Source organism: Achromobacter colocynthidis, from assembly GCF_057334535.1.
Window position 1 is genome coordinate 441,883 of sequence record NZ_JBHFIZ010000037.1, and the last position, 53,540, is coordinate 495,422.

Annotated in this window: 47 protein-coding genes; 22 read left to right on the forward strand and 25 right to left on the reverse strand. The window is 62.9% G+C overall.

The features are described 5' to 3' along the window. Window positions 1-28: 28 nt before the first annotated feature. The 4 genes from ACE04A_RS21745 to cnbCb are packed head-to-tail and all read right to left on the reverse strand — an operon-like array spanning window position 29 to window position 3,703. Window positions 29-460, reverse strand: coding sequence for a RidA family protein (locus ACE04A_RS21745; RefSeq protein ID WP_485820514.1), 432 nt, complete (start codon window positions 458-460; stop codon window positions 29-31). Between the two features lie 7 nt (window positions 461-467). Then, window positions 468-1,943 (reverse strand): 2-hydroxymuconic semialdehyde dehydrogenase, encoded by a 1,476-nt coding sequence (locus tag ACE04A_RS21750; protein ID WP_485820595.1) that lies wholly within the window; start codon window positions 1,941-1,943, stop codon window positions 468-470. A 54-nt stretch (window positions 1,944-1,997) separates the two neighbouring features. Continuing rightward, on the reverse strand, window positions 1,998-2,810 hold the full coding sequence (locus ACE04A_RS21755) for a DODA-type extradiol aromatic ring-opening family dioxygenase (RefSeq protein WP_448716389.1): 813 nt from the start codon (window positions 2,808-2,810) through the stop codon (window positions 1,998-2,000). Further along, window positions 2,807-3,703 carry a 2-aminophenol 1,6-dioxygenase subunit beta gene (gene cnbCb, locus ACE04A_RS21760; protein WP_259250104.1) on the reverse strand — a complete coding sequence of 299 codons (897 nt, stop codon included), beginning with the start codon at window positions 3,701-3,703 and terminating at the stop codon, window positions 2,807-2,809. Before cnbCb ends, ACE04A_RS21755 begins: the two co-directional genes overlap by 4 nt. A gap of 254 nt (window positions 3,704-3,957) precedes the next feature. On the opposite strand from cnbCb, the gene ACE04A_RS21765 reads away from it, so the two are divergent. Both ACE04A_RS21765 and ACE04A_RS21770 read left to right on the forward strand, forming a co-directional pair. Next, complete coding sequence (locus ACE04A_RS21765; RefSeq protein ID WP_485820515.1) at window positions 3,958-4,515, forward strand: MarR family winged helix-turn-helix transcriptional regulator; 558 nt, start codon at window positions 3,958-3,960, stop codon at window positions 4,513-4,515. 207 nt (window positions 4,516-4,722) lie between these two features. Beyond that, window positions 4,723-5,904, forward strand: a complete 1,182-nt coding sequence (locus ACE04A_RS21770; RefSeq protein ID WP_259250109.1) for an MFS transporter — start codon at window positions 4,723-4,725, stop codon at window positions 5,902-5,904. Between the two features lie 114 nt (window positions 5,905-6,018). Here the strand turns inward: ACE04A_RS21770 and ACE04A_RS21775 are convergent, their stop codons facing one another. The 4 genes from ACE04A_RS21775 to ACE04A_RS21790 form a co-directional block, all read right to left on the reverse strand. Next, a complete protein-coding gene (locus tag ACE04A_RS21775) occupies window positions 6,019-7,377 on the reverse strand; it encodes a metal-dependent hydrolase family protein (protein WP_279995847.1) in 1,359 nt (452 codons plus the stop codon). Window positions 7,378-7,403: 26 nt separating this feature from the next. Then, window positions 7,404-8,183 carry an alpha/beta fold hydrolase gene (locus tag ACE04A_RS21780; RefSeq protein ID WP_279995846.1) on the reverse strand — a complete coding sequence of 260 codons (780 nt, stop codon included), beginning with the start codon at window positions 8,181-8,183 and terminating at the stop codon, window positions 7,404-7,406. Between the two features lie 82 nt (window positions 8,184-8,265). After that, complete coding sequence (locus ACE04A_RS21785; protein ID WP_485820516.1) at window positions 8,266-9,237, reverse strand: tripartite tricarboxylate transporter substrate binding protein; 972 nt, start codon at window positions 9,235-9,237, stop codon at window positions 8,266-8,268. A gap of 60 nt (window positions 9,238-9,297) precedes the next feature. Then, a complete protein-coding gene (locus ACE04A_RS21790; protein WP_279995843.1) occupies window positions 9,298-10,167 on the reverse strand; it encodes a fumarylacetoacetate hydrolase family protein in 870 nt (289 codons plus the stop codon). A gap of 187 nt (window positions 10,168-10,354) precedes the next feature. Here ACE04A_RS21790 and ACE04A_RS21795 point away from each other — a divergent pair, with 187 nt between their 5' ends. Next, the gene (locus tag ACE04A_RS21795) at window positions 10,355-11,023 is read left to right on the forward strand and encodes a FadR/GntR family transcriptional regulator (RefSeq protein WP_279995841.1); all 669 of its coding nucleotides are present in this window, start codon (window positions 10,355-10,357) and stop codon (window positions 11,021-11,023) included. Between the two features lie 54 nt (window positions 11,024-11,077). Here the strand turns inward: ACE04A_RS21795 and ACE04A_RS21800 are convergent, their stop codons facing one another. From ACE04A_RS21800 to ACE04A_RS21810, 3 genes are read right to left on the reverse strand one after another with little or no spacing between them, the layout of a single operon-like run. After that, window positions 11,078-12,103 carry a Bug family tripartite tricarboxylate transporter substrate binding protein gene (locus ACE04A_RS21800; RefSeq protein ID WP_485820517.1) on the reverse strand — a complete coding sequence of 342 codons (1,026 nt, stop codon included), beginning with the start codon at window positions 12,101-12,103 and terminating at the stop codon, window positions 11,078-11,080. Further along, on the reverse strand, window positions 12,052-13,116 hold the full coding sequence (locus ACE04A_RS21805; protein ID WP_448716392.1) for an NADPH:quinone oxidoreductase family protein: 1,065 nt from the start codon (window positions 13,114-13,116) through the stop codon (window positions 12,052-12,054). The genes ACE04A_RS21800 and ACE04A_RS21805 overlap by 52 nt, the downstream gene beginning before the upstream one ends. Then, window positions 13,116-14,375 carry a CaiB/BaiF CoA transferase family protein gene (locus ACE04A_RS21810; RefSeq protein WP_448716393.1) on the reverse strand — a complete coding sequence of 420 codons (1,260 nt, stop codon included), beginning with the start codon at window positions 14,373-14,375 and terminating at the stop codon, window positions 13,116-13,118. Before ACE04A_RS21810 ends, ACE04A_RS21805 begins: the two co-directional genes overlap by 1 nt. 90 nt (window positions 14,376-14,465) lie before the next feature. Between ACE04A_RS21810 and ACE04A_RS21815 the strand changes: the two genes are divergently transcribed. After that, window positions 14,466-15,416, forward strand: coding sequence for a LysR family transcriptional regulator (locus ACE04A_RS21815; RefSeq protein WP_279995896.1), 951 nt, complete (start codon window positions 14,466-14,468; stop codon window positions 15,414-15,416). Between the two features lie 231 nt (window positions 15,417-15,647). Here ACE04A_RS21815 and ACE04A_RS21820 read toward each other — a convergent pair whose 3' ends face one another. The 3 genes from ACE04A_RS21820 to ACE04A_RS21830 all read right to left on the reverse strand — a co-directional run bounded on the left by ACE04A_RS21820 (window position 15,648) and on the right by ACE04A_RS21830 (window position 19,253). Beyond that, window positions 15,648-16,415: a hypothetical protein gene (locus tag ACE04A_RS21820; protein ID WP_279995838.1), complete on the reverse strand. Its 768-nt coding sequence runs from the start codon at window positions 16,413-16,415 to the stop codon at window positions 15,648-15,650. A 50-nt stretch (window positions 16,416-16,465) separates the two neighbouring features. Beyond that, window positions 16,466-18,250: a patatin-like phospholipase family protein gene (locus ACE04A_RS21825; protein WP_448716394.1), complete on the reverse strand. Its 1,785-nt coding sequence runs from the start codon at window positions 18,248-18,250 to the stop codon at window positions 16,466-16,468. Window positions 18,251-18,491: 241 nt separating this feature from the next. Then, on the reverse strand, window positions 18,492-19,253 hold the full coding sequence (locus ACE04A_RS21830) for a peptidoglycan-binding domain-containing protein (RefSeq protein WP_279995836.1): 762 nt from the start codon (window positions 19,251-19,253) through the stop codon (window positions 18,492-18,494). Window positions 19,254-19,756: 503 nt separating this feature from the next. Here ACE04A_RS21830 and ACE04A_RS21835 point away from each other — a divergent pair. From ACE04A_RS21835 to sorU, 5 genes are all read left to right on the forward strand, one after another. After that, the gene (locus tag ACE04A_RS21835) at window positions 19,757-20,128 is read left to right on the forward strand and encodes a hypothetical protein (protein ID WP_448716396.1); all 372 of its coding nucleotides are present in this window, start codon (window positions 19,757-19,759) and stop codon (window positions 20,126-20,128) included. Window positions 20,129-20,145: 17 nt separating this feature from the next. Then, entirely contained in the window at window positions 20,146-21,093 is a 948-nt protein-coding gene (locus ACE04A_RS21840) for a sensor domain-containing diguanylate cyclase (protein WP_259250127.1), read from the forward strand. A gap of 199 nt (window positions 21,094-21,292) precedes the next feature. Next, on the forward strand, window positions 21,293-22,339 hold the full coding sequence (locus ACE04A_RS21845; RefSeq protein WP_485820518.1) for an alpha/beta fold hydrolase: 1,047 nt from the start codon (window positions 21,293-21,295) through the stop codon (window positions 22,337-22,339). A gap of 254 nt (window positions 22,340-22,593) precedes the next feature. Further along, window positions 22,594-23,832: a SorT family sulfite dehydrogenase catalytic subunit gene (sorT, locus tag ACE04A_RS21850; RefSeq protein WP_485820519.1), complete on the forward strand. Its 1,239-nt coding sequence runs from the start codon at window positions 22,594-22,596 to the stop codon at window positions 23,830-23,832. A gap of 13 nt (window positions 23,833-23,845) precedes the next feature. Beyond that, window positions 23,846-24,220 (forward strand): SorU family sulfite dehydrogenase c-type cytochrome subunit, encoded by a 375-nt coding sequence (sorU, locus tag ACE04A_RS21855; RefSeq protein WP_279995829.1) that lies wholly within the window; start codon window positions 23,846-23,848, stop codon window positions 24,218-24,220. 50 nt (window positions 24,221-24,270) lie between these two features. On the opposite strand, the gene ACE04A_RS21860 is transcribed toward sorU, so the two are convergent. The 3 genes from ACE04A_RS21860 to ACE04A_RS21870 all read right to left on the reverse strand — a co-directional run bounded on the left by ACE04A_RS21860 (window position 24,271) and on the right by ACE04A_RS21870 (window position 26,270). Beyond that, window positions 24,271-24,756 carry a DUF6644 family protein gene (locus ACE04A_RS21860; protein ID WP_259250133.1) on the reverse strand — a complete coding sequence of 162 codons (486 nt, stop codon included), beginning with the start codon at window positions 24,754-24,756 and terminating at the stop codon, window positions 24,271-24,273. Between the two features lie 18 nt (window positions 24,757-24,774). Then, window positions 24,775-25,161, reverse strand: a complete 387-nt coding sequence (locus tag ACE04A_RS21865; RefSeq protein ID WP_448716400.1) for a DUF6152 family protein — start codon at window positions 25,159-25,161, stop codon at window positions 24,775-24,777. Between the two features lie 191 nt (window positions 25,162-25,352). Further along, window positions 25,353-26,270 carry a LysR substrate-binding domain-containing protein gene (locus tag ACE04A_RS21870; RefSeq protein WP_448716401.1) on the reverse strand — a complete coding sequence of 306 codons (918 nt, stop codon included), beginning with the start codon at window positions 26,268-26,270 and terminating at the stop codon, window positions 25,353-25,355. Window positions 26,271-26,408: 138 nt separating this feature from the next. Between ACE04A_RS21870 and ACE04A_RS21875 the strand changes: the two genes are divergently transcribed. Then, window positions 26,409-27,368, forward strand: a complete 960-nt coding sequence (locus tag ACE04A_RS21875; RefSeq protein ID WP_448716402.1) for a Bug family tripartite tricarboxylate transporter substrate binding protein — start codon at window positions 26,409-26,411, stop codon at window positions 27,366-27,368. Further along, entirely contained in the window at window positions 27,365-28,954 is a 1,590-nt protein-coding gene (locus ACE04A_RS21880) for a sulfatase family protein (protein WP_448716404.1), read from the forward strand. The genes ACE04A_RS21875 and ACE04A_RS21880 overlap by 4 nt, the downstream gene beginning before the upstream one ends. A gap of 246 nt (window positions 28,955-29,200) precedes the next feature. Here ACE04A_RS21880 and eruA read toward each other — a convergent pair whose 3' ends face one another. Next, window positions 29,201-33,298, reverse strand: a complete 4,098-nt coding sequence (gene eruA / locus ACE04A_RS21885) for an NACHT domain-containing antiphage protein EruA (protein ID WP_448716405.1) — start codon at window positions 33,296-33,298, stop codon at window positions 29,201-29,203. Window positions 33,299-34,526: 1,228 nt separating this feature from the next. Between eruA and groES the strand changes: the two genes are divergently transcribed. The 11 genes from groES (at window position 34,527) to ACE04A_RS21940 (ending at window position 45,367) form a co-directional block, all read left to right on the forward strand. Next, window positions 34,527-34,814: a co-chaperone GroES gene (gene groES, locus ACE04A_RS21890; protein ID WP_054423089.1), complete on the forward strand. Its 288-nt coding sequence runs from the start codon at window positions 34,527-34,529 to the stop codon at window positions 34,812-34,814. 37 nt (window positions 34,815-34,851) lie between these two features. After that, on the forward strand, window positions 34,852-36,492 hold the full coding sequence (groL, locus tag ACE04A_RS21895) for a chaperonin GroEL (protein WP_054423092.1): 1,641 nt from the start codon (window positions 34,852-34,854) through the stop codon (window positions 36,490-36,492). A 260-nt stretch (window positions 36,493-36,752) separates the two neighbouring features. Next, window positions 36,753-37,730 (forward strand): YihY/virulence factor BrkB family protein, encoded by a 978-nt coding sequence (locus ACE04A_RS21900; RefSeq protein WP_448716407.1) that lies wholly within the window; start codon window positions 36,753-36,755, stop codon window positions 37,728-37,730. 65 nt (window positions 37,731-37,795) lie between these two features. Then, window positions 37,796-38,752, forward strand: coding sequence for a LysR substrate-binding domain-containing protein (locus ACE04A_RS21905; RefSeq protein WP_448716409.1), 957 nt, complete (start codon window positions 37,796-37,798; stop codon window positions 38,750-38,752). A 193-nt stretch (window positions 38,753-38,945) separates the two neighbouring features. Then, window positions 38,946-39,527 (forward strand): 3-hydroxyanthranilate 3,4-dioxygenase, encoded by a 582-nt coding sequence (locus ACE04A_RS21910; RefSeq protein WP_485812249.1) that lies wholly within the window; start codon window positions 38,946-38,948, stop codon window positions 39,525-39,527. An 84-nt stretch (window positions 39,528-39,611) separates the two neighbouring features. Continuing rightward, the gene (locus ACE04A_RS21915) at window positions 39,612-40,613 is read left to right on the forward strand and encodes an amidohydrolase family protein (protein ID WP_448716412.1); all 1,002 of its coding nucleotides are present in this window, start codon (window positions 39,612-39,614) and stop codon (window positions 40,611-40,613) included. 101 nt (window positions 40,614-40,714) lie between these two features. After that, window positions 40,715-41,896: an ABC transporter substrate-binding protein gene (locus ACE04A_RS21920; RefSeq protein ID WP_485820520.1), complete on the forward strand. Its 1,182-nt coding sequence runs from the start codon at window positions 40,715-40,717 to the stop codon at window positions 41,894-41,896. A 40-nt stretch (window positions 41,897-41,936) separates the two neighbouring features. Further along, the gene (locus ACE04A_RS21925) at window positions 41,937-42,857 is read left to right on the forward strand and encodes a branched-chain amino acid ABC transporter permease (protein WP_100854502.1); all 921 of its coding nucleotides are present in this window, start codon (window positions 41,937-41,939) and stop codon (window positions 42,855-42,857) included. Window positions 42,858-42,867: 10 nt separating this feature from the next. Further along, a complete protein-coding gene (locus tag ACE04A_RS21930; RefSeq protein WP_448716414.1) occupies window positions 42,868-43,860 on the forward strand; it encodes a branched-chain amino acid ABC transporter permease in 993 nt (330 codons plus the stop codon). Then, a complete protein-coding gene (locus tag ACE04A_RS21935) occupies window positions 43,857-44,660 on the forward strand; it encodes an ABC transporter ATP-binding protein (RefSeq protein ID WP_485820521.1) in 804 nt (267 codons plus the stop codon). Before ACE04A_RS21930 ends, ACE04A_RS21935 begins: the two co-directional genes overlap by 4 nt. Further along, window positions 44,657-45,367: an ABC transporter ATP-binding protein gene (locus tag ACE04A_RS21940; RefSeq protein WP_448716417.1), complete on the forward strand. Its 711-nt coding sequence runs from the start codon at window positions 44,657-44,659 to the stop codon at window positions 45,365-45,367. The genes ACE04A_RS21935 and ACE04A_RS21940 overlap by 4 nt, the downstream gene beginning before the upstream one ends. Here ACE04A_RS21940 and ACE04A_RS21945 read toward each other — a convergent pair. From ACE04A_RS21945 to ACE04A_RS21975, 7 genes are all read right to left on the reverse strand, one after another. After that, entirely contained in the window at window positions 45,364-46,416 is a 1,053-nt protein-coding gene (locus ACE04A_RS21945; protein WP_448716418.1) for an Ldh family oxidoreductase, read from the reverse strand. The genes ACE04A_RS21940 and ACE04A_RS21945 overlap by 4 nt on opposite strands. A 47-nt stretch (window positions 46,417-46,463) precedes the next feature. Beyond that, a complete protein-coding gene (locus tag ACE04A_RS21950) occupies window positions 46,464-47,984 on the reverse strand; it encodes a mannitol dehydrogenase family protein (protein WP_259250175.1) in 1,521 nt (506 codons plus the stop codon). Between the two features lie 135 nt (window positions 47,985-48,119). Continuing rightward, entirely contained in the window at window positions 48,120-49,655 is a 1,536-nt protein-coding gene (locus ACE04A_RS21955; protein ID WP_485820522.1) for a D-arabinonate dehydratase, read from the reverse strand. Between the two features lie 51 nt (window positions 49,656-49,706). Next, window positions 49,707-50,573 (reverse strand): fumarylacetoacetate hydrolase family protein, encoded by an 867-nt coding sequence (locus tag ACE04A_RS21960; protein ID WP_279995798.1) that lies wholly within the window; start codon window positions 50,571-50,573, stop codon window positions 49,707-49,709. A 31-nt stretch (window positions 50,574-50,604) separates the two neighbouring features. Beyond that, window positions 50,605-51,351, reverse strand: coding sequence for an SDR family oxidoreductase (locus ACE04A_RS21965; protein ID WP_438860220.1), 747 nt, complete (start codon window positions 51,349-51,351; stop codon window positions 50,605-50,607). Window positions 51,352-51,364: 13 nt separating this feature from the next. Continuing rightward, the gene (locus ACE04A_RS21970; RefSeq protein WP_259250183.1) at window positions 51,365-52,774 is read right to left on the reverse strand and encodes a TRAP transporter large permease; all 1,410 of its coding nucleotides are present in this window, start codon (window positions 52,772-52,774) and stop codon (window positions 51,365-51,367) included. Between the two features lie 58 nt (window positions 52,775-52,832). Further along, complete coding sequence (locus tag ACE04A_RS21975) at window positions 52,833-53,495, reverse strand: TRAP transporter small permease (protein WP_448716750.1); 663 nt, start codon at window positions 53,493-53,495, stop codon at window positions 52,833-52,835. Window positions 53,496-53,540: the final 45 nt, after the last annotated feature.

The following is a 53,540-nucleotide window of genomic DNA, read 5'->3' on the forward strand; positions in this document are numbered from 1 at the left end:
GGACCGCGCTGAAGTGATTTCGATTTTGCTAAAGCGATCGCGGCTTGTAGGCCACCGCCTTGATTTCGATGCGCAGCATCGGATGCGGCAGTTGGTGCACCGCCACGGTGGTTCGAGCGGGGCCGTCGTAGTCGAAGTACTCGGCGTAGACCTCGTTGTAGCCCTTGAAGTCACCCATATCGACCAAGTACGTGGAGAGTTCGACCAAGTCTTTCAGGCCGGCGCCCGCGCTTTCCAGAATCGCCTTGATGTTCTCGATGACGGCGCGAGTCTGCGCGCGGATATCGGCATCCAGCACGCCCATGGCGTCAACCTCGGCGCCCACGAAGCTGTTGTCGGCGCGCCGGGAGCTGGTGCCCGAAATGAACAGAAAATCGCCGGCACGTTTTACGTGAGGGAACTTGCCGCGCGGCTGCGCGCGCCCTTCGACGACGGCCGACGACACATCGCTTTTACTCATGGCTTTCTCAGTCATTGACGGCCTCCGGTGCATCCACGTGGATGCAAACGTTGGTGAGTTCGGAATAGAAATTCAACGAGTGCAGCCCACCCTCGCGGCCGATGCCGGACAGGCCGCTACCGCCAAACGGTGTGCGCAAGTCGCGCAGGAACCAGGCATTGACCCAGGCAATGCCAACATTCATGGACTGCGCAACGCGGTGCGCCTTGTTGACGTTGCTGGTCCAGATCGTCGCCGCCAGGCCATACGGCGTGGCATTGGCACGGCGGATGACTTCCGCTTCGGTGTCAAAAGGCGTGATGTGGCCGATGGGGCCGAAAATTTCTTCCGACACGCAGCGCGCGTCATCGGCCAGGCCGGCGATCAAGGTGGGTTCCACCCAGAAGCCTCCATCCAGCGCATTGCCAAAGCTGGGCGTGCCGCCGCCCACGATGAACTGCGCCCCTTCTTCCCGCGCCAGCGCGTAGTAGCTAAGCACCTTGTCACGATGAGCCGCTGAAATCACCGGCCCCATGTCCGTTGACGCGTCGGTGGGGTCGCCTAGCTTGATACGTTTGGCGCGTTCAGCAAGCGCCGCCACAAAGCGGTCGTAGATGGGCCGCTCGACAAAAATTCTTTCGGAGCACAGGCACACCTGGCCGCTGTTCAGGAACGCGGCTCGCGTCATCCCTTCCACGGTTTTCTCGAAATCGCAGTCGGCAAAGATAATGGCCGCATTCTTGCCACCCAGCTCGAACGACACCGGTTTAACGCCATCGGCGGCGGCGTGCATGATGGCCGTGCCGGTCTTTGATTCACCGGTAAAGGTGATGGCGCTGATGTCCGGATGCTTGGTAATGAATTCGCCGGCCGAGTTCGGGCCAAAGCCGTGCACCAGGTTGAACACGCCGTCCGGCAACCCAACGGACTGCATCACCTCGGCAAGCAGGGTGGCAGTGCCTGGCGTTTCTTCCGATGGCTTGGCCACCACCGCATTGCCGCACGCCAGCGCGGGCGCGACTTTCCAACTGAACAGAAGCAGGGGCAGGTTCCACGGCGAAATGATGCCGACCACGCCCAAGGGCTTTCTGACGGCGTAGTTGATGGCATGGGCGCCACCGGCCAGCTCGGTGCGAAACGTTTCCAGTGGGGCCGTCTTCAGGATGTCCGCAAAGATACGGAAATTCGCCGCGCCGCGAGGGATATCCAGCTTGGACGCCAGCGACACCGGTTTGCCCGTATCGCTGACCTCTGCCTCAAGGAAGTCATCCGCGCGCCGATCGATTTCGTCGGCGATGCGGTAGAGCATGTCGGCCCGGTCCGCGACCGATGTCGCGCCCCAGCCGCGTACCGCCTGGTGACCCGCGGCGATGGCCTCGTCGACCATGGCTTTGGTGGCCTCGTGCACGTCTGCAAAGCGCACGCCCGTTGCCGGGTTGATGGCGGCGAAGCGCTTTTCGCTATCGACGAACCGGCCATTGATGAAATTTCTGTACTGCTTCAACACGACTGCTCCTTGGCAAGGTCGGGCCCGCTTGGCAAGCCCTGTTGATTGGCGCTACTGGAGCTTGAACTCCACGACAGCGCCGCCGCTGCCGTACAGCGGTGCGTACTCGTGCACGATGGCCTGCTTGAAATTCCCACCCATCGCGCCAAGCAGCCAATGGAATTGCTTCAGCCCCATGTCCGGATGTGCTTCCTTGGCATAGCCGGGCAGGCTTGCGCGCAGCGCTTCTACATCCCCGCTTTCCATCAGGGCCAGCACACGCCGGTTCCACGTGTCGTCGGCTTCCGAAAGAATGTGGTCTTCCTGTAGATCGATGTTCTCGCGGAACATGCTGTTGGACAGGCCGCCTATCCCGACCACCGCAACACGCTTGTCTTGCAAGGCGGCCGCGGCGATGGCCCCCAACTGCTCGGTCTGCTCGGCGCTGTGATAAAGATTGTTGGCAGCGATGACGACCGGCAGCGCCGATGAGCCGAAGTTCATCAGCGTGGTCGCGGTAATGGTGCCGGTGTCGATCGGGAACTGGTCATAGTCCACGCCTCGCGTTTTGATGCCTGCTTCATTGCACGCCTGCACACAGCGTTGTGCCAGGGCCGAATCCGAATAGATGTCGAACGGCTGCTCGCCGAACTCATGCCAGTTTTCATCAACATGCAGTCCGGTACTGCGCGCCCGCGTGATCCACAACTGGTCCAGCACGGCGAACCATTGCGTGGAATAAACCAGCACACAATCAGGCTTGGATGCGGCCAGCGATTCGCCGGCATGCGCCAAGGCGTTACGAAGACGGCCCCACGGCGCCACGTCGGGACGCAACTGCGGCAGCGGGCTGCCGGGAACAAGAAACGCGGACACGATGCTCATGGTTGGCCCGCTTCCTGAAGGTTCCATTCGATCACCGCGTTGCCGGTGCCGATGACGGTGCCGTAGCCATGCAACCTGCCGGCAAGCTCGGGATAACCCATCGCGGCGTGCATCCAGGTGAAGGCGCCGGACTTCACTTCGGCAAAGGCTTCATCAATGAACTGAGGCAGAAGCTGGAAGGTTTCTTTCATGCGGCCTTGCCGCATCAGGTTGATCATGCGCACGTCCCACTTGTAGCCGTCGTAGCGCTCGGGATGCTCTTTGGTCATGTCCTCGGGCAGCTCCGGTTCTTCATGAAAATGCCAGTGGGACAAGGTGTTGCTGGCCAGCAGGACGGCACGACGTCCGGTCTTGCGGATGGCCTCCCGCGTGGCGCGACCCAGAAGATCCATCTCGCCCTGGCCTTCCTTGGTGTTAAGGAAATACGGCGTGTTGTTGGCGGATATGCCCACCACAGGAATGTCCCATTGCGGTCGGATCATGTGCAGCGTAGTGATCGTTCCGTAGTCGGGTCGGAACTTCGGATTGCGCATCATCTTGCTGACCAGGCCAAGATTGGCGGCCTCTTCGCAGCACGCCTCGGCCAGTTCGACGTCCACGTCCATGCCGAAGTCATAACGGAATATGTTGGGGAAGATAGGGTCGACCGATCGCCCGGTAAGCCGTGGCACGCCCAGAAAGTGGTGCCCGACCTGGGTAATCCAATGCGGGGAATGCACCAGCAGCACGTCAGGCTTCATGCGTTCAATGCTCTCGCGTGCCTGCTCGTACGCCCAGCGCAGCGGTTCCCAGCCGCCTTCAGACCGAGGCTCGTTCTGAGGCGGGTTTTCGCCGTAGACCAGATGCGGGGGATGCGGCGCCAGGAAGCCGGAAAGAATCACTCCTTCACTCATGGTGAAGCTCCTTGATTGACAGTTGAAACGCAACTCCCACCGCAGCACCCAGCGGAACGGGCTTTATGAGACGTATGCGTACTATCTTAGATCGGAGCAATGCGCCAATAAACGAGTGATAACCCTATAAATATTCGTTTAAATTGATGAATCCGCTTATTGAAAAACCTCTTACCTTGTACGTATACATGCTATTGTAACTACGCGGGGTCCCATCTTAATATCTTCAACTACCGTAGAACCCACCGATCACAATGGCCCGTTCACCGTCCTCCAAGCCCACCCCATCCAAGTCCGCCCCCTCCCCGGTCTCGTCCTCACCCGCTGCGGCGGAAGTCGACGCATTGCTGCGGAATTTCCGGCTTGAAGATGTGCCGTCGCATCTCTTGCGACGCGCTCACTTCAAGGCCGAGGAGATCTTCGCCACCACGTTTGCGGGCGAAGGCGTAACGCCTCGGCAGAAAGCGGCCTTGGTCCTGCTTTATCAAGAGCCGGGGCTCAGCCAGAACTCCTTGGCGGAACGCTTGGCGATGGACCGCAACACGGTCGCCGAGATGGTAAGACGCATGCATGGCGGCGGGCTGATAGAGCGCAGGCCGGCGCCGACGGATGCCCGCGCCTACCAGCTTTACGTGGCGCCGGCCGGGCTGGACCTGCTATGCAGAGTGATGCCGCGCGATGTGGTGGTGGAAGACCAACTGCTTGCTCGCCTGCCTGAGGAATACCGGGGCTTGTTCGTCAAATGCCTGCGCCTGATCGCCGAGTATGGCAATGAGGCGGACGCGCCCAAACCTGATCCCAACCCAGATTGACGAATGAACATCAGGCGTGCGCCCGCCTGTCTGCCTTGACACGCCCCGCCAAACGTCGGGCAAGCGGCGCACCACTTTCAGGCGGCTGACAGCCGCGTGCGAGGCGCTCCCGCTACACTCTCGGGATCCCGCGCCGATGGCCGCCGGACCGGCCCCGCGCGTATCGGCGTGGCGGTCGGCAAGTGGCCTTGCTCTCATCATCCCGCCATGTCGCAATCCAATTCGTTCAATCTCAGGCAGATCGCCGTGCCGGCGTTCGGCCCGTCGCTGCTGTACGGCATCAGTAATGGCGCCATCCTTCCCGTCATCGCGCTCACCGCTCGCGACCAGGGCGCATCGGTAGCTACCGCCGGGCTGATCGCCGCCCTGATCGGGATCGGCTCGCTGCTGTCCAACATTCCGTCCGCGCTGATCACCGAGCGCTTCGGCGAGAAGCGCGCCATGGCTGGCGCCGCCCTGTTGAGCATGATCGGCCTGCTGCTTGTCATCACCGTCCCCCATCTCTGGGTGCTGGCGCTGGCCATGCTGATGCAAGGGTGCGCGCAGTCGGTGTTCCAGTTGGCGCGCCAGAGCTACATGATCGAGGTCGTGCCGATAACGTACCGGGCACGCGCCCTGTCCACGCTGGGCGGCACGACGCGCATCGGCACCTTCATCGGCCCCTTCGCGGGCGCGGCGCTTATCCATTTCGTGGGGCTGGAAGGCGCGTACTGGATTGCCATCTGCGCCATGTTCGGCGCGGGCTTCATCGCCATCAAGGCGCCCGACATCGAGCCCTCGGGTGGCAAGAAGGCGGGGGCTCCGCGCGCCCGCATCGGCGAGGTCGCGCGAGACCATCGCGGCGTGTACGCCACGCTGGGCGTGGGCGTAATGCTGATCAGCGCGCTGCGCGCGTCGCGCCAGGTGGTGATACCGCTGTGGGCGGATCACCTGGGCCTGGACGCCACCACCACGTCACTCGTGTACGGGCTGGTGGCCGCGGTCGACATGTCGGTGTTCTATCCGGCGGGCAAGGTCATGGACCAGCGCGGCCGCCTGTGGGTGGCGCTGCCCTGCACGCTGCTGATGGGGCTGAGCCTGATGGCGATCCCGCTTACCGGCGGCGTGGCGAGCTTCATCCTGGTGTCGGCGCTGCTGGGCTTTGGCAACGGCATCGGGTCCGGCATCGTGATGACACTGGGCGCCGACGCCGCGCCCCCGGGTGCACGCACCCAGTTCCTGGGCATCTGGCGCTTCATGGCAGACCTGGGTGCAAGCGGCGGGCCGGTGGCGCTGTCGGTACTGACCGCCCTGGTGTCGCTGGGCGGCGCATCGTTTGGCGTGGGCACGCTGGGCCTGGTGGCCGCCGGCGTGTTCTGGCGCTGGCTGCCTCGGCGCGGGCGGGCTTGAGCGCCTGGCTTATCAATGCCCAGGTGCGTTGCAAGCGAACACGGAAGTACCGAGTGAGCTCGACGCAGTTGAATCGGCGGACGCAGAATATAGCCGCGCGCCGCCTGGCACGGCCTATATCTGCTGCGAGTTCATTGGATCTACGGACCTCGCCCGCCTCGCGCCCACCTCGACCATCGGATTTCCGCCGTAGATAGAACGGATCACCCCGCGTGGAGGCAAAAGCGTGCGCGCGTTCTTGATAATCTCACCGTCCTTCATCACCATCAGGATCTTCGTTGGATCCTGCAAAACCGCCAGGTTCTGCAATGGGTCTCCATCAACCAAGATCATGTCAGCCAGAAAGCCTTCCTTGAGTTGCCCAAGCTCGTCGGGCCGCATCATCAACTCTCCGCCCAACCGGGTAGCCGCCAGTAGCGCTTCCTTGGGCGTCATGCCAATGTATTTGACGAAGTACTCAAGGTCGCGAGCGTTGGTACCGTGTGGCATCCAGGCAAATCCGTAGTCGCCGCCAGGCAGAATGCGGATACCGCGCTTGTGCATTTTCGAGAGGTTCTCGGCAGCGACCTCCAGCTCACGCTTGTACCCCATCTTCGTGGCGATGGCTTCGGTAATTCCATACTCCGAGGCGTTGTAGAGGGTGTTGACCAGCCATCCGATACCCGGCGCCACAAAGTGCTTTTCCTTGTTGGCTTCCAGCATATCCAGTGCCTCTTCGTCGGCGAAGCTTGCATGGAAAATCAGTTCAAAGCCCTGCTGCACACAGGTTTTGACGGACTCATTGGAGCGCGCGTGAGCCGCGACCCGCTTGCCTGCAAGCTTGGCTTCGGCCGCGAGCATGGCTATTTCCTCTTGAGAAAATGGATTCGCTTCGGCAGGGATGCCCGCGATGTATTCCCCAGAGAGATTGATCTTGAGATGGTCAACACCATACTTTACGAACATACGGACGATGCGACGCATGTCTTCGGGTCCGCTGCAAACGGCGCCAAAGTTCATCGCCTCGTAGGGTAGATGCGGCAGGGTGTTGTCGCCCAAGCCGCCGGCGGTGGTGATTTCCTGGCTACCCGCAAGATAGCGCGGCCCCGGAAATGCGCCCGCCTCGATCACGTTGCGGGTGACGACATCCAGACGAGGCTTTGCGGTAGCAGCTCCCAATGCGCTGGTCCAGCCCATTTCCAGATAGCGCTTGGCGACGCGCACGCACCACAGGATGTGCTCCTCGGGCGGCATGAACTGGATTGCCGACAGGCTGGGCTGGTCGTTCCAGGAAAAATGCGTATGCGCTTCTGTCATGCCAGGCATCAGGAACGCGCCGTGGCCGTCGATGATGCGCGCATCGCCGGTATCCAGATATTCGCCCTGACGGGCCAACGAAACGATGCGGTTCGCGTCTACCAGCACTTCACCCGGGTAAGGATCCGCGCCTGAGCCATCGAACAATGTCACATTGGTAATGGCGATTCTTGTCATGTCTTGTCTCCTCGGGCTAGCCGCTTTCAGGGCTTATAGAAATCGGTAAGGATGCGCAGGCATTCGAGCGGCTTTTCATAGGTCGTCCAATGCCCGCAACCTTCCAGCACAAAGGTGTTGCGTGTTCTCAAGCGCTCGGCAAGCGCGGCCGTGCCTGCCGGCGTACCGACCCCATCTTCGTCGCCCGTGACCAGCAACGCCGGGATAGTCAGCGATTCGACCTCGGCCGCGACCGCTTCCGCCAACGCTTCGCAGTTGCGCGCATAGCCTTCCGGCGGCTGGCGCATGATGGATTCACGGATCAGCGCAAGCGCAGCCGGGCGTTCGGCCTTGGTCTGTGCGCTGGTGGCGGCCTTGCAGATGGCGTCCGCGATTTCCTGCATAGCAGCCACTCCGGAGCGCGCCAATCCCGCGCGATTGCGCGTCGCCTCGCGAGCGGCATCGGCTGGCGCGGTAAGCGGGCCGAACAAAGCCAGCGACCGAACGCGGGTGGGATGCCTGACGGCCAAGTGCTGGGCGATGATGGTGCCCATCGAATGAGCCACGACGTCGACGCTTTGCAGGTCCGCATCGTCAAGCACTCCTATCAATGCCGCCACGTGTAGGTCGACGCTCAAGCCGTCTGGCGCTTCGGCACTACGCGCGGCCCCGGCGAGGTCAGGCCGAAGCACCCGACGTTCGCCAAATGCGGGCATTACGGGGCCCCAGAAATTTGAGCTACCGCCCAATCCGTGGATGGCCAGCACGGCATCCTTACCGTTGCCGGTATCTTCTACCCACAGGCCATTGATGATCTTGGAACTCATGCACTCACCTCGTTTGATAGTCGGCCTAGGCCGGAAATTGCGATGCCATGGCATGGGCGGAACCTGTCGTCCCGCATCGACATCAGTCGACTTTCCCGATTCTGTTCACGGCTCGTTCCAGAGAAGCGGAGTCCGCCTTCCAGTATTCGTCGAAGGCCGGGGCATCTAGGTACTGCACGGGGCTGCCGGTAGCGGCGATCCGCGAACGAAATTCCGGATCGTTGGCAACGTCCCTGATGGCTTGGCGCAGCTTTTCCAAAATGGCTGGCGGCGTCCCGGCCAGCGCGAAAACCCCAGACCATTGCACGAAGCGGATGTCGTAGCCTTGGGATTTGAAAGACGGTACTTGCGGCAGACTATCGAGCGCGCCGTCTCCCCAATGCGCCAGCGGCCTGACGCGCCCGGCTTGAATCAACGGCATGACACTGGAGGGGCCGGTAGCAAGCGCGTCGACCTGCCCGCCCACCAGCGCTTGAACCGCCGGACCGGCGCCCGTGAACGGCACATGCATCATCTTGATCCCGGCAGCGTCTTGCAGCATTTCCATCGGCACATGCATCGTGCCGTAGATGCCCGAGGATCCATAGCTGAGCTTGCCGGTCTGGTTTTTGGCGGCGGCGACGAATTCTTGCAGAGTCTTGTACGGCGCGTCCGCACGCACCACCAGCACAGTGGGATCCGCCGTGACCCGCGCGATGGGTACGAACTGGTCCAGTTCATAGGCCGGTTTGCGTTCCAGAAGGCGATCCGCCGCGGGCAAGATAGAAATCGCCGACAGGCTCATCAACAACGTGTAGCCATCCGGTTTGGCTCGTCCGGCCTGACCGATGCCGATGGCGCCCCCTGCGCCGCCCTTATTCTCAATGACGATAGGTCGGCCCAGCTTGGCACCGACCGCCTGAGCCAACGGCCGTGCGATGGTGGCGGCGACGCCGCCGGGCGGGAAAGGCACCACCATCGTGATGGGGCGGTCCGGGTAGTCGGCCGCCATCGCCGAGACGGCACCCAGCCATAGCAAGGCAGCCGCGGCCACCCTCTTGCAGCGCAGATTCATGTCTCACTCCGTTATGGTTTTGTGTCCTGCAACGCGCCGCTACTCCGCCGGCGCGGTCCTTCAGACGAAACGGTTTTCGATCTTCCCGATGCCATCGATCTCGATCCGGACCGTGTCACCGCTCTTGAGATATTGCGGCGGATTGAGCCCCTGTCCCACGCCCGCCGGGGTGCCGGTGGCGATGATGTCCCCTGGATACAGCGTGATGCCGCGCGAGCACGTTTCGATCAACGTGGGGATATCGAAGATGAGGTCTTCGGTGCCGCCTTCCTGACGAAGTTCGCCATTGACCCAGCAGCGCACCCGGGTCTTGCGCCCGTCAAGCTCGTCGGCCGTCACCAGCCAGGGGCCCATCGGGCAGAAGGTGTCAAAGGACTTGCCCAGATCCCACTGCTGGTGGCGCATCTGCACATCGCGCGCCGTGACATCGTTGACCACCGTGTAGCCGATCACATGGCTCATGGCTTCGGCGCGCGAGATATTGCGGCCCCCCTTGCCGATCACCACCGCCAGTTCGGCTTCGTAGTCGATCTTGTCGGAAATGCCTACGGGCAAGTGAACGTTGGCCCAAGGCCCGACAACCGTCTGCGGCACCTTGGTAAAGACGATGGGCCAGGATTCCGGATTGGCGTCGTTGTCCTTGAACACCGAATCGCGCAGCTCTTTCGCATGCGCGTGATAGTTACGCCCAACACAAAAGAGGTTGCGTCGCTGGGCGGGAAAGGGCGCTTCGTGTTCCACCTGATCCCATCGATAGGCGTTGCCAACCGTGGCCGGCAATGCCTTGCCTTCGGCCAACAGATCCACAGCAGCCAGCGCGCCCTGCGCCGCGAGCTCGCGGGGAAAATCCAGAGCGGTCACGCTACCGCCATCGTCGGCAACCACTCCAACCCGACGCTCGCCTTCAATTCGAAATACCGCAATCTTCATGCTTGCTCCCTAGGCGGCCAAACCCGCCAAACAGATAAAACCAAATAGTACCAATTGAAGAATATTCAGAACCAATTTGGTCGAATAATAGACCAAATAAGCCAAATAGCAAGTAGGGATCTTCCGACGCACTCTCACCCATTGGACTCATTTGGTATGATTGCGGTCATTCGAAAAGGAAGCCTTCATGGACAAAGCCTCCGCCATGCGGGCGGTCATCATTGAGAACCTGACATCGGGCGTCTGGCCCGCCGGGCATCGTTTGCCTACCGAACGGACATTGAGCGAACAATTCGGTATCAGCCGTTCCACCGTTCGAAGGACGCTGACAGAGCTGAAGGGCGAAGGCCTGATCTCTCAACGCGTGGGCAGTGGCACGTACGCCAATCCCACGTCGGCGTTGGCGCAAACCGAGACCCTGCTACGCAACGAAGTGCTGGCCACCAGTCCTGCCGAACTGATGGCGGCGCGGCTGGTGCTTGAACCTGCCATCGCGGCCTTGGTGGTGCAGCACGGCACCCCCGCGGACTTCGCGGCCATGCAACATGCGTGTGATGAGGCCGAAGCCGCATCAACCTTCGAAGCATTTGAAGTCTGGGATGCCAAGTTGCATGAACTGATGGCAAGGGCGGCCCACAATCTCTTTATCGAGAAAGTGTTCGCGCTGATGACCGCGGCGCGCTCACAAGCCACATGGGGCGCGCTCAAGCGGAAAAGCCTGACGCCGGAGCGTCGCGAGGCCTACCAACTTGAGCACCGAGAGATCGTTGAGGCGCTGCATGATCGCGACGCAACGAGAGCGCAAGAAGCCGTGCGGCGACACCTGCTGCACGTGCGGGACAATCTACTCGGCTGATTTCCCATCCCGAATCGGGAAGCCCTCCTTCCGGACGGCTTTCAGACGACCCAGTTATTGCGGTGTTATCTGCGCCGCCTTCACGATGTCGCGCCACTTTTGTCCTTCAGAGACATTGAAGCGCGTGAACGTGGCGGGGTCCGAACCCACCGGCTTGGCGCCAAGCCCCGTGTATTGCGTCACGACGTTGGGCTGCTTGAGCGCTCGCGCGGCATGCTCGGCCAGCTTGGCCACGATTTCTGGCGGCGTGCCCTTGGGCGCCCACAGGCCATACCAGGTGCTGATATCGAAGCCCGGAAAGCCGGATTCCGCCATGGTCGGCACGTCGGGAAGCTCATCCACCCGCCGCGCGGTCGTGACCGCCACCGCGCGCAGCTTTCCTGACTTGATGAACGGCATGGCCGAAGGCATCGAGTCGAACATCAGCTGAATCTGTCCGCCCACCAGATCCGTCAATGCCGGCGCGCTGCCCTTGTAGGGCACGTGCTGCATCGTCAGGCCGGAGCGCACCTTGAACGACTCTCCCGCAAGCTGCTGCGCCGATGCAGACCCGGCCGATCCGAAATTAAGCGGCTGCGTCTTGCCCTGCGCAACCAGATCCTGAACGGTACGAACCTTGCCCGTTTGCGGCACCACCAGCACCAAGGGCACGTCCGCCAACTGGGTGATGGGCGCAAAATCCTTGAAGGCGTCGTAGCGCATGGACTTGTAGATATACGGATTGATCACGTGCAACGATGCGTTGGCCAGAAAGGTATAGCCATCCGGCGCGGCGCGCGCCACGAGATCCGCGCCGATCATTCCGCTTGCGCCCGGCTTGTTGTCAACGATGATGTTTTGTCCGATGGTCTTGGACATTTCGGCAGCCACCAGGCGCGCCACGATATCCGGCGGGCCGCCCGGCGGATACGGGACGACCATGGTGATGGGCTTGGTCGGAAACGCGGCGTCCGCGGCCAACGCGGTCAATGGACCGGTGGCAAGCCCCAAGGCCAGCGCGGTGGCGGCCAGTTGCCTGATGGGTAGTGCTACGCGGGAGCGGCTCGCCCTGTGGGCGAGTCGGGCGGTAATGGCATGCATGGGTTTGTCTCCGTCGTTATTGTGATCGCCACCTTGCCGACGACTTGTCGGCTTTCCAGGGCAGCGAGTGCTGCGGCAAGACCGGTGATCGGATAGACCGCCGTTACAGCTGGCCGGATCCGCTTGCTGCGGGCCCAGTCAAACAAAGTGGACATCGTGCGCTGCATGGCGGGCGCGTGGACGATGCGTTCGTCAGCAGGCGTCCAGCCGATGTAGCGGCCAAAGAAAAACCCATGCAGGGCAATGTTCTTCACAAGCAACAGGTTCAGTGGCACATCGGGAACGCGGCCGCTGGCGAAGCCCACCGAGACCATCCGCGCATTGGCCGCCGCCGCCCGCACGCTGCGCTCGAAGGCGTCGCCCCCCACGGCATCCAGCACCACGTCGGCGCCGCGCCCGCCACTTGCCGCCTTGACCGCCTGCGCCATGTTTTCGTCGGCGGCAAACGCATGCGCGGCGCCCGCGGCCAGGGCGGCCTGGCGCTTGGCATCGGTGCTGGCGCAGGCCAGTACCGTGGCGCCCAGCGACGAGGCAATCTCCACCGCCGCCAAGCCGACGCCAGACCCGGCTCCCAGCACCAGCACCGTGTCGCCAGGCTGCATGGCGGCGCGCCACAGCAAGGCGCACCAGGCCGTCCCGTAGGAAATGGGAATGGGCAGGGCGGACAGCAGCGGCAAGTCGTCGGGCACGGGATAGACGGTGTGCTCGGGCAAGGTCAGGCGTTCGGCGTAGCAGCCCCAGCGCGACAGCGCGACCACTCTGTCACCCGGCTTCAGGCGCGTGACCTCCGCCCCGCAAGCAATGACGCGCCCGGCCGCTTCAGTGCCTGGCACGAATGGCAGGGGCGGCCGGCTTTGATAGCGCCCTTCGACCAGCAGCTTGGTTGCGTGGCTGACGCTTGCGACCTCCACGGCAATCGTGACGTCGTGGGGGCCAGGGGCCGGAGCGTCCGGCATGTCTCCCGGCAAGACGTCTTCAACCGGACCATGGCAGTGGCAGATCAACGCGCGCATCAGTACCCCCCTTGAGCAGATGGCGCTTGGCGCAGCACGCCCATGTCCAGCATGGACTGAATGTCCGACGGCGCTACCCCCCACTCCGTCAGCACGGCAACCGTATGCTGGCCGATCTGGGGCGCGGCTTGCAGCGGCCGGCGCGCAGCCGCACCCGGCACGCGCGCAAACGGCAGTGGCTCACCGCCGGGCTGCGCCAGAGAATCCAGCAGGCCGATATGCACGGCCTGCGGGTGTGCGGCCAAACTGCCGTAGTCCCTGACCCGCGCATGCAATACGTCTTCACGCGCAAAGCGCTCGACCCAGTGCGCGGCAGACTGCGTCGCCAGTTGAGCGGCCAGTTCGCGATGCAGGCGCTCGCGCTGCGCCATGCGCCCCTCGTTGCTGGATAGCGCCGGGTCGGCCAACCAGTCGGTCCGTTCCAACGCACGGCAAAGCCGCGCGAACTGATCGTTGTTCAGCGCCAGGACCGACAGGCTTGCGTCCGCCGTGCCGAACACACCGTTGGGCGCGCTGACCGCGCCCGTCGCGCGTGCGCCCGTCATGCCAAACGCAAGAATGTCGTTGACCTGCAATGCGGCGCAGGCCTGAAACAGGCTCAATTGCACGTGCTGGCCTCGCCCCCCGCGCGCCTGCTGATACAGCGCGGCACTGGTGGCCTGGGCGGCATACAGCGCCGTGGCGATGTCGGCCATCAGCAGGCCGATCCGGCGCGGCTCGCCCTCGGGCGTCTGGTTCGCGAACATCAGCCCGCTGTCGGCCTGCATCACCGAGTCCGACGCCGGCGCGTTCGCGCAAGGGCCATCCGGCCCATAGCCGCTGATGGACACGTAGACTAGGCCCGGGCAGCGTTCGGCCAGGCTGTCGTAGCCCACGCCCATGCGTTCGGCGACGCCGGGGCGAAAATTCTGGATCAAGACGTCGGCGCGTTGCGCCATCTGCGCCAGCAGGGCTTTGCCCCGAGGCTGGCGGGCATCCACGCATACGCCGCGCTTGCCCACGTTGTAGGCGATCGACAGCGCGCTTTCGCCGTCGCGCACGACGCCGACATGGCGGCCCCAATCGCCATCCGGCGGCTCTACCTTCACGACATCCGCGCCTTGCTGCCAGAGGATTTGGGCGCAGTAGGGGCCGGCGATTCCCTGGCTGAGGTCCAGTACGCGCAGGCCAGAATACGGGGCTGAATCCGGGCATGAATTCGGGGCTGAATGCGAGTCTGAATGCGGGCCCGAGGTAGGGTCGATCGGCGTGGTCGGCATGGGTGCGATAGCGGCTAGGACAATGCGGTCGATGCTAGACTCGCCGACATCATTGGACAATCCTCCTGTTTGTGCCTTGAATGGTGAATGATGATTGACAATATGCCGGACCTGAACCTGGTCAGACTCTTCGTGGCAATGGTGGAATCGCGCAATCTGAGCGCCGCCGCCGTGCGCTGCGGCATGACGCGATCGAACATGTCACATCGGCTCAAGCGGCTTGAGCTGGACTTGGGCGCGCAGCTCTTCCGGCGCACCACCCGACACGTCGAGCTGACTCAGGCCGGCCAGTTGCTGTACCAGCACGGCATCCGCCTGTTGGACGAGATGCGCGCGGTGCAGGCCGCCATCGATAGCCTGGACGGCGCCGTCAGGGGAGACGTGCGCATCCGGCTGCCGACGGGCCTGGGGCATCTGTACCTGGCGCCGGTGCTGCTTGAATTCGCGCGCGCGCATCCCGATATTTCGCTGCGCGTGCATATCAACGATGGCATCGGAGACCTGATCTCCGCCGAAGTCGACATGGCGCTGAAGATCACGTCATCGCCGCCCGAGGACCATGTGGCGCGCCGGGTATGCGGCATCCAATGGTGCTTGTGCGCGTCGCCGGCATTCCTGGCGGCAACCGAGCCGGTGCAGAAGATGGAGCACTTGGGGCGATGCGATCTGATTGCGCCGCAGTCCCTGGGCCGCCGCTTTGACCTGCGCTTGAAGCAGGAGCACGGAGACCCGCTGATCCTGCGCGTGACGCCCAGGCTGCAATCGGGCGACTATCCGTTCCTGCGGGACGCAGTCCTGGCGGGGCTGGGCGTGGCCTTGTTACCCCGCTACGCGGTATGGGAACAGTTGCGCGACCGAAAGCTGCTTGAAGTGCTGCCCGAGTTCGAGCCCGAAGGCGTCGGCGACGCCATCTATTTGCTCACCGCACCCAACCGCTTTCCGTCCATGGCGACCCGCGTGCTTGCCGACTTTATTCGCGAGCATATTGAGCGGCATGTGCAGGACTGGGAAAGAAAGCGTCCCGCGCGCGGGACGGCATGAAGACGCCGGCAAATCACGCGCGCGCAATCAACTCGTCATCACCAGCCTCAACGCACGACTTGCCTCCAACCGCTTAGATCAATAAGAATCCTCGCAGGTTTCGAATCCACCGAAACGTTACGGTTATTCAGCCGCGAGGAAGTTATCCCAGCCAACTTGCTGGCGAACTTGGTCGAGCCATCCCAGCAGATTCGAAAATACGCTGCCCAACTATTGCCCTCTAGCGGAATGTCAACGCAGCCGGATTAACCAGTCAGAGAACGGTGCCGATGGCTTAGGCTGGAAGCCAAGTAAATCCTTGTCAATCGGTGAATGACAGTCTGGAGCGATGCTGCCGTTCACTTTCTGACAAAAGACGAACGCGAACGGCCACCCCTTGTCAGTTACACGAGGAGGAACGAACTGGCCGCCCGACGATTCTGGGTTCCAAGGGATCGTAGGACTGGGTGTGGTCACGCGGCCACCAACAGCGGCACGATTCGCCCACTCCTTTACTTGGATGCGATAGAACGAGTCGATCTGGTTTGCGTCAAAGCCTAGGCTCACCAGTTCACGTTGCACGGCGACCCACTGAAGCGCCGATTCCACGCTAGGTGGCTGGTCATCCCCCGCCTTCCAAGGCAGCATGGGCGCCAAGGGTTTGGGACGCATCAGCTCGTGTACTCGCACGTATGCGCCGATATGAGCACCAGCCAGGAAGCCAAGCGAAAACACCACTAGGCAGACACCCACGTCACGGTGCAGAGGGAGGTGGCGGAAAGCCATATTCCTGCCGCTATCTGCTTCATGGTCGTCCGCAGGAGCTGATTGCTCGGGCGATATTGATGCGTCGGTCCGGTCTTTCTTCGCCTGCAGCACCGCAAATACAGTTGCCATCAACCCGAATAAGACTGGTATGGCCACCCCGGCTACCGGTGTATTCGAGCCGCCACTCATGTAGCCTATGGTCAGGCCTACCAAGCCCACTCCGAGCACCAACCATGCTGATATCGTCCTCATGCCCTCTCCTTCACCGTAACGGCTATTGCTTGCCACGCCGTCAGCAACGATTAATAGAACGGCAGTTCCTTGGCCGTTAGGTCGTCAGCAATCAGCTTTCTAACTACCTGCTTCAGTTTCCATCCAAAGAAGAAAAAGCCTAGCCTTGTCAACATGCGCGGGCTCATGCCACGCCGCCGCGCAAGCGCCTTTCCCACCGCTTTTGCTCTCAGGTAAGCGCTATCAACCACCTCATTGAGATCAATGGGTTTACTTGGCCAATCGGGCCTGGGCAAAGGCTCCGCCAAGGAGCCGATAAGCGGGATGATTGCGAACTCGTCTCTATTCTCCATTTCGTGGGAGTATTTCGCGTTGGCCTCGGCGTCACCTGCGATGAACGTGGGGTTCTCGCGCAAGAGCCCGAAGTGAAACCGCAACAACTGCTGGCAGTTTCTCCGCCCGAGCAGGTAGTCGTGTCGGCGATAGCTCTCATCCAGGAAACCTCCGAAACCCTGTAGCGACGCACTGGCCATTGGCGCCGGCGGTAGCCGCCAGCTTGCCGGTGGGTCATCAGGTTTACGGCTTGGGGCGAGCAGAAAGCGGCTGTACTCGGCAGGGTGCAGGGCGCGAGCAAGATCGGCGGGGCTGAACTTTGCTTGGCTCTTGAACGCGCTGGCCAGCTTAAAACAGACAGATTCCAAATCGCCCTTGTGTTTTTCGTCGCGGTTGCAAAAGTCCAATGCTGGTTGATCGGGAAATGGATCGACGAGGATTAGCGTGCGTTGAGTCTTACCTCCAGACGACTCTACTTGACCGAGCAGTCCAACTAATTCCGTACGCGCGAGATCCAAGGGTTCGTTATTCATGGCCCCCCCATCCACCACGAACTCCGCGTAATAGCCTTGGGGCGGCTTAGGCGCCATGCCGCTAACGAATTGCGACCAGGCCGGAACGAGCTTGATGTAACTCCCTGCGACGGCGGCATATCGCCACTCCAGATCGCTCGGACGGCGAAGTTCTTCGCGTGCGCGCAGCCCCACCGGAAACGCGCCGGAAGCCAAAGCCGCATTGCCCAGATTGCGCCATCCTTGATGATTCAAGGCGGGGTCCGTGGCGTCGTCCACGTTCAGCACCTCATCATCAGGCCGTGGACGCCCGCGGTTCCCATAAGGGGCATAGAAACTGTGATAAGTCCGGTGGGCCGACATACGCAAACCCGTAATCGTGTGGCCTCGGAAATTCAGATAGTAGGGAATGCCGCGCAGACCGGCCTGGGTAAAAATGAATCGGACCCCATCCTCGATATACGGCCGCGCGATAGGCGGCCCCCGATAACCGAGCGCGTCATCAGTAACTCGCTCCAGACGTGTCGAATCAAGCAGCGATGCAATCGGCTGATCGGATGTCTCCAGATCCAGCCGGTTCAACAGGTGTCCGATGTCGACACCCTTGACCCAGGCTTTGTAGAAGGGGTTGGCATCCGGCAGTTGTGGCTCGCCGTGCTGGAACTGGAATCGCAACGCTGATGCAGCGATCGCTGCTGTCATGGCGCCGGCGGACGCACCAGATACAACCTTGATCTTGACGCTATGACTGGGCACCTCACCGGGTTGGTCGCGCTTTGCCTGCTCCCAAGCGTCCAGTGCCTCGATAAGAAAATCGCAAACGCCTGCGGTGTAAGCTCCCGCCGATATGGCGCCCGCCAAGACAAGCGCGATCTCGAATACGCCTGCCGGCGGCGCAGGCTCTGCCGCCATGTAGTCCCGTAAGGATATCGTGCTGGATTCCAGTTCGGAATCCGGGTCTGCTGCAACCCCGGAGTGCACGACGTGCGCATCGTTCAGTGTGATCGACATAGGCGGCCTCCGCCGACGAGAGCAACGACATCGGATACTGAAAAAGGATGTTGGCCACTACACGTAAAAACGCCCGACGTGAAGTGGCGCACACGATGTGCATCCCGATCGTAATACCTGAATAAACGCGCTCTACCTGTCGCCATGAGGTGGCGATGCGACTCGATGATTGCCGATCAGAATATCTTGGAAGATCAGCTTCATCGTTGCGACCATCTAACTCCAGCTTGCCACGCTGGCCTCAGAACGAGATTGGAGCGCGTGCATTTAGCCCAATTAGATCCGTACAAAAGTAGTGATCCGCCAGATATCTGGCATCATAAGATCGCACGTCGTAATGAACCCATGTCGGAGCCACATTATCGGGCTCCAGAGACTTACGATTCTTGGCCGCCCATCCGATTTGGGCGTTCGACAGCTCGATGAGCTTCCCTCGGATTTCATGGCATTTCACAACATCGTCTTGCTTCGTTTCACCGGCCTCGACCCTGACATCTAAATCCACCGCTTTCCCGCAGTGATTAGTCGTATTGCGATGGTTCTGCCTATTGTCGACTGCACAGCGATACCCGGAACTGAAGCTAAAGCGGTGCTCCGGCATATAAAAGTAAGCGGCTCGTACAGCCCAGAGAAGCATGCGGTGAATGCCGGGATACTCATAAAGGTGGAATGCCTCGGCCGCTTGATTGCCCAAGTACTTGCCCTTGAAATTACCTCGGCCGAATCCGGCGCACTTGCCACATTGGCACTTCAATCGAGCAAAGTCGATGGGAAACCGATCCGCGAATGAGTCAATGGCTTTGAGGGTCGAGCGGTCAGCGATCCCATTGGGAGCGCTCTGACCCATCACATCAGACTGGAACTTGGTGACCTGCAATTCAGTGCCAGGCCCAAACTCGCCGTCTGGAAGTGTCCCGCGAAACCCTGCCAAGCGTATTTGAAGTTCTTCAACATCAACACCTAGCATTCCTTTCGAAAGAAGCCTCGTGCCATAGTCACTCATCGTGCTCTCCAGGGTCTAGGGCCATGCAAGGCAAAGCGAAATTCCTGCCCAATCTAAAACGCTCGAGTCCCGGTGCAGATTCTGACCGCGCCACGCCCGGGCGGACCACCAAAGAAGGAGGACTCCGAGTATCCGGCGCACAGCCGGGTCACCCGCTTTGGCTAAAGCCCCGCCGGGCTTGTGATCGGAGTCGCTTATTACAAGACGGCTTCATCTTTTTACGCCCCGTTAGTCGCATCTGCGTGCCTAGGATTGAGTATGGCGATCTCCAAAAAAATATGGTGGCGCATGGCGATGTCGATTCAGAATGGAGGTCTTCAACACGGTAGGTGGAGCCATGCGCAAAGGTCAGGTCGCCATTGTCCGGCAGCGTATGTGAGTTGCGATGCCGACTTTCATGGGTATCTATTCGCTAAGAAATCTACGGTATCCTCACCCCCGTCCGACCGACGCCACAACGCAATTTCGCCGCATACCTTTTGCCGACCGACAAGGGAGTCATCATGAAACGCCATTCGCGCGCGCTTATCGTTGCCGCATCCGCCACAGTGCTTGCCGCTTGCGCCACCCCGCAAACCAAAGCGCCCATCACCGGCAACACGCACGCCGGCGCAACGTTGAAAGCCGACGTCGCCCAGAACATTTCCATGCAGGCCCAAACGCAATTGAATTGCCAGAAGGTCGACGCGATTCAAACCGAAGTCGTTAAGGTCAACCCGGTCGGCACGGGAAGTTCAGCTGCGTCCAAGCAGTACGGAAGTGTCGATGAACGGTGGATTGTGCAACTGTGCAATCAACAGATTCCGTTCCGGGTGACGTTGACGCCGGATGGCAAGGGCGGAACGTATTTTTCGACGTCGCGCGAAACGTATTGACCGAAAAAGGATTTGGCATGTCCCACGCAGGCCCGACCATTGATGACAACGCCGTGTACAGGACCTTGCTGGAGTCGACCAAGGCGATTCCTTGGAAGATCGATTGGGCCACGATGAAGTTTGCCTACATCGGCCCTCAGATCGAGGCATTGCTGGGCTGGAGCACGGAAAGCTGGGTAAGCGCGGAAGACTGGGCCATGCGCATGCATCCCGAGGACCGCGAATACGTGGTGAATTTCTGCGTCACCCAATCCCAGGCCGGCGTGGACCACGAGGCGGACTACCGCGCGCTGACCAAGGACAACGGCTACGTGTGGATTCGTGACGTGGTGCACGTCGTGCGCAATGACAGCGGCGAAGTCGATTCGCTGATCGGCTTCATGTTCGACATCACCGAACGCAAGAAGACCGAAGAAAAGCTGCTGAGCCTGCAAAAAGAGCTAGAGGTACTGTCCTTCAAGGACAGCCTGACCAATATTGCCAACCGCCGTCGCTTTGATCGATGTTTTGAATTGGAGTGGGAGCGTGCGGAAAGCGAAGGTCGACCGTTGTCTGTATTGCTGTTCGACGTGGATTTTTTCAAGCAATACAACGATTTGTATGGCCACACCCAGGGCGACAACTGCTTGGTGGAAATTGCCCAGACGTTGAGCTTGGCGCTGGATGGCCCCCGCGATCTGGTGGCGCGCTACGGCGGCGAGGAATTCGTTGTGCTGCTGCCCGAGGCCGACGCCGAGGTCGCCCGGAAAGTCGCAGAACGCTGCCAGCGCCTGCTCCAGAAGAAATCCATTCTGCACGCCCTGTCGCCGCATGGCAGGCGCGTCACCGTCAGCATCGGCGCGGGCACGGTGGTGCTTGAGGGAAAGGCGGAACGTGCCGACTTCATCAAGGCCGTGGACCAACAGCTATATGCAGCCAAGCGCAACGGGCGCGACCGCGTTGAGCACGTGCAATGGCGGCCGTAAGCGGGCTCAACGAATAAGCGGAGCCATCCCGGCGAATGGCTCGCACGCCGAAAAGTTGGTGATTGAACCGGGCAAGATCACGGCGAACCGTGGCCCTTCTTGCTGACAAAACAAGCCCGTCACGGAACCTCGCCCCGTCGCGCATGGTCACTCTTTTACAGCGCCGGCAGCGGGCCGGCGCCACAAAGGGAGTCATTGCATGACACGAATCCGACATACACGGCTAGCCGCATGGTGCGCCAGCCTGTTGCTGGCGGGCGGCGCCGGCGCGGCCCTCGCGGCCGATGCACCCAAGGTGCCCGACTACGGCCCTAACCTTGAACGCTTCGAGTATCCGCACGAAGTCCATCGCCACACCCTGAAGTCGCAAGGCCAGACGCTATCGATGGCCTATATGGACGTAAAGCCCGCGCAGGCGAACGGCCGAACCGTCGTGCTCATGCACGGCAAGAACTTCTGCGGCGCCACCTGGGACGCCACGATCTCGGCGTTGAGCCAGTCCGGCTATCGGGTTGTGGTGCCCGACCAGATCGGCTTTTGCAAATCCGACAAACCGGCGAGCTATCAGTTTTCGCTTCACCAGCTTGCGGCCAACACCCAGGCCCTGCTGACGCACCTGGGCGTGGAACGCGCCAGCGTGGTCGGACATTCGATGGGCGGCATGCTGGCGGCGCGTTATGCGCTGATGTACGGCGCGACCACCGATGCGCTGGTGCTAGTGAATCCGATCGGGCTGGAAGACTGGAAGCAGGAAGGCGGGCCCTACCGCAGCATCGACGACTGGTACGCGCGCGAACTCAAGGCCAACTTTGCGGGCATGAAGAAGTACCAGCAGGGCACGTACTACGCGGGGCAATGGCGCGACGACTACGACAAGTGGGTGCTGATGGCCGCCGGCATGCTGCAAGGAGAAGGACGCGAGCGCGTGGCATGGAATCAGGCGCTCACTTACGACATGATCTACACGCAGCCAGTCGTGCATGAGTTCGGCCAGATCGCCGTGCCCACCACGCTGTTGATCGGCAAGCAGGACAACACGGCGCCCGGCAAGGACGCCGCGTCACCCGAAGTCGCCAAGCGCTTGGGCAACTACGCCGAACTGGCCCCGAAGACGGCTCGCGCGATCCCGGGGGCAACGCTGGTGATGTGGCCCGAACTGGGGCATTCGCCGCAGGTGCAGGATCCGGCGCGCTTCAATGCGGCGCTGATCGATGCGCTGCGGCGGCCGGTGCCGGCCAAGGGGTAAGTGCGCGCGGGCGTGGGCTTGGGGCTAGCCGCGCCGCGCTTTTTTTGGGGGCCACGCTGGCGTGCACTTTCCACCGCGCCGGCGTGGTCATCCAAAACTCTTATGCCAAAAAAGTATGAAATCCATAGTCCTTTAGAACCCCTTGACATAAAAAAACGCAGTGTCGATGATGCAGAAGGCCCCGCTTCGCCGGGCCGCCATCGGTAGAACACAGCGCCGGGTTCCCAAAGGCGCGGCAACCAAAGAGGCATGCCATGGAGACGCTTCCCCCAAACCTTGCCCGACGCCGCCTGCTGGCCGGCAGCGCCGGCGCCCTTGCCGCCGTTGGCCTGGGCGCCACGGGTGTCGCCTGTGCCGCGGACGCAGTCGCTAACCCCACCGCGACCAAAGCCGCCCCCGCAGCCAAGCCTTTGCCACCCTACGCGGCATGGAAAGACGCCGACAGCGTCATCGTTCATAGCGCCAACACGATCGAAACCAAGCGCAGCGCCTTTGGTGACGGGATCATCACGCCATCACGCCAACTCTACGTCCGCAACAACCTTCCGCCGCCCGCCGCGTCCATCCTGGATGACCGCGATGCATGGGCCGTCGAGATTGCCGGCGTGGAGCAACCGCGCACCCTGACCGTGGGCGATCTCAAGGCATTGGGCGTGGAAACGCTGGCCACGGTGCTGCAATGCTCGGGCAATGGCCGTGGGTTTTTTCCGCACAAGCCCAGTGGAACGCCTTGGGAGGTGGGCGCGGCCGGCTGCGTCATGTGGTCAGGCATTCCGGTGCGTACCTTGGTCGAACACCTGGGCGGACTGAAGGGCAAGCCCGCCTACATGACGGGCACAGGCGGCGAAGTCCTGCCCGAAGGCCTTGATCCCCTATCCTTGCTTGTCGAGCGCTCGGTGCCGCGAGAGGCCATGCAAGATGCCATGCTGGCTTGGGAAATGAACAACGAGCCTCTGTCCTTGGCTCACGGCGGCCCGCTGCGGCTGATCGTCCCGGGCTATACCGGCGTCAACAACGTCAAGTACCTCAAGCGCCTTGCCTTCACTGACGAACAAAGTCGCGCGAAGATCCAGCAAACCGGCTATCGGCTGACCCCGATGGGCGCCAAGCCCAGCCCCGACCAGCCTTCTGTCTGGGCCATGGAACCCAAGTCCTGGATCACCGCGCCTGGCACGGATGGGCAGGCCCTTAAGGCCGGACGCGCCGTCGTGCGCGGCGTGGCGTTCGGGGGCATGCATGCGGTCAAACGGGTAGAGGTCTCGATAGACGGCGGCAAGACCTGGAAAGAGGCGTCGCTTATCGGACCCGACCTTGGAAAATACGCGTGGCGGCAGTTCGCGCTACCCATCGATCTTTCGGCAGGACAGCACACACTGGTCAGCCGCGTCGAAGACACAGCGGGCAATGTGCAGGTGGAAAAGCGATTTGAAAATGCACCGGGGTACATCAACAGTAGCTGGCAGGATCACGGCTTGGCAGTCAATGTGTCCTGAACATGGCGGCTTGATGCAGCGCAGCGTTGTGTCACCGCCAACACCACGCCTCCTTGCCGGGTGGCGGGTATTCCCCCTGTTGGCGGCGGCACTGCTATGCGTGCCAGGCAGTTTGACCGTCGCCGCGGAGCCCACTGATGCCGAGGCTGGCCGCGCGCTATTCCTGAAAGGCTCAACGCCGGCCTGTGCCGTTTGCCACACGATGGCCGACGCGGGCGCGAAGGGGACCATCGGACCAAATCTGGACGAGCTCAAGCCAGACGCGCAGCGAGTCATGCAGGCCGTACGCAACGGCATCGGCGTCATGCCGGCTTTTGACGCGTTAAGCGATGAGGATGTCCAGGCGCTTGCGAACTATGTGGCCAAGGCGACCGGCGCAGCACAGTAGCGCCGGGGCGCCACCTGCCCCTGACCTGGCCAGTGCAGACGAACGGCAAGCTACAGAAACCCGATCCATCTTCCCGCTATCAGGCAGCCCGTCCACAGCAGCAGCGAAACGGCGGCCTGGCAGCGCAGCGCGCCGGACGCGCGGCCTCCCTGCAATACCCGCCCCCATGCCCCGCCCCGGCGCACGAGCCAGGCGTTGATCGCGCCCGCGCCCAACAAGCCCATCTTCACCACGAATGCCGGGTTCTCCAGGTATTCCTGCGGACGCACGGTGAACAGCGTAGCGCCGGTCAGTACGGCCAGCAGCAGCCCAACCGCTGCCGTGCGCGCCAGTACAGGCGCCAGCAGTGCCAAGGAAGTGGGCTTGAGGACGCCGAGCAGGCGCAGGTCCAGCGGAACGATCGAGCCGATCAACAGACCGATGGCGCCGATATGGGCGGCGTTGACCAGAAGGTACAGCGTTCCGGACCTTCGCAGCCACAGCGCCGGCGGCAGGGCCGTAAGCTGTTCCAGCGCCAGCCGAAGCAGTTCAGGCATGGCTCAGGGCCGTGCGGCTCAGGGTTTCTTGATGCGGCTGGGATAGATGTCGTAGGTCTTGCCGCCCACCATGATCTGGACTACCTTCATGCGCTTGTTGCCGGCGTCCTGATCGCGGTTGCCAATGGCGGTGATGGCGTCGCCCGGCTTGGCGGACCCTTCGACGAATCCCGCTTCCTTCGTCTGGTTGGGATTGCCAAGTTCGACCACCCAGACACCATCGCTGGCTCTCACCCTCAAATTGGGATGAGGCGGCGCGATCTGCACCTGCTCGATCGTGCCTTGCAAGGTCATCTGTTCCGATTCCGCCCAAGACCAACCGTGATGCGCCATGGCCGAGGGGACCACTGCCGACAGCGCGGATAGCGCCAGCCCTGCCAATAACGCGCGTTTGGATAGCTTCATGTCGATGCTCCTGGGTTGCGGTTGGGATGCCGCCATGGCCCGGCGCTGCGGCGTGGCGGCCCGTGAGGCAAGCATAGCAGCGGGACAGCGGTTCTAGCCACGGCGGATAGCGGCTATGCCCACCCCCGGTGCAACCCCGGGCGCCGCGTCGATCTACGCATTTTTATAGGCCAACTTCTGTGAACCAAATCTCAGGTTGAATGAACGTCGACATCAGGTTCACGCGGCTGCGCCAGCCAGTCCAGCGCGGCCTGCACCGCGGGCATACGCGTTCCCTGCTGGCGATAGATGGCGCCGATTGCGCCGAAATTTCCCTCGATGCGCAAAGGCAGGATATCCAGCGCACCCCGGTCGCGATAGAACTCGGCGATGGCGGTCGGCATGGCCGCGAGCCAATCGCTATGGTCGATATGAGCCAGCGTCGCCAGCAGTGAATTCGTATGCATGCGCGCCTGCGGCACCGGCAGGCCGGCCTGCTCGAATGCCCGCTCCAACCGTTCCCGCAACATGGTGCCCGGCAATGGCAAGACCCACGAGCGCCCCTGCAACTCGCGCAGATGCAGGTCGCGCCCACCTACCAGCGGATGACCCGGCGCCGATACGATGCAGATCGGTTCATCGTGCAGGCGCATCGCTTCGCATTCGGCCGGCAGCGGCCGTCCGCCCAGCCGGCCCAGGACGATATCCAACTCGTCCACGGAAAGCCTGTCCAGAAGGTTGTCCAGCACACCTTCCACGAGCGTGACCTCCAAGGCGGGCATGCGCTGGCACAGCGCGGCTATCAGCTGCGGAGCCACCGTGACCGCCGCCGAGGGCAGCGTGCCCAGCCGCAACAGGGTGGTTCCGCGTTCTTGCGCAGCCTGCAACTCGGCGGCGCCCCGCGCCGCCGAGCCCAGCGTGTGGCGAGCGTGCAGGACCATGACGGCGCCTGCGGCGGTGGGCCGGCTGCCCTGGCTGGTGCGTTCGAACAGGACATAGCCAACCTGCTCCTCCAGCTGCGACAGCGCCTTGGACGCGGCGGGTTGCGACATGTGCAGCCGGCTGGCCGCGCGCCCCAGGTTGCGCTCTTCATCCAGAGCAATCATCAACTCCGCATGGCGCGGCTTCAAATGCGTACCAAGGCGTGCGGGCATGGCGAAGATAACTGAATGGTTATGGTCCGGTGAGTTTATTTCATTTTTCTGACATGAACGCCCCGCCCATACTGTGGCTGCCGCGTCTCAAACATGGCGTGGCGGGAGACAACGATGAAAACAATATTCGCTGCGATTGCAGCCTGTATCGCCCTGGCCTCGCCGGGCACGCACGCCGCCGACGCCTACCCGGCCCGGCCCTTGCAACTGATAGTGCCGTTCTCGCCGGGTGGCGCAGTGGACGTGCTGGCGCGGCAATTGGCGCAGCGCATGCAGACCCGGGGCTACACCGTCGTGATCGAGAACAAGCCGCGCGCCGGGGGCAACATTGCCGCCAGCCTGGTGGCGCGTGCCAATCCAGACGGCTATACCTTGCTTATGGGAACCACCAACACCCATGGCATCAACAGCGCCTTGTACCCCACCATGCCGTACGACCCGGTCAAGGATTTTGCGCCCATCGGCATGGTGGCTGAAAACGTCGTGGTGCTGCTGGCGAACCAGAGCTTTCCGGCCAGGACGTTGCAAGAGGCCGTGGAGGTTCTGCGGAAAAATCCCGGCAAGTACACCTACGCCTCGCCTGGCGTAGGCACCGTGCATCAGCTTGCCATGGAGCAACTGAAGCACGCCGCCGGTCTGGACGTGGTGCACGCGGCGTACAAGGGCGCCGGGCCAGCGATGAGCGACCTGGTGGCCGGGCACGTGCCGCTGATGATAGGCGGCATTGCGCCCGCGCTGCCTTTCCTGTCCGATGGCCGGGTCCGGGTGCTTGGCGTCGCCAATCCCGAGCCCTATCCGGCCCTTCCCGATACGCCGCTGTTCTCGGACGTGGCCCCCGGGGTGAGCGTGCAGTCGTGGATCGGCCTGTTCGCGCCGGCTGGAACACCGGCGCCGGTGATCGAGCGCCTGAGCGCCGATCTGCGGGCCGTGCTGCAGAATCCCGAATTTACCGCCGCGCTGAAGCCGCTGGGCATGGCGCCGCGTCCGATGACGCCGCAGGCGTTTGGCGACATGGTGCGCAACGACATGCCCAAGTGGAACGCAGCGGTAAAAGCATCGGGAGCCACGCAATGAAGCCCGACCGTCCCGTGAACTTTCTACTGTTCATAACCGACCAGCATCGCGCCGACCACCTCGGCGCCTATGGCAACGGCGTCGTCGCGACCCCCAATCTGGACCGCATGGCCGCCGGCGGATGGCGCGCGGACAATATGCATGTGGCCACCCCCATATGCATGCCGAACCGAGCCAGCCTGATGACAGGCCGCTACCCCTCCGCTCACGGCGCGCGCCACAATGGCATTGCGCTGTCGCTGCGCAGCAGGACCTTTGTGGACATGCTGGGCTCGGCGGGCTGGCGCACCGGCGTGGTGGGCAAGCTCCATCTGCAGAACATGACGGACATCCCGCCTTCCTGGCCCGTGCGCGCCGAGGATCGTCTTCCACTGGAAGCGGTAGTGCCGGATGCCAGCGGGCGCTACGACCAGGAAAACCGGCGCTCCTGGCTGGAACGCGACGATTATGAGCTGAGCTATCCCTACTACGGATTCCAGCAGGCGGACCTGGTGGACGACCATAGCGATCAGCCCCACGGGCATTACCGCTATTGGCTGCGCCGCCATCATCCGGAGGTGGAAGCGCTGATCGGCTTTGAAGCCGCCATCGAGACGCCGGAATATGAGCTGACCCGCATTCGCCAGGCCTGGCGGACCCGCGTTCCCGAGGAACTGTATCCCACGGCGTACATCGCGGACCGCACGATCGAAAAACTGCGCGAATACAGCCTCGGCGACAGCCCCTTCTTCCTGCAGTGCTCCTTTCCCGACCCGCATCACCCCTTTACGCCGCCGGGCCGCTACTGGGATATGTACAAGCCGGAGGACATGGAGCTGCCCGCATCCTTTCATGCCGGGCATTCCATACCGCCGCATGTGGCGTGGCTGCGCGACCAGCGTGACAGCGGCAAAGCGGTCAGGCACACCCCGGCGATCTTCGCCTGCAACGAGCGCGAAACGCGCGAAGCGCTGGCCTTGAACTATGGATCCATCGCCAATATCGACCACCATATCGGACGCGTGCTGGCGGCCCTTGAACAAAGCGGCCAGGCGGAAAACACCGTGGTGATCTTCACCAGCGACCACGGCGACTACCTGGGTGACCATCAACTGATGTTGAAAGGCCCGATTCACTATCGGGGCCTGACCCGGGTGCCGTTCATCTGGCGGGACGGCGCCGGCGCCACCGAGGGTTCCGCCAGCGATGCGCTGGTTAGCACGATCGACATCGCGCCCAGCATCTTGGCGCGCGCGGGCGTCCAGCCCTACAACGGCATGCAGGGGCACGATCTTGCGGCGGTCATGTCGGGCCAAGCCGCCGGCGTGCGCGATGCGCTGATGATCGAGGAGGAAGGCCAGCGCGTCATCCTGGGTTTCGACCGCCGGATTCGGTGCCGCACGCTCCTGGCGGAAAACCACCGCCTGACGATATACGACGGCGCAGACTGGGGAGAGCTATACGACCTGCGCCAGGATCCACACGAGTTGCAAAACCTCTGGGACGTGGCACAGAGCGCCCAGGTTCGCGCGCGCCTGCTGGAGCGGCTGTCTCGGGCCATGCTGTCCCACATCGATACCAGCCCCTACCCCACGGCGTTGGCGTAGTCGATACGCTGTGCTGAGGGGCTTAGCACTTTTACAGGTGTCGAAGCTCAACCGGCTTGGAATTCATAATCCAAAAAAATATCAATGACTTGGAATCCTTCGTACGAAATTTCATTTAGTCTGGAATTTTCCAAAGAAGCTCTGCTAAGCGCGCAACCCGTGACTGCCATCAGTGGTTGAGCGTCGCTGCTCCACCGGCGCGATCATGAATCTCTAGCCATCCGGCGCGGCATGAGAAAGGACGCGTTAGGGCTTGCCGGCCGATAGATCGACCACAACGACGTCGATCAGCGGGCGGCGCGCCTCGGGAATACGCTCGATTAGCATCGTACGCATGGCATCTGCGGTCGTCGGCGCAGGAAGCCCATCGGGGTGCGCCTTCAACCGCCGCCTCGTCGACGACGGTAAATCACCGAACCACAAGACGCAGTAGATACCGCGTTGCCCGCAACTCCAGTCGATCAGATACTGCATGTCGAGCTGGCCGTTCGCGGCATCCCAAACCTCGCTATGCCATTGGCCTTTGACCTCAACCGGCAACTGCATCGGCCCACGCGCAAAAGCTAGATCCGCGCGCTTGGTCTGAGGCATGTCCGCCTCGGTGATCCGCTGAATATCATAGCGGTCGACCTCAGGGCCAATCATCCCGGCGAGGCGGTCGCGACATCGATTCTCGTCGCGAGGTATGCCATCATCAGTCCAAAAATCTACGACCGAATCGAGATCGTCGCCGATGAGCTTAAGCTGCGCGACGGCCATCTCTTCACCCACTAGCGCCTTCAAATCGTCAATATTGGTGGGAGGGCCATCGTCGAGAAGCGAAGTTAGATCGGCCGGCGAAAGCGCTGAAAAATCCTCCTCGGCACGCTTCTGCCGCTGTTCGGCTGCCATGTGACGAATCAACTCCGCATAGCTGTCGCTGGGGCCGGCTACAAGCCTCGCGATAGCCTCAGCGGCCTCCATGCTCGTGTCGTCAGCGATCCGACTGATTAGCGAGCGCAGAAAGTCAGTCGCGTCATAGCCGTTCGTGTTGCCGGATCCTGTTCCCCTAAGCACGGTATACGGCCAATGCTCGCGGAACTCGGTGATGATCCATTCTGCCTGGGAAACTGTCAGCGGCAACTGCACGTCTCTCCGTTCGAACTGTAGGCGGTTCCGTAGGAACCAGATAAAGTCAGGATGGTACGTACCTATCTTGGCCAGATCGGATCGCACAGCATCGAAACGGACTACAACATCGATCGCTAGCCACGACAGCAGATGGTCCACATTGCGGAACACCATCTCGGCGCGCGCTTTGGCAACATCCCGAAGCGCAGCTAGCGCACCACCATAGGTTAGGCAGTCGACCAATTCTGCTTCAACCGAAGCCGGTACGTTGGGAAACCTCGTCAGCCATTCGGCACCAAGCGCCGCCCCTGTCGCCTGCCATTCTGGATCGTGGGCGAGTTTTCTGAGCCCAGCAACATGCTCTTTGCCTATACCGAGCGCGGGCTCAATCCAGAGCCTTGCGAACGCCTGTCGAGTGTCCAGGCAGGAAATGACTTCGACCTCCAGCGCCGCCCGCAGTGCGTCCTTTTCCTCGTCGAGGCTCCAACCATGACCTTCATAATTGAGCAGCAACGCCGCTTGCTTGAGCGGCGTGGATAGGTCGGCAAAGCTCTTGCCAAGTCGCATGCGCTCGTAAAGCCCAGCCATGATAGGAAAGCCGTAATTGCAAGTCCGACTGCGAGCAAAAACGTTGGCAATCTCAACCGGCGTGGGTATGTCCGAGCGGTGCAGTATGGCCTCAAATCCGATCAGCGCGTCACTGCAGAGGCCCGGCCCGATCCAGCTCGACAGCCGCTCAATTGGGGATAATTTGCTGGGCAGATCGCGAAACAGACCCAAATAGGCCTGAGCCGCCCGCAAGATCACGCCCAGCTCGCCAGCCCGCAGATGGTCGCGCGCCATTCCAAATAAACGACGCGCCTGCTCAATCGCCACCTTGCGTTTGCGCTCGCGCTTAGCCCCCTCCTTCTCCTGACGGACCTCCCACGCTGGCTTTTTGGGGTTCTCGAGCTTACTCAGAAAATCACCGAGCGCTTTGTCGCCACGACGGAACCGCTCCGCAGCTCCGCGCACGGCCGGTATGAGTCCATCAGGTTGCCACGCGACCTGTACCAGATCTTGCCAGTCTTGGCGCAATGCAGGATCTTTGTTGTTACCTTGGGCTAGCAGGTCGAACAAGATAACGATGTCGTCTTGCCGCCAAGCCTGCCGTAGAAGGCGACGCTGCAAAAAGATTGCGGTGGCCCAAAGGCTATCCCTACGGCGCTCGTGAGCCAGCACATACGCCTGAACTGCACGACGCAAGGCGTCCTGCGACCACAGTTGCGCCACGAGCTTCTGCCGAACGTCGCGGTCATAGAAATGCTCGTGCTCGAGTGTTCCTAGCCAGCGCCACAACGACGGTGCCTCGACGACACCGATAACACCGTCATCAATACCGCGAACGATGAGATTGGTGACGATATCGGCCACCTCGCCGGCGCTTTGCCAATCGTCATCGCGCAACAGATGGGCATAATCGGCTATCAAATCGAGCACCCTGACGAGCCGCACCGACGAGATCACGGCAAATAGTTTCTCATAGCTGCGAATGGTGTGGACACGCTGCGGTCTGGAGCGGCGTAGCGGAGAACGGCTCACCCCCATTTCGGCGAAAAGCGTTGCGACCAGCAAGTCATCTGATACGTCGGCATCTATCAGTTGGATCAATTGACGCGCAAGTCTCGGCGCATCCTCTCCGCCCTGGTCGGTCAGCGCCGCAATCGTCGTGCGCCACCATGCCCGGTCGCGGTGTGGCAGCAAGGCCTCTGCGGCAGCTTCGCGCTCGCGATAAAAGCGTTCACGTGCGAGGACAATCGCCTCCAAAGTATCTGCAAGCTCAATTGCGAGCGCCGTTGCCTTGAGTCCTTCTAACAGCAGCGTGCGCAAGTGCGCGCTGCTGGCTCCCGAGGAGATGATTGCCTGAATTTTGTGCTTGAGCGCCGGGATCATCAGTCCGGCAGCAGTCTTGCTGTCCCAGTCCGCTGCTCGGAAATAAGGATCGTTCTCAGCGAGTTTGCTCAGTGCCTTGAATAGACAATCCGCAAGATGCGGTGTTAGCAAGGTGTCCTCACCGTAACGCAACACGCCATACGGGTCTTCGGCGATGATACGCTCGGCCATCGTCGGGCTGTGATAAGCGAGCCAGGCATGGAGCCCACGTAGACTTGCGGGAACGCCACCACTGCCATGCAATTGAGCGAGTAGGCGACGCTGCGCGCGCGGCGTCACCGCTTGACGTGCAAGCCAGCGTGCACCGAGATACTCGGCGATAACTCTATGAATCGGCCTCGCGCGCAACGGCCCGATACTATGAAACAGCTTCGACGAAAAAATCGCGCGTACGGCCTCGCCCTTCGGCAAGGACTCGAGATCGGCGAGTCGCACGTCGCCCTGCAGGACTTGCGCAGCGCCTGCCGCACTGGCGGCTTCGGCACCACCAAATAGCAGTGCGGCGGCGATCGCCCCGGCGGCGTCGAGCGCCTCGTCTTGCGTCAACTGGGCCAGCCCCTCATCCTGCCGATCTCCATCATGTTCCGGCCAGATAAGGGTGCAGACGCGCTCGAACAATGTCGCGCGCGTCGCCGGCAATTGCGTGTCAGTCTCCGCGACACGTCGGATCAAGCCAAGCGTCAGCGGATTACGGTAAAGATCTTGGAGGCTGTAGGCCTCGAGGTGATCGAGCACATGATCAACATCCAAGCTCGGACTCTGTGCAGACAGAACCGCCCGCGCATCACTGCGATCGAAAGGTTCGAGCGTCAAGACTCTAGGCTCAGCGCCGTAAAGCCGCCGCAAATTTGTCACGCTACGCGCTTGCCATTCTCGCGATCGACACGAGAGGATGAAAGGCGGTAAGTCCGCCTCTTCGAGCTGCGCCAGGATCGTGTCGACTGCGTCGCCCTCGCGTCGCGACATAGCCTCATCAAGACCGTCGATTAGCAAAGGCTTGTCCGCAGACACCAACTTGCCTGGGCTCTTGGCCTTGATGAAGCGAATTGCGGTAACTATCTCAACCCCAAGCCGCCGTGCAAGCTCGCGCATGAGTTCGCTCTTGCCCATGCCCGGCTCACCTAGCACGATCTTGTTGCCGGCCAGAGCGAGCAGTCCGGCTTCGTCGACGCGGCTGTCGAGCAAGTCTGTCTCGCTGATTCCGAGCTCCCGTGGGAAATAGGCGGGAGCGAGTGAGCGACCGGCGCCCTCAGCTTGATCGTTCATCGGAGTCCTTGTGATCAAGGCAACTAAGTCAGGCATAGACTGCGAACTTGAACCATCTACCTTTTCCTAAAAAGCCATCACCCGTCTGTCCACTATGATTGCTGCAAACAACGTATTTTATCCGTGCGACAACAAGGTTGGTTTGTCGTGTGAAGCCAGTCAAAAAGAAAGTCATAGAAGTCCGTTTTCGGCTGGCCTCGCTGAAATAATCAACCTAACGCAAATCCGGATCAGAACGCGAAGATAGTAAGTTCGCGGTGCAAGCCATCCCGCTGCTGCGAGGTGGAGTTGCCTAGTGCTTCATGGTCAGGCCAATCGGCACACAACCAAGCGGACAACCACCGCGAAGTCTTTCGTGAGGGAAAATTTGAGCTCAGAGACCAAGCTAGATCGAGCTTATAAGATGGCGCAAATTATCGCGCTGCTGGCAATGCCGCTTGTAGTCGGCTTGATTGGATGGTGGACACAGAAGTCCATAACGGAAACGGCAGCGCAGAAAGACTATGTTCAGTTAGCGATAGGTTTACTCAAAGAGCCTGCTTCTTCTGAGAATGCGGAATTGCGAAAATGGGCCACTGACATGACGAGAAAATTCTCTCCCGTCCCATTCTCCGACAAGGCAACCGTGCAGTTGAGTCGTTCGGCCGTGGCCATGCTCTCAACGAACCCGTTGCTCAGCCCGGCGCTTCAACGAAGACCGGAGTGCACTTCAGTTCCCTTAGACTCAGTACCTGACGAGCTGCGAGCCTCCATTGCGGACCTTGAGTCCGCATGCAGGAAGAATTATCGGGACCTATTCTGGCTTCAAATATATCTCGGCATGGTTTTCAAGCCGGACAGGGCGAATGACGATAGTCCTCACAGATAGGGCCTGTCTTTATGTTCTTTGATATCTGATCACCTACAGCTACGCGGCGGCGGCGAGACCCTGCGCCAAGAAATTCAAGAAATGGTGGGGGTCTAATTGCCTCAAGGGCAGATATCGCCCCGAAAGCCAGGCCAGATTTGGGTGGACACATTTTTTAGTTTCAATCCGCATCACGCAAATCCCAAGTTGAGCGGAGTTCGACACCCGACGTGCGCGAGTTCCAAACTTGCGGACATTCCACAAACGGGGCCAACCCCAAATATGTAACAGCCGCCCTTCCCCCCCTTGAACCCTGCAACATCATCCCTATAATTAGCACTCGACACCGGTGAGTGCTAACAGCCCTCCCGGGGCTAACCGATCATTCACTTTCATTCAAGTAAACAGGAGTTCCTCATGGCCTTGCGTCCCCTGGGCGATCGCGTGATCGTCAAACGCCTCGAAAACGAGCGCAAGACTGCCTCGGGCATCGTCATCCCCGACAGCGCCGCAGAAAAGCCTGATCAGGGCGAAGTCGTGGCCGTCGGCCCCGGCAAGAAGACCGAAGAAGGCAAGATTCTGCCGGTCGACCTGAAGGCTGGCGACAAGGTTCTGTTCGGCAAGTATGCCGGCCAGTCCGTGAAGGTTGATGGCGAAGAACTGCTCGTCATCCGCGAGGACGAAATCCTCGCCGTGGTTCTGTAAACCCCGCCTCAAACGAATTTTCGAAGGAAGCTAAGAAATGGCTGCCAAGCAAGTATTGTTCGGTGACGACGCCCGTGTGCGTATCGTCCGCGGCGTGAATGTTCTCGCCAACGCTGTTAAGACCACCCTGGGCCCCAAGGGCCGTAACGTCGTGCTGGAGCGCTCGTTCGGCGCCCCGACCGTTACCAAGGACGGCGTGTCCGTCGCCAAGGAAATCGAACTGAAGGACAAGTTCGAGAACATCGGCGCACAACTGGTCAAGGACGTTGCCTCCAAGACCTCCGACAACGCCGGTGACGGCACCACGACCGCCACCGTGCTGGCTCAAGCCATCGTCATGGAAGGCCTGAAGTACGTTGCCGCCGGTTTCAACCCGATCGACCTGAAGCGCGGCATCGACAAGGCTGTCGCCGCTGCCGTGGCTGAACTGAAGAAGCAATCCAAGCCGGTCACGACCAGCAAGGAAATCGCTCAAGTTGGTTCCATCTCGGCCAACAGCGATGCCTCCATCGGCCAGATCATCGCTGACGCGATGGACAAGGTTGGCAAGGAAGGCGTCATCACCGTCGAAGACGGCAAGTCGCTGGAAAACGAGCTGGACGTCGTCGAAGGCATGCAATTCGACCGCGGCTACCTGTCGCCCTACTTCATCAACAGCCCGGAAAAGCAAGTTGCCGTGCTGGAAGATCCGTTTGTCCTGATTTTCGACAAGAAGATCAGCAACATCCGTGACCTGCTGCCCGTGCTGGAGCAAGTTGCCAAGTCGAGCCGTCCGCTGCTGATCATTGCAGAAGACGTCGAAGGCGAAGCGCTGGCCACCCTGGTTGTGAACAACATCCGTGGCATCCTGAAGACCACCGCCGTCAAGGCGCCGGGCTTCGGTGACCGCCGCAAGGCCATGCTGGAAGACATCGCCATCCTGACGGGCGGCACGGTGATCTCCGAAGAAACCGGCATGTCGCTGGAAAAGGCCGGCCTGGCTGAATTGGGCCAAGCCAAGCGCATCGAAGTGGGCAAGGAAAACACGACGATCATCGACGGCGCTGGCGACAGCAAGTCGATCGAGGCTCGCGTCAAGCAAGTCCGTATCCAGATCGAAGAAGCCACGTCCGACTACGACCGTGAAAAGCTGCAAGAACGCGTGGCCAAGCTGGCCGGCGGCGTTGCCGTGATTCGCGTTGGCGCTGCCACCGAAGTCGAAATGAAGGAAAAGAAGGCTCGCGTCGAAGACGCCCTGCACGCTACCCGCGCCGCAGTGGAAGAAGGCGTTGTGGCTGGTGGCGGTGTTGCACTGCTGCGCGCCAAGCAAGCCATTGCTGACCTGAAGGGCGACACGCCTGACCAGAACGCCGGTATCAAGCTGATCCTGCGTGCTGTGGAAGAGCCGCTGCGCACCATCGTCACGAACGCCGGCGAAGAAGCCAGCGTCGTGGTCAGCAACGTGCTGCAAGGCAAGGGCAACTACGGCTACAACGCTGCAACCGGCGAGTACACCGACCTGGTTGAGCAAGGCGTTCTGGATCCCACCAAGGTGACCCGTACCGCCCTGCAAAACGCTGCCTCGGTTGCCAGCCTGCTGCTGACGGCTGAAGCTGCCGTGGTCGAACTGGCCGAAGACAAGCCCGCTGCTCCGGCCATGCCGGGTGGCATGGGCGGCATGGGCGGCATGGACTTCTAAGTCCCGCTTTCCTTGCACGGCCTCCCCGGCGTCAAAGCCGGGGAATGCAGTATCTGAAAAACCCTCGGACCTTCGCCCCGGGGGTTTTTCTTTTTGTGGCCCCGCTCACGCGCACCGCACGGCGGCCGCATTCTTTGCCTGTTGTTTCCATGGCGCCCCAGGCCGCCCGGCAAGCACACGTTTGCGCACAAACTCACGGTTTCCCCGTGGCGCATGCGTCCCTACAATGAAGGCTTCTTCGCCTCACGCTGCCCAGCCTTATGCGCCTTCCCCAAAGCCTGCGAGCCCTGCGTCCGTCCGAGATCGGCGGGCTGTTGATGGATTCCGCCAGCCAGTGGTCGGCCCACCGCGCGTCCAGCAAGGGCGCTGCGCTGGCGCTTTACATGGTGTTTTCGCTGGCGCCGATGCTGATTCTGGTGATCGCGGTGGCGGGCGCGTTCTATGGCGAAGACGCGGTGCGGTCCGAGCTGTTCCTGCAAATGCGCGACTTGACCGGCGAGCGCGGCGCGGAAGTGATTCAGACGGTATTGGCCAGTGCCCACGAATCGGGCGGCGGGTGGATTGCCGCGCTGATCTCGATTTTTGTGCTGATCTTCAGCGCCACCACGGCGTTTGCCGAACTGAAAGCCAGCCTGGACGATTTGTGGGACGTGTCCGCCAACCAGAAAGGCGGCATCCACGGCATGGTGCGCAGCCGCATGCTGTCGTTTGGCCTGGTGTTGGTGCTGGCGCTGTTCCTGCTGGTGTCGCTGACCGTGAATGCGGTGCTGGGCGCCGCGAGAAAATTGTATGGCGACATGTGGATGGCCTCCACCTTCGCAACAGTGCTTGACTGGGTGTCGACACTGTTCTCTTTTTCAGTGGTGGTGGCGCTGTTCGCGGTGATCTTCAAGCTGCTGCCCAGTGCCAAGATTTCCTGGCCGGACGTGATACCCGGCGCCATCGTGACGGCCGCGCTGTTCCTGGTGGGCAAGTGGGGCATCGGCCTGTACCTGAGCCGGGGCGCGGCGGTGTCGGCCTATGGCGCGGCGGGCTCGCTGATTGCCCTGCTGCTGTGGATCTACTATTCCGCGCAGATCTTTTTCTTTGGCGCGGTGTTCACGCGGCAGTTTGCGCTACGCTTCGGCAAGGCGGCGAAGGCCGACGACACAGACGCGGCCGACGCAGCCGACAAGACAGACGCAGCGAACAAAGCGGACGCAGCCTCGCCGACGCCCCCCCGGACAGGCGTAGGGTAGATCCCGACTTCGCTGGTCAACATAACAGGACGATGGCTCGCGGCGCCGCCCGGGCGACCGCAAGCATGTCGAACTTCCGCATCACGCCCAACGCGCTCAGCCACAAACTGAAGCTGCATCAGCTACAGATTTTCGAGCGCGTACTGGCACGCCGATCGCTATCGCGCGCGGCCAGCGAACTGCACCTGACCCAGCCCACCGTCACCAAGGCCATCCACGACCTGGAAGCCTTCTTCGGCGCAACCCTGTTTGAACGGTCGAACCGGGGCGTCACGCCCACCGAGCTTGCCCTGGTGTTGGGGCGGCGCGTTCACGCCATGCTGGCCGAAGTGCGCTACATGGCCGACGACATCGACGCGGTGCTGGGCGGGGCCAGCGGCCACGTGGTAGTGGGCACGCTGATTGCCGCGTCCGCCAAACTGCTGCCCGAGGCCATCGCGCGCTTGATGACCGACCACCCCGGCATCCAGGTCACCGTGCGCGAAGGGCCGTCCGCGCAACTGCTGCCCGCACTGGCCACGGGCGACGTGGACATCGTCGTGGGCCGCCTGCCCGGCGCCGACATGGCGTCGATATCCGGCGTGGCGGTGGACCACCACAAGCTGTACCGCGAAGCGCTGTGCTTGGTGGTGGGCGCCCAACACCCTATGGCCGCTGCGCAAGAGGTCGCGCTGGCCGACCTGGCCGACCACATCTGGATCTTGCCCGCACCCACCTCGCCGTTGCGCGCGTCGGTGGAGCGCACCTTCTTTGACGCGGGCTTGCGTCTGCCCGCCCGCCACGTGGAATCGCTATCGCTGCTGACCAATATCGGCATCCTGATGCATAGCGAAGCGCTGGCGCTGATTCCCTATGACGCGGCGGCGCAGTTCCTGTCCATGGGTTTGCTGGCGCGGCTGCCCACCACCGTGTTCGGCGACTTTGGCGACGTGGGCTATTCCGTCCGCGCCGATCGTCCAATGACGCCCGCCTGCCAACGGCTGGTGGAATATCTGAAAGCCGTCGCGGCCCAGCGCGACTGAGCCCACGCGCGCCGCGCGAAGATGCTGAAAGCGCGTAGCGCAATGATGCTAGCAACGCGCGGCAGCCTGCCGCGCACCCGCTCTACGGGAAACCCCGCGATAGATAAGCCGCATATCCAAGCGCGCAATTTCTATTATTCCCCCGGCGCGCTCGCCGCCTAGACTGCATCAAACTCGCCTTCCGGAGATCTTCATGCCCGCCTACGGCCCGCCGTTGAATTTCCAGCGCTGGATCAACGACCACGCCCACCTGCTCAAGCCGCCGGTCGGCAACCAGCAGATCTGGCAAGACGCCGACTTCATCGTCACCGTGGTCGGCGGCCCGAACCATCGCACCGACTATCACGACGACCCGCTGGAAGAGTTCTTCTACCAGTTCCGGGGCAACGCCTGGTTGTCCTTGTGGGTGGACGGCAAGGCCGAACGTGTCGACCTGAAGGAAGGCGACATCTTCCTCTTGCCGCCGCACGTGCGCCATTCGCCGCAACGTCCCGAAGCCGACAGCGCCTGTCTGGTCATCGAACGCCAACGCCCCGTGGGCCTGCTCGATGGCTTTGAATGGTATTGCCCCCACTGCGGCCACCTGGTGCATCGCGTGGAAGTGCAATTGAAAAGCATCGTGACCGACTTGCCGCCGCTGTTCCAGGCGTTCTACGACAGCCCTGAGAAGCGCACCTGCCCTGGCTGCGGCCAGATGCATCCCGGCAAAGGCCAGGCGCCAACGCAGCAGACGACACAGCAGGCGGCCCCGCAGATGACGCAGCAGGCCACATAGCCAGCCACTGAGCCAGCCGCGCACCAAGCCACATAGCAGGCCAAACCCGCCTCCAGCATCCTCTCTATTGCAAAGCCCAGCCCCATGATTCAAAAAATCGACATGCACGCCCACTTCTTTCCGCCGATCACGCGGCAGGAAGCCGCGGCGCTGGACCCGATCAACGCGCCCTGGTTGCGCCCGGACGCCGACGGCACCACCGGCCAGATCATGGCGGGCGACCGCGAGTTCCGCCCGGTGGACGCCACCCTGTGGGACCCGGCGTTGCGTATTGCGCAGATGGACCGCCACGGCGTGGACGTGCAGATCCTGTGCGCCACGCCCATCATGTTCGGCTACACCTACCCCGCCCTGGCAGCCGCCGACTGGGCCGCCCGCATGAATGACCTGGCGCTGGAGCATTGCGCCCACGCGCCGTCGCGCCTGAAGGCATTGGCGCAAGTGCCGTTGCAAGACCTGGACCTGGCCTGCAAGGAAGCCTCGCGAGCACGAGCCGCCGGCCATCTGGGCGTGCAGATCGGCAACCACGTCGGCCCCCGCGACCTGGACGACGAATTGCTGGTGCAGTTTCTGATTCACTGCGCCAATAACGACATCCCCGTGCTGGTGCACCCCTGGGACATGATGACCGACGGTCGCATGAAGAAATGGATGCTGCCGTGGCTGGTGGCCATGCCCGCGGAAACGCAGCTGGGGATTCTGTCGCTGATCCTGTCTGGCGCGTTTGAACGCATTCCGCGCAGCCTGAAACTGTGCTTCGCGCATGGCGGCGGCAGCTTTGCCTACCTGCTGGGGCGCGTGGACAACGCCTGGCGCCATCGCGACATCATTCGCCAGGACTGCCCGCAATTGCCCTCGTCGTACACCGACCGCTTCTACACCGACAGCGCGGTTTTCGACGCGCGCTCGCTGCGCCTGTTGATCGACGTCATGGGCGAAGACCGCGTGCTGCTTGGCTCCGATTACCCCTATCCGCTGGGCGAGCAGGAAGTGGGCCGCCTGGTAACGCACGCCGAGCTGGTGCCGGACGTGCAGCAAAAGATTCTGTTCCGCAACACGATGACGTTCTTTGGCCTGACACCGTAGTTCAGCAGCCCCGCTTAGCCAGCCGCACCTAGCCGGCCGCACCTCGCCGGCCGCACAAAAACACCATGACCGTGATACACGGCAACTCAAGGGAAAACGCCATGAAACGCACCACCTCGCTGACCGCCGCCGCGGTCCTGGGCCTGAGCCTGACCCTCCCCGCCGCCGCGATGGCCGATGTGAAGATCGGCCTGTTGACCACATTGACCGGCCCCGGCTCCGTACTCGGGCAAGACCAGCTGGATGGCTTCATGCTGGCGGTGGAGCAAGGCGGCGGCAAGCTGGGCGGCGTGCCGGTGCAGGTCATCAAGGAAGACGACCAGTTCAAGCCCGAGGTGGGCGTGCAGGCCGCGCGCAAGCTGGTGCAAAGCGACAAGGTGCCCATCATTACCGGCGTGGTGTATTCCAACGTGATGCTGGCCGTGGGGCGGCCCGTGACGACCGCCGGCGTATTCCTGGTAGGGTCCAACGCGGGCCCCACCAACCTGGCCGGCAAGGACTGTTCGCCGTATTTCTTTTCCACGTCCTGGAACAATACCCAGCGCCACGAGGGCAGCGGCGAAATGGCCAACCAGATGGGCTTCAAGAAGGTCTACCTGCTTGCCCCCAACTACCAGGCCGGCAAGGACGCCATGGCCGGCTTCAAGCGCTTCTACAAGGGCGAGATCGCCAACGAAGTGTTCACGCAGGTCAACCAGCCCGACTACTCGGTGGAACTGGCGGCGCTGGCGGATGCGAAGCCCGATGCCGCCTACGTGTTCTTTCCTGGTGGCATGGGCGTGAATTTCACCAAGCAGTACCGCCAGGCTGGGCTGTTCGGCAAGATTCCGCTGTTGTCGGTGGACACCATCGACGGCGCTACGCTGCCCGCCCTGCAGCAAGACGCGCTGGGCGCGGTGACCAACGTGCCGTATTCGCCCGACCTGGACAACGCCGCCAACAAGGCGTTTGCCGCCGCGTTCCGGCAGAAGTACGGCCGCGAACCCTCCAGCTACGCCGCGCAATCGTTTGACGCGGCCCAACTGATCGGCTCGGCCTTGAAGAAAACAGGCGGCAAGGTTGACGACAAGGACGCGCTGCGCAAAGCGCTGGAAGCCGCCGACTTTGCGTCCGTGCGAGGTGAATTCCGCTACCAGCCCAACCACTTCCCGGTGGCCGGATTCTTCCGCGCGGACGTCCAGGCGGGCGCGGACGGCAAGGTGGCTTTTGTGAACAAGGGCCCCATCTTTGCCGACCTGTCCAAGGTGTCCGACCAGTACGCCGCCCAATGCGTGATGAAGTAATGCGGGCGGCCGGGCTGGCCGCTGGCGCAAGGTGATTCCCATGTCCACGACGCTGCTGCTGGTGCAGGCCTTGAACGGCTTGCAGCTAGGCATACTGCTGTTCCTGTTGGCTGCCGGGCTGACGCTGGTGTTCGGCATCATGAACTTCATCAACCTGGCGCACGGGTCGCTGTACATGATGGGCGCGTTCATCGCGGCCACCGTGTTCCGCCACACGGGTTCGTTCCTGCTGGCGGGCGCCGCCGTCATCGCGGGCATGGCGGCCTTGGGCCTGCTGCTGGACCGCATTGCGCTGGCGCGGCTGTACCCGCGCGACCATCTGGACCAGGTGCTGGCCACCTTCGGCTTCATCCTGTTCTTCAACGAACTGACGCGCATCATCTGGGGCCCCGCGCCGATCAGCATGGGGCTGCCGTCGTGGCTGTCGGGCACCATCGACATCCTGGGCGTGACGTACCCGCTGTACCGCTTCCTGATCATCGTGGTGGGCCTGCTGGTGGCCGCCGGCTGCTATGTGCTGATCCACCGCACCCGGCTGGGCATGCTGATACGGGCAGGGTCCACCGACCGCATGATGGTGGGCGCGCTGGGCGTGAACATCGCGCGGCTGAACACCTTGCTGTTCGTGCTGGGCGCGGTGCTGGCGGGCCTGGCGGGGCTGATGGCCGGCCCCATCCTGTCGGCGCAGACCGGCATGGGCGAACCCATCCTGATCCTGACACTGGTGGTGATCGTCATCGGCGGTATCGGCTCGGTGCGCGGGGCGTTTCTGGCCGCGCTGATGGTGGGGCTGATCGACACGCTGGGCCGCGCCCTGCTGCCCACGCTGCTACGCGCGGCCTTGCCGCCCGCAGCCGCCAATGCGGCCGGCCCGGCGATTGCGTCCATGCTGATCTACATCGTGATGGCGCTGGTGCTGGCGATGCGGCCGCAGGGCCTGTTTCCCGTCAAGCACGGATAAGGGGAACCTCATGCACATGTCTTCGCGCTTTCTGGTGGCCGCCGCCCTGCTGCTGTTGCTGGCCCTGGTGCCGGTTTACGCGCACTGGCAGGGCGAACCTTTTCTGTTGGCGCTGTTTGGCCGCGTGCTGGTTTATGGCGTGGCCGCGCTGGCCTTGAATCTGCTGCTGGGCTTTGGCGGCATGGTCAGCTTCGGCCATGCGCTGTACCTGGGGCTGGGCGCGTATTCCGTGGGCGTGATGTCGCACTACGGCATTGAAAGCGGCTGGCTGCATCTGGCTGGGGCGCTGGCCGCCTGCGCCGTGGTGGGCCTGGTCAGCGGCTACGTGGTGATGCGCACGTCCGGCATCGCCTTCATCATGATCACGTTGGCGTTTGCGCAGATGTTCTATTTCCTGGCGACGGGGCTGGACGGCTTTGGCGGCGACGACGGCATGTCGCTGTTTGCCGGCAGCGACTTCGGCGCGTTCCGGCTGGATACGCCGCTGGCGCTGTACTACACGGCCTTTGGCGTGCTGCTGGCGGTGCTGGGCCTGATGCATCGGCTGATCCATGCACCCTTCGGCATGGCGTTGCGCGGCTGCCAGGCGAACGAACGCCGCATGCGCGCGCTGGGCTTTCCCACCTTGCGCTACCGGCTCGCAGCCTACGTGATATCGGCCATGATCTGCGGCGTGGCCGGCGTGCTGCTGGCGAACCTGACCATGTATGTGTCGCCGTCCTATCTGGCCTGGACCACGTCGGGCGAACTGATCGTGATGGTGGTGCTGGGCGGCATCGGCACGCTGTTCGGCCCCGTGGCCGGCGCGCTGGCGTTCCTGTTGTTGGAGGAAGGGTTGAAGCTGCTGACCGGGCACTGGATGCTGATCATGGGCTTGCTGATCGTAGGCGTGGTGCTGGTGTCGCGGCGCGGGGTGTATGGCAGCCTGCGCGACACGCCCTGGCGTGGCCGCAAGGCGGCGCGGCGGCAACCTTCGGCAGACGTTCAGGGAGAAACACCATGACCGCGCTGCGTGTCGAGAACCTGGTGAAACGCTACGGTGGCCTGACGGTGACCGATGACTTGTCGCTGGACGTGCACGCGGGCGAATTGCACGCCGTGATCGGGCCGAACGGCGCGGGCAAGACCACGCTGATCGGCCAGCTTAGCGGCGAACTGCGACCCGACAGCGGGCGCGTGCTGCTGGACGGCCGCGACATTACCCGCATGCCGGTGAATACGCGCGTGCGCCATGGGCTGGCGCGTTCGTACCAGATCACCTCTGTCTTCAAACCTTTTACCGCCCTGGAAAACGTGGTGATGGCCGTGCAGGCGCGGCGCGGCCACAGCTTCCGATTCTGGACGCCCGTGTTGGCGACCGCCGCCCTGACCGACCCGGCCCAAGAGGCGCTGGCGTTGACGGGCTTGGCGGCCCGCGCCGATACGCCCGCGGGTGAACTCGCGCACGGCGAACTACGGCAATTGGAACTGGCGATGGTGCTGGCTTGCCAGCCGTCGCTGCTGTTGCTGGACGAACCGATGGCGGGCATGAGCCAGCACGAATCCGAGGCCATGACGCGCCTGCTCTTGCAACTGCGCGGTCGCTACACGATCTTGCTGGTGGAGCACGACATGCAGGCCGTCTTTGCGTTGTCCGATCGCATTACGGTGCTGGTGTATGGCAGTGCACTGGCCTGCGGCACGGCGGACCAGATCCGCAACAACCCGCAGGTGCGCGAATGCTACCTGGGCAGCGAACGCGCCAGCGCGCGCGGCAAGCAGGGAAAGGTCGAAGGCGAAGCCAAACAAGGAGAACCCGCATGAGCGCGCTGCTATCGATGCGCGGCGTGACCGCGCACTATGGCGCCAGCCAGGCGCTGTTCGGCATCGACCTGGATATCGGGCCGGGCGAATTCGTGACCTTGCTGGGCCGCAACGGCATGGGCAAGTCCACCACCGTCAAGACGGTGATGGGGCTGACCCGCGCCACCCAAGGCAGCATCGTGTTCGACAGCCAGGACATCATCCGGCTGCCGTCGTACAAGGTGGCGCAATGCGGCATCGGGCTGGTGCCGGAAGGCCGGCACATATTTCCCAACCTGTCGGTGCGTGAAAACCTGGTGGCCACCGCGCACAATCGCCAGGGCCTGGCGGAACCGTGGACGCTGGACCGTGTGTACGCGCTGTTTCCGCGCTTGTCCGAACGTGCGCGGCATCTGGGCAGCCATCTATCGGGCGGTGAACAGCAGATGCTGGCGATTGGACGCGCGTTGCTGACCAACCCGCGCCTGCTGATCCTGGATGAAGCCACCGAAGGCCTGGCGCCGGTGGTGCGTGAAGAAATCTGGGCGGCGCTGGACAGCCTGAAAGCAACCGGCCTGGCCGTGCTGTGCATCGACAAGAACCTGGAACCGCTGCTTGCCACGGCCGACCATCACGCCATCGTCGAGAAGGGACGCGTGGCATGGACGGGCTCGTCGCAAGCCTTCCTGGACGACGAGCCGCGCCTGTTGCAGTACCTGGGCGTTTAAGCGCGGCGCGCGGGTAGCGCCACACCCAGGCGCTGGCTCCAGGCCTTCATCTCGTTCCACAAGGCGGGCGGCACGGGAATGCCATCGCGCAAGCGCTCGGCCTGGGCCTCGGTTTCGGGGGCGCCCGGCATGCGCGGCGCGCCGGGTGCTTGCGACAGTTCCACCGCCATCGCCGCCACCACGCCCGCCAGCGCCGCGCCGCCCGCAAAGCGTTGCGGATCAATCACGATAAAGAACGCGCCCAATTCCCGTGGCTGATCCAGCGCGTCGTACATGGGTGAGATGTGCGGACCAAAGGGATTGCCGTTCAAGGGGCCGCACAGCAGCTCAATCATCATGGCTAGCCCGTAGCCCTTGTGGCCGTACTCGATGCCGCCCAAGGGCCGTAACGCGCGCACTGCGTCGGCGTCCGTGCAATCACTGCCTTGGGCGTCCAACGCCACGCTTGGCGGCAGGGCCACGCCGTCGCGGCGGGCGTTCATGACGCGGTTCCACGGGATGGAGGTGGTGGCCATGTCCAGGCATAGCGGCTCGCCTTCCGCGCGCGGGAACGCCATCGAAATGGGGTTGGTGCCGAAGAAGGCGTGGTGGCCGCCATGGGGTGCGGCAATGGAATCCGAATGCGTGAAGGCCATGCCGATCAGGCCTTGCCGGGCGGCTGCGCGGCTATACAGGCCCACCGCGCCGCAGTGCGAGGAATTGCTGACGCCAACGGCCGCGATGCCGGCTTCACGCGCCAGGTCCATCGCCAGCGCATTGGCGCGGTGCGCCACCACGATGCCCTGCCCTTGCCCGCCGTGCAATTGCGCCGTGCCCGGGCCCGTGCGGTCAACGCGGATAGCCGGGCGCGCCAGGATGGAGCCATGCGCCACGCGGTTCAGGTAATGCGGCAGCCGCGCCATGCCGTGCGAGTCGATGCCCCATAAGCTGGTCTGGGTCAGGCTGGCCGCCAGGCAGCGCGCATCGTCCTCGTTGAAGTCTTGCGCGCGCAAGCAGGCAATGCCCCAACGTTCCCATTCAACGGCGTCCACTCGGCTATCAGCAGGCATGCCATGCACTCCTTGATTCGTGGTCGGGAACCGGTAAGTGGGAACCCTTAAGTGGCGGCTTCCACGGCGAACATCACTCCGTGCTCGCGCAGGTTTTCCAGATGCGTGGTCAGGGCGGCGACGAACTCGGGCTTTTTACCCAGGTCGCCAAACACGGGTTTGAAACTTGCCAGCACCATGGCGCGGCGCTGCGCCGCTTGCGACGGGGCCGACGCCTGCGCGGCCACCTCGGCGCGCGACAGCAGCTTGGCCAGCCGCGCCGCCAGCGGGTCTTCGATGGCGTAGCGCGCGCCCAGTTCGTCTTCGCCCCGCAGATAGTGCAGCCACGCCGCCACGGCAAGCGTCAGGCGGTTGATGTCGTCGCCCGCGCGCAGGCGGTCGCGTATGGTTTCAAGCAGCCGTTGCGGCACCTTCTGAGAGCCGTCCATGGCCACTTGCGCGCTTGGGTGCGGCAAGGCCGGGTTGGCGATACGGGCCAGAAAGCGCTGGCGATATTCCTCCAGCCCACTACCCGGAATGCCCTTCAAGGTGGGCGCGATTTCCAGCCGCATCATGGCGTCGACAAAATCACGCAAGGCCGGCGTCTGCACCGACGCGCTGATGGTCCGGTGCCCCAACAAGGTGCCCAGGTAGGCAAAGGTGGAGTGCGGCCCATTCACCATGCGCAGCTTCAGCCGTTCGTAGGGCTCGGCGTTGCGCACAAAGGTAGCGCCGCCCTGCGTTTCCCAGGCGGGGCGGCCGGCGGCGAATTTGTCTTCGATCACCCAGTTCAGATAGGGCTCGCCCACCACGGGCCAGGCGTCTTGCACGCCCAGCCGCGTGGCGATGCGTTGGCGGTCGCCGTCGTCGGTGCCGGGCACCATGCGGTCCACCATGGAATTGGGAAAGGTGCAGTGCGCGTCGATCCATGCGGTCAGCGCCACGTCCACGCGCAGGGCAAAGGCCAGCACCAGGCTGCGCAGCATGTCGCCATTGCCGCGCAGGTTGTCGCAAGACAGCAGCGTGACGGGCGGTAGACCGCGCTCGCGGCGCAACGCCAGCCCATAGACCAGGATGCCGATGGTGCTGCGTGGGCGCTGCGGATTTTCCAGGTCGTGAAGAATGTCGGGGTCGTCCCAGCGCAGGTAGCCGGTGGCCGGCTCGTGGCTATACCCCTTTTCAGTCACGGTCAGGCTGACGATGCGGGTTTGCGGATACGCGATGCGCTCAAGCACGGCGTTGGGGTCTTCCTCGGCCACCATCACGCGCAGCACGGAGCCCACCACGCGCAGTTGTTCGCGGGCCTGCCCGTCGGTTCCCCCCTCGCGCAGGGCCAGCGTGTACAGGCCGTCTTGCGGCGTCAGCGCGTCGCGCGTGGCGCGGCTGCGCAATGACACGCCCAGGATGCCCCAGCTCAGGTCGCCGCTGGCCTCGATGGCCAGGTCCGTCATTACCGCCTGATGCGCGCGATGAAATGCCCCCAGACCCAAATGCACGATGCCGGGCGTGAGCCGGCTGCGGTCATAGGCGGGTTTCTCCACGTCTGCGGGCAGGCGTGGCAACGACTCCGAATTCAAACGTTCGAGCATGGTTGACCCAGGGCGGAAGGCGCCATGCACCCGTCGGATGACCGGCCAGTCGGCGCGCGAATGAGGATATCTGTAGACACGGAAATCTTCGATATCAAGACAGTGACTAAATGCAACATCACCGCCTTCCCGGCGCTACATCACCGCGCCCAGTTGCCACGGCACGAATTCGTTCTGGCCGTACCCATGCTCTTCACTGCGCGTGCGGCGTCCCGATGCCGTTTGCAGCATTAACTGGAAAATGCGTTCGCCCATCTGCGCCACGCTTTGCGCGCCGTCCACCACGTCACCGCAATTGATGTCGATGTCGTCGGACTGCCGCTGCCACAAGGCGGTGTTGGTCGACAGCTTCAAGGACGGCGCGGGTGCGCAGCCGTAGGCAGAGCCCCGGCCCGTGGTGAAGCAGATCAGGTTGGCGCCACCCGCCCCCTGGCCGGTGGCGGAGACGGGGTCGTAACCCGGCGTGTCCATGAACACCAGCCCGCGCGTGCGTACGGGCTCGGCGTATTCGAACACGTCGGTCAGGTTGGTGGTGCCGCTCTTGGCGATGGCGCCCAGCGACTTTTCAAGAATGGTGGTCAGCCCGCCCGCCTTGTTCCCGGCCGAGGGGTTGTTATCCATTTCGGCGTCATTGCGGGCGCAGTAGTCTTCCCACCAGCGCACGCGCGCCAGCAGTTTTTCGGCCACGGCGGGCGTTTGGGCGCGGCGCGTCAGCAGGTGTTCGCCACCATAGATCTCGGGTGTCTCCGACAGGATCGCGGTACCGCCATGGCGCACCAGCAGGTCCACCGCCGCGCCCAGCGCCGGGTTGGCGCTGATGCCCGAATAGCCGTCCGAACCGCCGCATTGCAGGCCCACCGTCAGATGGCTGGCCGGCACCGGCTGGCGCCGCACCTGATTGGCCTGGTCCAGCATGCGCTCGACCAGTTCAATGCCACGCGCCACGGTTTTGCGCGTGCCGCCGGTGTCCTGGATGTTGAAGGTATGCAAGAGCCCGCTTTCACGCAGGCCTTCTTGTTCCATCAAGCCGCCGATCTGGTTGGTTTCGCAACCCAGCCCCACCACCATCAGCCCGCCGAAGTTGGCGTGGCGCGCATAGCCGCCCAGCGTACGGCGCAGCACTTTCAGCGGCTCGCCTTCGCTGCCGGTGGCACAGCCCGCGCCGTGCGTCAGCGCCACCACGCCGTCCACGTTCGGACAGGCGGCCAGCGCGTCGGGATGGATGTCGCGGCGGAAATGGTCGGCGATGGCGCGCGCCACCGTGGCCGAACAGTTCACGCTGGTCAGGATGCCGATGTAGTTGCGCGTGGCGATGCGGCCGTCGGCGCGCACGATGCCATCGAAGGTGGCGGGTTGCGCCACGTAGTCAGTGGGGTGCGCGCCCTGCCCCACCGCGTAGTCGCGCTCGAATTCAGAGAACTCCAGATTGTGCGTGTGCACGTGCTGTCCGGCCGCGATGGCCTGCCGCGCCACGCCGATGATCTGGTTGTAGCGGCGCACCGGCTCACCCGCCGCAATGGCGCGCACGGCCACCTTGGGGCCGGGCGGCACCAGCCCCTGCACCGTCACGCCTTCACCTTCCAGCCGCGTGCCGCTGACCAGTTGGCGCCGGGCGATCACCACGTTGTCCGCCGGGTGAATGCGGATGAACGCCATTTCGTTCTGGGACATGAGGACTCCGGAAAATAAGGGGTACGGGCGGGGGTGCGGACGAGTTCGCGATCAACCGTCGATCAACGCGGGGTCCCAGGCGTGCACACGCTGGCGCTGTTCGCCCAGGCCCGCGATGCCCAGCTTGATCTCGTCGCCCGCCTTCAGGTAAATGGGCGCGGGCTTTTGCCCCATGCCCACGCCGGGCGGCGTGCCGGTGCTGATAAGGTCGCCGGGGTACAGCGTCATGAAGCGGCTAACGTACGCCACCAACTGCGCCACGCCGAACACCATGGTGCGCGTGCTGCCGTTCTGGTAGCGCTTGCCGTTCACTTCCAGCCACATCTCCAGGTCTTGCGGGTTGGGAATTTCATCGGCGGTGGCCAGCCACGGGCCGATGGGGCCGAAGGTGTCGCAGCCCTTGCCCTTGTCCCAGGTGCCGCCGCGTTCAATCTGGTATTCACGTTCGGACACGTCGTTCACCACGCAATAGCCGGCCACGTGCTTCATGGCGTCGGCCTCGCTGACGTAGCGCGCCTTCTCGCCGATGACCACGCCCAGTTCCACTTCCCAATCGGTCTTGATGGAATCCTGCGGCAGTACGACGGGGTCATTAGGCCCCACCACCGCTGAGGTCGGCTTCATGAAGATGACGGGTTCGGCCGGCACGGGCAGGCCCGATTCGGCGGCGTGGTCGGCGTAGTTCAACCCAATGCAGATGAACTTGCCCATGCCGCTCCACGGCGGCGCCACGCGCCCCGGGTTCGCCACCAGCGGCAGCGTGGACGCGTCCAGCGCGCGCAGTTCGGCCAGGCGCGCGGCGACTAGCGTTTGCGCGGTGATGTCGGGCAGCACGGAAGACAGGTCGCGCACCTTGCCCTCGGCGTCGATCAGGCCAGGTTTCTCGGCGCCCTTGGCGCCATAGCGCATCAGTTTCATAACGGTTCCTTGTTGCGAAAGAGGAAAACAATCAGTTGGACCAGCCGCCGTCGATCACCTGGGCAGTGCCCGTGGTGAAGGCGGATTCATCGCTGGCAAGATACACCGCCAGCGCGGCGATTTCATCGGTGCGGCCAATGCGGCCCATGGGTTGGCGGGCGGTGAAGGCGGCTTCGACCGCGGCTATCGTCTGCCCGCTGGCCGCGGCCTGCGCTTCGATGCGCTGGCGCAAGGACGGCGATTCCACGGTGCCCGGGCAGATGGCATTGCAGCGGATGCCTTGCGCCACGAAGTCCGCCGCCACCGACTTGGTCAGCCCGATCACGGCGGCCTTGGTGGCGCCATAGGCGCAGCGGTTGGGCGCGCCCTTGATGCTGCCCGCCACCGACGCCATGTTGACGATGGACCCCGTGCCGCGCGCCAGCATGCCGGGCAGGCAGGCGCGGATCAGCCGGTACATGGATCGCACGTTCAGGTTGAAGGAAAAGTCCCACGCGTCTTCGTCGCAGTCCAGGATGGTGCCGGCGTGGACGAAGCCCGCGCCGTTGAACAGCACATTCACCGGCCCCGCGCCTTCCACCAGTGCGGTGATGGCGCGCCCGTCGGTCACGTCCAGCACTTGCGTGCGGCAGCCGGACAGCGTCAGCAGCGCGTCGGCGTTGATGTCCACGGCCAGCACGTCCGCGCCTTCACGCGCGAACGCCTCGGCTACGGCGCGGCCGATGCCCTGGCCGGCGGCGGTCACGATGGCGGTCTTGCCTTGCAGTCTTTGCGACATGAGTGCGTGCTCCTTATTTGCCGGCCATGCCCATGGCAGTGGGCAGCCACAGCGTGATCTGCGGGATGTAGGTAATGGCGATCAGCGCCGCGAACAGCGGCAGCAGCCACGGCAGGATGGCCATGGTGGTGCGTTCGACCGACAAGCGCGACACCCTCGCCAACACGAACAGCACCATGCCCATGGGGGGATGCAGCAGGCCGATCATCAGGTTCAAGACCATGATCAGGCCGAAGTGGATGGGGTCGATGCCCAGCTTCAGCACGATGGGCAGCAGGATGGGAACCAGGATCGTGATGGCGGCAATGGTGTCGATGAAGCAACCCACGATCAGGATCAGCACGTTGGCCATCAGCAGGAATACCCACTTGTTCTGCGTCACGCTCAGGATGGCGTCGGTCAGCGCCTGCGCGGCCTGCGTGGTGGTCAGCAGCCAGGCAAAGACGGATGCCGCCGTCACGATGAACAGCACGGATGCGGTGGTCTCGATGGTGTCGAATGACGCCTTGGCCAACGTGCGCAACGTCATCGAGCGGTAGCGCACCAGGCCCAGGAACAGCGCCCAGATCACGGCGGCCACGGCGGCCTCGGTGGGGGTGAACCAGCCCAGCGTCATGCCGCCAATCAAGATCACCGGCGCCATCAAGGCCATGACGGCCGAAAAGTTGAAGCGCCAGTCCAGCAGCAGCAGCGCCGCGAACGCAATGCCGGTGGCCAGGTTAGGCGACACGCCCGCCAGCGTCATCAACCAGATCGACAGCGGAAACGTCAGCACGATCAGCACTTCCAGCCCCGCGCCGCCCAGGCGCTTCCAGTTGAACGCGACGTCGCCGCCCCAGTTGTTGCGGCGCGCGTAATAGGCCACGGTCAGCATCATCAACAGGGTCAGCACGGCGCCCGGGATCAGGCCCGCCAGGAACAGCGACCCGATCGACACGTTGGCCATCATGCCGTAGATGACGAAGGGCAAGGACGGCGGAATGATGGGGCCCAAGGTGGCGGACGCGGCGGTGACGCCCACCGCGAACTCGGTCTCGTAGCCATGGTCTTTCATGGCCTTGATTTCAATGGTGCCCAGGCCCGCCGCGTCGGCAATCGCGGTGCCCGACATGCCGGCGAACACCACCGAGCCGATGATATTCACCTGCCCCAGGCCGCCGCGCATCCAGCCCACCAGCGCCACCGCGAAGTTGTAGATGCGGCCGGTGATGCCGGCGATGTTCATCAGGTTGCCCGCCAGGATGAAGAACGGCACGGCAAGAAGCGGAAACGATTCAATGCCCGCGATCATGCGCTGCGCCACCACCACGTCGGGCACGCTGCCGGAAACCAGAATGAACAGCAGCGACGCGCCCACCATGGACACCGCCACCGGCAGGCCCAGGATCATCAACAGCAGAAACGTTCCAATCAAAATGCCCATGTCTTGCTCCCGGATAGGCAATGCGGGGTCATCAGGAATTGCGGCGCGGTGAACACGATCAATCCAGCGCGTCGTAGGCCGCGGGGTTTTCCAGGATGGAATAGCCTTGCCGCCAGTTGCGCGCCGACACTTGCAGCGACCGCAGGAACATCATGGCAAAGCCCGCCAGGGCCACCCAGTACACGTAAGACTTGTTCCAGAACAGCGTGGTCATGGGCTCGTCGCCCACCAGCACGATGTAGCGGTACGTGAGCCACACCGCGTAGCCAAAGAAGGCGGTGCGCAAGATATCGATCACGGTGGCCAGCACGCGGCCCACCGGCTTGGGCAGGTAGCGGTACAGGAAGTCCACCTGAATATGGCGGCAGGTCCGCACGCACATGGCGGCGCCCAGGAACACCACGCCTATCAGGCAATACACCGCCAGTTCCTCGGTCCAGGCAAAGGAGTCGTTCAGCACGTAGCGGGAGAAAAACTGCAAGAAGACCAGCAGGGACATCACCCAGAATATGCCCAGGCAAATCCAGTCTTCAGGTTGATAGCCGGACAGGTCGACCGTGTGCTGGTCGGCCTCTTCGAAGCTGTGGACGATGTCGTCGACGCTGGTCTGGTGCGGGCCGGATGATGAACCGGAAGACGGGTTGGCGTGGCTGGGCGCCGACACCGGACCCGGCCCATGGCTCACGGCCGCCATCGGCGCCGCTTTCGCGTTGGAGTGCATGACGTTCCCCTGATCGGATGTCGGTGGGTCGGCGGGCCGCAAGGG

Bases quoted from the DNA above. Each gene is read 5' to 3' on its own strand.
- ACE04A_RS21745 (WP_485820514.1), bottom strand. From the start codon at position 460: ATGAGTAAAAGCGATGTGTCGTCGGCCGTCGTCGAAGGGCGCGCGCAG.
- ACE04A_RS21755 (WP_448716389.1), bottom strand. From the start codon at position 2,810: ATGAGCATCGTGTCCGCGTTTCTTGTTCCCGGCAGCCCGCTGCCGCAG.
- cnbCb (WP_259250104.1), bottom strand. From the start codon at position 3,703: ATGAGTGAAGGAGTGATTCTTTCCGGCTTCCTGGCGCCGCATCCCCCG.
- ACE04A_RS21765 (WP_485820515.1), top strand. From the start codon at position 3,958: ATGGCCCGTTCACCGTCCTCCAAGCCCACCCCATCCAAGTCCGCCCCC.
- ACE04A_RS21770 (WP_259250109.1), top strand. From the start codon at position 4,723: ATGTCGCAATCCAATTCGTTCAATCTCAGGCAGATCGCCGTGCCGGCG.
- ACE04A_RS21775 (WP_279995847.1), bottom strand. From the start codon at position 7,377: ATGACAAGAATCGCCATTACCAATGTGACATTGTTCGATGGCTCAGGC.
- ACE04A_RS21780 (WP_279995846.1), bottom strand. From the start codon at position 8,183: ATGAGTTCCAAGATCATCAATGGCCTGTGGGTAGAAGATACCGGCAAC.
- ACE04A_RS21785 (WP_485820516.1), bottom strand. From the start codon at position 9,237: ATGAATCTGCGCTGCAAGAGGGTGGCCGCGGCTGCCTTGCTATGGCTG.
- ACE04A_RS21790 (WP_279995843.1), bottom strand. From the start codon at position 10,167: ATGAAGATTGCGGTATTTCGAATTGAAGGCGAGCGTCGGGTTGGAGTG.
- ACE04A_RS21795 (WP_279995841.1), top strand. From the start codon at position 10,355: ATGGACAAAGCCTCCGCCATGCGGGCGGTCATCATTGAGAACCTGACA.
- ACE04A_RS21800 (WP_485820517.1), bottom strand. From the start codon at position 12,103: ATGCATGCCATTACCGCCCGACTCGCCCACAGGGCGAGCCGCTCCCGC.
- ACE04A_RS21805 (WP_448716392.1), bottom strand. From the start codon at position 13,116: ATGCGCGCGTTGATCTGCCACTGCCATGGTCCGGTTGAAGACGTCTTG.
- ACE04A_RS21810 (WP_448716393.1), bottom strand. From the start codon at position 14,375: ATGCCGACCACGCCGATCGACCCTACCTCGGGCCCGCATTCAGACTCG.
- ACE04A_RS21815 (WP_279995896.1), top strand. From the start codon at position 14,466: ATGATTGACAATATGCCGGACCTGAACCTGGTCAGACTCTTCGTGGCA.
- ACE04A_RS21820 (WP_279995838.1), bottom strand. From the start codon at position 16,415: ATGAGGACGATATCAGCATGGTTGGTGCTCGGAGTGGGCTTGGTAGGC.
- ACE04A_RS21825 (WP_448716394.1), bottom strand. From the start codon at position 18,250: ATGTCGATCACACTGAACGATGCGCACGTCGTGCACTCCGGGGTTGCA.
- ACE04A_RS21830 (WP_279995836.1), bottom strand. From the start codon at position 19,253: ATGAGTGACTATGGCACGAGGCTTCTTTCGAAAGGAATGCTAGGTGTT.
- ACE04A_RS21835 (WP_448716396.1), top strand. From the start codon at position 19,757: ATGAAACGCCATTCGCGCGCGCTTATCGTTGCCGCATCCGCCACAGTG.
- ACE04A_RS21840 (WP_259250127.1), top strand. From the start codon at position 20,146: ATGTCCCACGCAGGCCCGACCATTGATGACAACGCCGTGTACAGGACC.
- ACE04A_RS21845 (WP_485820518.1), top strand. From the start codon at position 21,293: ATGACACGAATCCGACATACACGGCTAGCCGCATGGTGCGCCAGCCTG.
- sorT (WP_485820519.1), top strand. From the start codon at position 22,594: ATGGAGACGCTTCCCCCAAACCTTGCCCGACGCCGCCTGCTGGCCGGC.
- sorU (WP_279995829.1), top strand. From the start codon at position 23,846: ATGCAGCGCAGCGTTGTGTCACCGCCAACACCACGCCTCCTTGCCGGG.
- ACE04A_RS21860 (WP_259250133.1), bottom strand. From the start codon at position 24,756: ATGCCTGAACTGCTTCGGCTGGCGCTGGAACAGCTTACGGCCCTGCCG.
- ACE04A_RS21865 (WP_448716400.1), bottom strand. From the start codon at position 25,161: ATGAAGCTATCCAAACGCGCGTTATTGGCAGGGCTGGCGCTATCCGCG.
- ACE04A_RS21875 (WP_448716402.1), top strand. From the start codon at position 26,409: ATGAAAACAATATTCGCTGCGATTGCAGCCTGTATCGCCCTGGCCTCG.
- ACE04A_RS21880 (WP_448716404.1), top strand. From the start codon at position 27,365: ATGAAGCCCGACCGTCCCGTGAACTTTCTACTGTTCATAACCGACCAG.
- eruA (WP_448716405.1), bottom strand. From the start codon at position 33,298: ATGCCTGACTTAGTTGCCTTGATCACAAGGACTCCGATGAACGATCAA.
- groES (WP_054423089.1), top strand. From the start codon at position 34,527: ATGGCCTTGCGTCCCCTGGGCGATCGCGTGATCGTCAAACGCCTCGAA.
- groL (WP_054423092.1), top strand. From the start codon at position 34,852: ATGGCTGCCAAGCAAGTATTGTTCGGTGACGACGCCCGTGTGCGTATC.
- ACE04A_RS21900 (WP_448716407.1), top strand. From the start codon at position 36,753: ATGCGCCTTCCCCAAAGCCTGCGAGCCCTGCGTCCGTCCGAGATCGGC.
- ACE04A_RS21905 (WP_448716409.1), top strand. From the start codon at position 37,796: ATGTCGAACTTCCGCATCACGCCCAACGCGCTCAGCCACAAACTGAAG.
- ACE04A_RS21910 (WP_485812249.1), top strand. From the start codon at position 38,946: ATGCCCGCCTACGGCCCGCCGTTGAATTTCCAGCGCTGGATCAACGAC.
- ACE04A_RS21915 (WP_448716412.1), top strand. From the start codon at position 39,612: ATGATTCAAAAAATCGACATGCACGCCCACTTCTTTCCGCCGATCACG.
- ACE04A_RS21920 (WP_485820520.1), top strand. From the start codon at position 40,715: ATGAAACGCACCACCTCGCTGACCGCCGCCGCGGTCCTGGGCCTGAGC.
- ACE04A_RS21925 (WP_100854502.1), top strand. From the start codon at position 41,937: ATGTCCACGACGCTGCTGCTGGTGCAGGCCTTGAACGGCTTGCAGCTA.
- ACE04A_RS21930 (WP_448716414.1), top strand. From the start codon at position 42,868: ATGCACATGTCTTCGCGCTTTCTGGTGGCCGCCGCCCTGCTGCTGTTG.
- ACE04A_RS21935 (WP_485820521.1), top strand. From the start codon at position 43,857: ATGACCGCGCTGCGTGTCGAGAACCTGGTGAAACGCTACGGTGGCCTG.
- ACE04A_RS21940 (WP_448716417.1), top strand. From the start codon at position 44,657: ATGAGCGCGCTGCTATCGATGCGCGGCGTGACCGCGCACTATGGCGCC.
- ACE04A_RS21945 (WP_448716418.1), bottom strand. From the start codon at position 46,416: ATGCCTGCTGATAGCCGAGTGGACGCCGTTGAATGGGAACGTTGGGGC.
- ACE04A_RS21950 (WP_259250175.1), bottom strand. From the start codon at position 47,984: ATGCTCGAACGTTTGAATTCGGAGTCGTTGCCACGCCTGCCCGCAGAC.
- ACE04A_RS21955 (WP_485820522.1), bottom strand. From the start codon at position 49,655: ATGTCCCAGAACGAAATGGCGTTCATCCGCATTCACCCGGCGGACAAC.
- ACE04A_RS21960 (WP_279995798.1), bottom strand. From the start codon at position 50,573: ATGAAACTGATGCGCTATGGCGCCAAGGGCGCCGAGAAACCTGGCCTG.
- ACE04A_RS21965 (WP_438860220.1), bottom strand. From the start codon at position 51,351: ATGTCGCAAAGACTGCAAGGCAAGACCGCCATCGTGACCGCCGCCGGC.
- ACE04A_RS21970 (WP_259250183.1), bottom strand. From the start codon at position 52,774: ATGGGCATTTTGATTGGAACGTTTCTGCTGTTGATGATCCTGGGCCTG.
- ACE04A_RS21975 (WP_448716750.1), bottom strand. From the start codon at position 53,495: ATGCACTCCAACGCGAAAGCGGCGCCGATGGCGGCCGTGAGCCATGGG.